A 57,428-nucleotide genomic window follows, 5' to 3' on the forward strand; every position below is an offset into this window, starting at 1 on the left:
ACATTGTTCTGCAGAGTCGAGGAAACCAGTTGCAGCACCATGTCGCCTCGCTCGTGTCCCCAGGCATCGTTGATGCGTTTGAAGTGGTCTATGTCGCAGGCCAGCACTGCCATGGGATAGCGTCTCATGTCGGTGAGACGCTTCTGGGCATGCTCTTGAAAAGACCGGCGATTCAGGATCTGCGTCAAAGCATCAATGTCGCGTTCCTTGCGCAGCTTGCCGACTGTTTCCTTCACGGCAATCGCGCTCATCACCACGGTGAAGAGCAGCGAGAAATTCAGAATGCTCAGCAGCGTCAGGATCCAATAGGGCGACCTTGGCAGGGCCCGTAGATCCGTGTATCCCAGCAGCCAGATCAAAGCGGGTCGCGTGAAGGTATAGGCGGTGAAGATGATGCTCAGCCAGAGCAGCGATTTGTCGAGCCAGTCATATGAGTTTTTCTTTGAGTGGACCTGCAAGATGGGGAGCAGCAAAACAAGGCTGGAGCCAACGCTGAAAGAACTCACCCGGGCCCAGACATTTGGCTCGACCTGGCTGAATTGGTAGAGAGCAGCCAGGGTGGCTGTGGCGATAAGCAATGCAACTCGTGGTTGGGTCGATACACACCATCTCTGAGCCCAGCTTTTGGCAAGACACCACGCGCTCAGCAGATAACAGCTGCCGATCAGTAGTGCGTAGCGATTCAGCTCCTGCGGAGAAAGCAGAGTCTGTGCTCCGAGAGCCGGAGCAGTGAGTGAATAGGCGCAAGCTTGCCAAAGCAGAAATCGTTGGGGTCGTTGGACAAGCCAGGCAACGATCAATATGGCTGCAAGAGCCATAATCGCCAGCGACGGCGTCAGAACCAGGATGAGGTCGTTATTCGCGAACATCTGACCATCGCCTCCTCGATCAAAGATCGAAACGGTTTAGCGTTGCCTGCTCCTCGATCGCAAAGCGAAAGCCTTTGGCAGCTATTCATACATCTTGGTTTGGGTCATCACAAGTCATTGCAATGCCCAATGCCTGATCCATGTCATCCGGATTTGACTTTGTAGAAGTAGACGCAGTCGATACTCATTTCTGAAAATAAATAGAACTCGTTACTGCTGTGCTTTCGGAGCCAGTCAATGTTGTGGCTGCATTGAGTCTCCAAAGATAAAGCCCGCGAGCGGGTGCTGCGGGCTTCAGTTGAGAGGAGGCGCTTTCGTGGCGACTGGGCGATCAGGTTGTCATGGTGCCGCCGGCGCTGCGTTGGCCGATGGGAAAAGTCGGTTTGATATGCTGACAAGTCATCGCAATAAACGGGAAAGCTATGTCGAGTCTGGGATCGATCGCGCTAGTCGTTGGCGGCGCTATGAGCGCGTTTGCCGCGCTAGCACACCTGGCGTGCATTGCAATTGGCGCTCCCGCATACCGAGTGATGGGGGCGAGCAATCGGATGGTCCGCGCTGCCCAGGAGGGAAGATCTCAGCCAGCGCTGATAACGATCTGCATCGCAATGATTCTGTTCCTGTGGGCTGGCTATGCATTGGCTGGAGCTGGCGTCATTGAGCATCTACCGCTCACCAAGCTTGCGCTCACAGCTATCTGTGTCGTGTATCTGGGGCGGGCGGTTGCGTTCCCTTTTCTCAAGCCGGTGTTTCCTGCCAACACGCAGACTTTCTGGCTGGTGTCATCTGGCATATGTCTGGTGATTGGGCTGATTCACCTGGTTGGTGTCATTGAGTTGTGGGATGCACTCTAGGCACTTCTCAGAGCGACACACGGTGCCCCGAGCCAATGCTCATGATGTCGAATAGATGGCCATCGAGCGGTTGCTGCGGGCTTGAATAAAGAGCTGTGACTGATGACGGGAGCGGGAATATTTGTTTACAGGGTGGTCTGACTACGAGTCCTAGACTGGAGGCAACAACTAACAAGGAGTTGCCATGAAGAATTTGTCCGTTCTGGCTGCTGTTGTGGCTGTTGCTGCATCACTTGGTGGATGTATCGTTGCTCCGTACGATGGGTACTATGGTCACGGCCACGGAGGTCACTACGACCACGATCGTGGGGGACGCGATGACTACGAACAGGGGCGCTGGGATAACGACCGAGGCTCGCGACCCAACCGGCCCGACAGACGGCCGGATGACCGTTGGAGGTCGCAGTACTGACCATAGGGGCTGTGGCGCTGAATAAAAAGGCCCCGACTGGCGGGGTGAGCGCACTGTGAAGTGAGGGGGGAGGTTGATGACGCAGCGTTTCGCCAGACAGGGGTCCAGCAACAAGTTTGCACACATGGGCTAATAAAAGGTGCTGCGCCATCTGGCATGACCACTTTCGCTCACGACGCGGAAGCTGCGCCGCGCTTCCAATAGGCCGCAGCCCAGGCGAATTCCTGAGTCCCGTACCTGCTTGAGTAGTCAGGCCGTATGGCCTTGCATTCAGGGCAAAAAAGCCACCTGTGAAGGTGGCTGTTAAAAATGAAATCGGCGCCTATAGGTCGGCTGAGCACTTCGGCTACCAGTATCGATAGCCATGGCGCATGCGCGATTGCCTCTTGTCTTTCCTTCTCTTGTCTTTCTCAGGAGGTCCGCACTGCTCCACATTGGATGGGGTGGGGAAATTTTCTCCCCTGGCGAAAACTCGCTTGGCTGTTTTCCACGCTTTCAAGAACGACGATGGGATGCGGCTGATTGACATATAGACCTCCGGTCTATCGCAGAGAGCGAAAGCAGTTCGCTTGATCTCAGAATTCCTTCATCAGGTCCTGTCGTTGGCATCAGGTGCCTGAGGCTTGGCCGGTGCCGCTTCTTGCTTTGTTGACGGCTCTTGATCGAAGCTTGATGGAGCAGGCGGGAGTTCTGAGATGGGCTCAAGGATGACCGACCACATGTCACGCCAGAACGCGAGGTATCTCTCGTACAGAAGGTGTGCAAACATATAGACCTCCGTCTAAAGCAGCAAGTCAAGATGACTCGCATGTTGACCACGTTACGCTTTTAAAAGCCCTTAAAGAGCACAAGCAAAAGCCACCTCGAGGGTGGCTGGCAAAAAAATCGCTCAGGGCGGCATGGGTTAATCGATGAAGCCGAGGTCGTGCAGAGCTTCTGCCTTCTGGGGCACTCAGCAACCTCGATCAGCAGCACGCCGTCAGGCCCATGCACATTGCGCTGGCGCGCCCAGGGCTTGCTCTATGCGTTCGACTCTGTAGCCATTCCGCTCCCTATCTCGGTGGTGTTGATGCGTGTCATCGACTCACTCTATCCAAACCGGAGGCCTGCAAGCAAGACTCTGGTTTGCACTCCTGATCTCGCTCAGTGGCTGGCGCTGCTTGCGCAGTCGGGTTTGCGATGGCTGGACTGATTGCGTCAAGAGGTCGCCAGTCCCAAGTCCCCGGTGCTCACGGTCACATGCCCGGTATCAGTTGTAGAGCAGTTTGATCTCATTGGGTCTTTCCTCTGCGTACCAATGAAAAGTCAGGACGCAGATGTCACCACATCCCCTCTAGAGAGGGGTAGCGGCGCGCGATGAAGTCAGTACGATCCTTGCTCACACTCAAAGGAGATAAATGCTCATGAAAGCAGCACTGATGATCTTGGCCACATTGATGTCCGCAGGCACGGCTTTTTCTGCACATGCCGATGAGGCAAAGGCAGCCATAGCTTCAGGAACCATCAATATGGCCGCGAACATGAATGAGCTCGCTTTGGCTTGTGGGCATATGAGTGCCCCGGATGTGGAGGCTGGCCGCATCAAGCAACGCGATGCGGCCATCAAGGATCTTGGTGTTGCTTCCGCCAGCTACGACAAGATGTACGCGGCTTACGCTGCCGACTTCAAGAAGAAATGGGGCACCATGACCCCGGCAAAACAAAAAAGTACCTGTGATCAGATGAAGCGCTAGCAGTTCCTTCACATCCTGCAAACAGGCCCGCTGCGGCGGGCTTTTTGCATGTTCTCACCTGTTGCAGGGAGGGCGCGCCGGAGTCTTCTCAATAGCCTTCCATCAAGGGCATCTTCTTCATGCCAGCCGCAATCATCGCGCACCAATTTGTTGATGAACAGTCCGCATTAGCCAATCCATAGCAGTGACAGGCCTGCTCCAGTCACCATGGAGGCCAGTCCCAGGCTGATTCGCGTTCCGTATTTAAGCCCTCCGACGGCGAACGCCAGTACGGATTTGGCGATTGCGCTGGAAGCAAGAATTACAACCAATCCCCACTGGGCGGTGGGCAAGGGCAAACTACCTGACGCAAAAAGCTGTCCCAAGCTGGCAGCAGCGGCATGGAGTTCGGCCAAAGCAGCAAATGCTGCCGCGACCAGCACGCCGGTGTTGCCAAAGACATGTTGAAGCCAGGCGCCGAGAACCAACATCAGCGCGATGGTGCCGGCAATCAGCAATGCCGTTGAAAGCTTGAATACCCGTTCGGTCTCAAATTCAGTTTGCGTGGCTGTTTTTTGTCGGTTCAGCAACCCTGTGGCTGCAGCCAGCACAAGGCAGAGTGCGGCAACGAGTAGAGGAAGTGCCATGGACAGCATCAGCGCCATGGATGTTGCCGAGAGAATTGCTATGAACAGGCATAACGAGGCCAACTGAGCCAACATGGCGCAGCCAAAAGCCTGCGCTTGCTGTTGCTTGTCTGACTTGGCCAGGTTTCCAAGGCTGGCGACAGCCGCGGTAGATGACACGAATCCGGAAAAGAATCCGGTCACAGGCAGACCCCAGTGCGGGCCGAGCACTCGAGTCAGTATGTGGCCCAACATACCTACAGCCATGAACAGCACGACCACTTTCCAAAGGGCTGCGAGGCTAAGCACACCCCATGGATCTACGGGCGCTTGCGGCAGAAGTGGCATCACGACCAGTGCTGCAGCGGCCAACAGAAGGCCATTCCTCAATTCATTCTCTCTGAGTAACTCACGACTCCAGCGCTGTATTGGTCCTTTTGAATGCACCAGTAAGGCGCAAAGAATGCCCAGAGCGGCAGTCAAGGTAGGGCTCTTGTGCGATAGGGCGCCCAGAGTTAACGAAAAAAGTAGAGTCACTTCACTGGTCAGGCCTGGGTCACTGGGGGCTGATTGCCAGTAGGCTGCAACGGTCAGTGCCCCGACCAACAGAAGTACTGCAGCAAAGGGCAGCACGCCTAACCACCACGCCGCGCAACCAAGCAACGCTGCTATGGCATGGGTACGAGTTCCAGCGATGCTCTCTCGCTCACTCCCGCGACGCTCGCTCACGAGACCAATAAGCAGACCACAGCCTAAGGAGACTACCCAATGATCAACACCGGCCCAACTCAGCTGCATAAGTCTCAACCCCTCGATCCGAGCAAGGCTACTCCACTTGATAGGACTGCAGCCTTAGCTACTACTCGCAGCATAGTCGAGCATGAGATGACGCCGCAAGCAGTGATAGCTGTATCGTAAAACGCTCAAATCCCATCTATTTCAGTCCCCCGGCATGAAGGAACTCAGCACAGGAGGCGCCAAGGCCGCGCGCTCCCTCAGTAGTCTTCAATCAGAGGCATTCCCGTCCCATTGGCCGCAATCATCACTCCCGTGGTGTTGGTGTCGATTTCAATTGGGACTGCCCACAACTCATTGGGCTTGCCGAAGGAGTTGACGTGATTGAACTGCCTTAATTTATCCAGTGGCAGTTTGATGAGCTCGGGTTGGTGTTGTTGTGCGCATTTCCAGCGCCTCTGGAAAGACTGGCAAACGCGCTTGTGGACGGTGTGGATCAGTGATTCATCGGCCATGACGTGATTGTCTCAGAGCAGGTTGCGGCGCCATGGTGTGCGACTGGAAACATCCACACACAAGCTTTGCCGCTGCCTCTTGCGACAATCGCATCTCGACAAAAGCAAAGGAGAGAGGCCGTGACTTCCATCCCTCGCTGGTCTTCCGTCATGAGCGTAAAGGACCCTCTATTGGATGCTCAGCACATTGAGCTCCTCGAAATGTGCCGATTAATCCAGCAAGATCTCGATAGAGGGCATGGGCAGAACTGGACGCTTGAGCAGAAACTTCACGAGTTCGCATTTCTGCTGGAAGAACACGAGGAAATTGAGGCCCGTGTCTTTGGTTCACGTGGACAGAATCTGACACAGGAGCAGTCCAATCAACGTGCTGTCGCTTTGAGAGACGTCCAAGCTCTCGCTGATAACTTTGAACGGAAAAAGTACGATCCAATTGCAGTCCGGCAGAAGGTTGCACATTGGATACAGTTGCACTTTTGATGGCTCCTGTCTGGGTTGATGAGTTCTGGCTATGTCAAATCCATATTCGCAGGCAACTGCTCGTTTGGGATTGTCATCTCGCTAGGCGATCTGATATGACGGCGGAGCGTTGCCAGATTGAATGGCGCTAGTGTTCAGGCCTGCGCTTGGCTCAGTTTCTGCGCACTGTCAGCTTGCCATCGATATTGGCGACGTCATACACAAGGATGCCTGTGCGCTTGGTTTCACCTCGACCATCCTCGCGGATGGCACTCACCTTCGCCTCCTCTGCACTGGTGTGGAGCGGGATGTCGTCGCAGCTATTTTGAAAATAGCTGGACTCGCTATTCAACCTGCGCAGTGCTCCATCCTCGTTGGAGACTCCCAAGCACAGCCGCTGGTAAATAGGTCAGTCATCAGCTTGGCAGACAGTATCAGCTCAAATTGAGGTGTAAGCATGGGACTCCAGAAAGCAAAAGTCCGCTTTGTGGCGGACTGTGCAGATTGAAAAGTTGGAGGTTGCTGGAGCTGAGGATTGCAGCCCAGGCGGTATTGCTCATTGGGCTCATAGTGTGAGATGGCGCACACTTGTTGTGGGCTGGGCAGATGCGGTACCTTACAGGTCAGGGCGACTGCGAGGGGATGGCCGATTTGATGGGTGTGTTCCGGGAGAGTCGGAATATCAGCCAAGTTGACAGGACTCTTCACGCGATGGTCCCTGGCTAGGAGGTCGCCATGGAAACGATCGAACAGATGGCTGAAAGACATATCCGCGAGTCTGAAGCGGACCTGGTCCATATCGATGTGTTGATGAAGCGTGCGCAGAAAATGAGCGCGAACGCTGCCGATCAAGTAGAAGCTGAGAGGCTTTTGGATCAAGCCATGAGGCAGCGCGCTAAATTAGATCTGCATCTCGCGGCCCTAAGGAGCAAGCAAGAGTCTGATTACGATAAGTTGGCCGAGGAGGGCAAGCGCTTTAAGGAGACGCTTGAAAAAATACGGTCGAATATTGAAGTCATGCTGGCTTCCTGGCTTTGATTGCCAAACGGTCGCGAAGATGGACAACCCCCGAGGGCTTCTGCGTGGAGCCGCTGTCGGCAAAGACTGCCTGTTGTGGAGCCTCCTCCTGCACCTGTGGATCGCCCAGCCAGTCCATGGCAATGCGCTCAATGCCCATGTTCTTGAGCATTGGGGGCTTCAGAGCGCAAAAAGCCCGCTCAGTGACGGGCTTGTGTAGTGCCGATTGAAAAAGGGGTGCCGTTTAGAAGTCGCGACGACCAGAGTGCAACCAGGCCGTGAATTTCACGAGCGGGCTCGAGCATGTGATGCGGGCTCCAGCGGTCTTGTGTTCTCGAATGAGATGTCCGCGTAGATTGTTCCTGTGACGACGTTCCCTCTGAATGAAATGTCTTCAGACAGTCGATGTAGCAGCTTCCTGAATCAGCTTGGCGATTTCGGCGGGATGAGAGGCGAGAGAGGCGTGGCTAGCATCCAGTGTGAGAACCTTTTTTGGGTTCATGCGGCCGGACATCCAAACCTGGTTCTCAGGGGCAATCATGTGGTCCTGGCTAGACACCTGATACCAGCAAGGCTTGTGTTTCCAGGCAGGCTCGCTGACGGTATCTCCAAAGGTGCTTGCCAGAGGTGCCTTCTGGGTTGCCGCCATGACGAACCCATCGTCTGACGAAAGATCCTGGCAAAAACTTTCGTGGAACTTGTCTGGCTTCAGCCACAGATAGCCATCACTGTCAGGAACCAGGTTCGGGGCAGCCACAGGCAAGTGCTTTTGAGTGATGCCACCGGGACTCTCACCCTTATCAGGAGCAAATGCCGCGACGAAGACGAGCGCTGCCACATTCGGGTGGTTGCCTGCCTCGCTGATGACTGCGCCTCCATAAGAGTGTCCAACTAACACGACCGGACCGCCGACCTGAGCGATCATTTTGCGGGTGCGTTCGGCGTCATCGGCAAGAGAAGTCAGAGGATTCTCTACCGCCCGTATGTCCTCGTAGCCCAGACTCTTGAGCTCAAGGATAACCTTGGCCCAATGGGCTGCGCCGCCCCAAAAGCCGTGCACAAGTATGACCGCTGGCTTGCTCATAGCGCTAACTCCTTGTTGGTTGATCGCTCTGTGACGGTGTGAAAATCGCTTCAGTTGATGGCTGAAAAGCTATTGCTACCCTCTGCAATACGACTGCAGTCGAGCAAATATAAATTCAAGCATTTGAAGGGCTTGTAAGGTTTGGTCTGACATTTGGATTGCTCACACATCCTTACCTCCAGCATTTCTTGATCGTCCTCACTGGAATTAAGGACTCATCTACCAGGGGCAGAGGACTGGCCAGCGAGCTTGGTGATCTAGCCAAAAAGCGAGATGCCAAAGTAAATCCGCTGAAAGGCCGGGTGTTGTGGACCGGGTGCTGATCGAGATCGTTGGTGCCCTTGGTGGCTAGGGGCGATCGAATGATTTCGACCTGAGCAGTGAGTGCACGATGGGGCTTCATTCAGGATCCACGCAGCAGGTTTTGATAGTGCTGCTGCGGCCTTGTTGAATCACCGGCCATGCATTGGCCCGACAGCACTTACTCGATGACTCGCCCGTCTTGGATGGAAAAGAGGTTGCGTCAGACAACATCGTCGCTATCGGCGCAGTTGCCAAGGAAAGTCGTTTCGCGGCAGTACGCACCCAGCCTGGTGCTGACGTCGTCGCGAGCTTCAACGTCAGGCGAAGCGGCATGTGCCTTCATTGGCATGACGGAGAAGACAGGATGGGTACCGAGCGCCTCCACCGGCATTGCTTGCCTGCTATCAAGGCTGGCTTGCCGAACCGCTGGCTCGATAGCGTAGCCGACCGGCACTGCAGCGGCAACACCAGTCACGGCAAATTGAAAAGCTCTCATCTGCCACAGTCCTCCTGAGCGAAGGAACGTAGAAGAGAAGTTCTCAGTAACCTTCGATCAAAGGCATTTCCGTCCCATCGACCGCAATCATCACTCCCGTGGTGCTGGTGTCGATTTCAATTGGGACTCCCCACAACTCATTGGGCTTGCCGAAAGAGTTGACATGATTGAACTGCCGCAGTTCTTCTGGCGGCAGTTTGATGAGCTTGGGGTAGGCATTGTTATGGGCCTTCCAATGACGGAGGAAGGACTGGCAAACGCGTTTGTGGACTGTGTTGATCGGTGATTCATCGGTCATGGCGGAATTGTCGCAGAGCCAGCCGGCGTGCCTGGCGTCCAATCGGATACGGCCTGAAGCGCAATGGTGACCGGTCAACGCCAACATCGACTTCAGGCTGATCTTGGTTACGCGCAGCCGCAGGCTTGAGAGGCTTCAGTCATTACAGGTCCTTCAGGCCGCGATACCTCAGTCAATCTTGGGCGGCAATGCGCTGAACGCGCAGGTCGCCGCCGGCAAGCTGTTGGGCTGGCCGGCGCAGTGCAGCCTTGTCGTCAAGATGCGGCAGAGGACGGATGACTGGCCCTAGCCCAGCGCCCGTCGCACGCCGATGCCTGCCATGTAGAGCAGTTGGCGCGCTGCCGGGGCTAGCCCCAGCATGTGGATGCACCCATGGATCATGCCCGGCAGGCGCACGGCCGTCACGAGCACGCCATCCTCTTGCAGGCGAGCGGCATAGGCCTCGGCTTCATCGCGCAGCGGGTCATACTCGCAACTGATCACCGTGGCTGGTGGCAAACCGGCCAGGCTTTCGGCGCGTGACGGGGACACTTGCTCCAGTCGCCCTTGCGCAGGATCTGCAAGGTAGGCTTCGTAGCAATACGCCATGGTCGCTCGGGTTAGGGAGTGGCCATCGCCGAACAGATCGAAGGACGGGGAGCCCATGGCGGCGTCCAGTGCCGGGTACAGCAATAGTTGGTGGGCAATGCTTGGCGCGCCGCCGGCACCCCAACCATCTCCATGCCTAGCGGCCAGACAGGCTGCTGCAGCGAGGTTGCCGCCCGCGCTGTCTCCGGCCACAGCGATGCGGCTGCGGTCCAGTCCAAGCCTTTCGGCCTGTTCGAAGGTCCAGCTCAAGGCGTCGCAGAAGTCTTGCAGCGGCACCGGAAAGCGGTGCTCGGGGGCCAGCCGGTAGTCCACCGAGATCACCACCGCCTCCGTCGCAACAGCGAGCGCACGGCAGGGGTTGTCGTACAGCTCCATGGAACCAAGGCACCAGCCCCCGCCATGCGCGAAGACCAGGGCAGGCTGGGGCGCGTCGGATGCCGACGGCCAGTACACACGCAGACGCAGCGGGGCACCGTCGCGCGCACGCAGCGTGAAATCTCCCGTACGCGCAACGGGCTCGGCCGGCCCATGCAGTGCACGCAGTCCGATGTCAGTGGCCTGCCTCAGCTGCGCCAGCGTGGGCGCAGTTGGGGGTTGGGGCATCCGGGCCTGCTCCCGCAGGTAGCGAGCAATATCAGTGTCCAGAGGCATGATTACCGCGTCCTTTGCAAGAACGGCAGCAGTTCGGCGATGAAGGCCTGGGCCGCCTCCTCCATGATGAAGTGACCACAATCGGGCACGATCACGCCGGACAGATCATGGGCATGCCCACGCAGTGTGGCCAGCGGCGCATCGCCTGTCGCGTGCTCGGCACCTATGGCCAGCACCGGCATGCTCAGCGGGCGCTTTGCGCGTTCACGATTTTGTCGAATGGTCTCGGGAATTGCCCGGTAATAGGCGAAGCCGCCGCGCAGCCCGCCCGGTGCCGCATAGGCGTCGACATAGGCATCAACGGCCACACGATCACGCCGCAGCGACCATCGATTGAACATGAATTCCAGATAGGCGCGCTCGCGGCCCGCGATCAGAGTCTCGGGCAGGTCGGCCAGTTGATTGAACATGAAATGCCACAGGAAGATGTTCTGCTCAGGCGGCGCGAAGATGCTGGGCTCTGGAGCCAGGCCCGGGATCACGGCCTCGGTCAGCGCAAGCGATTGCACGGCCTGGGGCTGGTCGCTGGCCAGCGCATAGGCCACCCACATGCCCACATCGTGGCCCGCGACCTGGTAGCGCTCGTGGCCCAGTGCCAGCATGGTGCGGTGCAGGGTCTGCGCGATGGCACCCGTGTCGTAGCCCGTCTCAGGCCGGTCCGAAAAACCGGTGCCCGGCGGATCGACGGCAATTGCCTGAAAACCCTGCGCAGCCAGCGCTTGCATGACGTGGCGCCAGGCATACCAGGTCTGGGGCCAGCCCGGGATCAGCAGCACCGGCGAGCCCTGGCCGGCCATGATGCAGTGGACGCGGCGGCCGTCGATGCGCACATAGTCGTGGGTGAAATCATCCTGGGCTTGCGCAAGGGTGGAGGGGAAAGCATTCATGGGTCTGTTTCCTTTTTTTGAATCGGAAGCCGGGGGGCTCAGGCGATGCCGAGCATGGTGTTGATCTGGCGCTGGCCCACGGGGGCACCGGCAAAGTCGTCGAAGATCCTGTCGGTCACGCGGATGATGTGGCGGTTGATGAAGTCCACGCCTTCCCGTGCGCCGTCCTCCTGATCCTTGAGGCAGCACTCCCATTCCAGAGATGCCCAGCCCTGGTAGTCGTACTGGGCGAACTTGGAGAAGATGGTCTTGAAGTCCACCTGCCCGTCACCCAGGGAGCGGAAGCGCCCCGCCCGTTCCAGCCAGGAGGAATAGCCGCCGTAGATGCCCTGGCGCCCGCTGGGCAGGAATTCCGCGTCCTTCACATGGAACATGCGGATGTGCTCGCGGTAGATGTCGATGTAGTCGAGATAGTTCAGCTGCTGCAGCACGAAGTGGCTGGGATCGAACAATATCTTGCAGCGTTCATGGTGACCGACCAGTTCATGGAAGCGCTCGAAACTCGTGCCGTCGTGCAGGTCCTCGCTGGGGTGGATCTCGTAGCACAGGTTCACGCCCTGCTCGTCGCAGGCGTCCAGGATGGGGCGCCAGCGGCGTGCCAACTCCTCGAAGGCGGTCTCGATGAGGCCCGCTGGGCGCTGCGGGAACGGGAACAGATAGGGCCAGGCGAAGGAGCCCGAGAACGTACCCATCTCCGTCAGGCCCATGCGGCGCGAGGCGCGGGCCGAGCGCTTGAGCTGCTCCAGCGCCCAGGCCGTGCGCGCCTGCGGATTGCCGCGCAGGGCCTCGGGGGCGAAGCTGTCGCACATGGCGTCGTAGGCAGGATGCACGGCGACGAGCTGGCCAAAGATGTGCGTGGTCAGCTCGCTGGCCACCAGGCTGTGCGAGGCAAGCATGCCGTTGACGTCGTCGCAGTAGGCCTGGCTTTGCGCGGCGGTGGCCACGTTGAACAGGCGCTGGTCCCAGGCCGGGATCTGCAAGGCCTTGAAGCCCACGCCTGCGGCCCAGCGTGCAATGTCCTCCAGCGAATTGAACGGAGCCTTGTCGTCGGCGAACTGCGCAAGATGAAGGCTTGGCCCCTTGATTGTCTGCATGTGTTTTTCCTTGCTTTGATGTATTGTTTGTCAATCGACAAAGAATAGTATCACGCAAACGCAGTCGCTTTCGACAGGCAGGTGTGCTGCGGCGTGGATGACACGCCGCTAAGATGCCGCACCGACTTTTGAGAGGAACAAGGAAGATGGCTGGAAGACCCAGGGAATTTGATCGGGACCAGGCGCTGGAGTGCGCCATGCTGGCGTTTTGGCAGCGCGGCTATGAGGGCACATCTATGGCCGACCTGGTCCAGGCCATGGGCATCGCCTCGGCCCGCATCTATGCTGCCTTTGGCAGCAAGCAGGCACTGTTCCGCGAAGCCATACAACGCTATGAGTCCGGGGCCGGCTGCTTTGCCGATCGGGCCTTGGCCGAAGAGTCACTGGTGCGTGAAGCCATCTCACGCATGCTGCGCGATGCGGCGACCACCTATACGGAACCAAGCCGGCCACAAGGTTGCATGGTTGTCATGGCAGCGACCAATTTTGCGCAAGAGAACGAGGAAGTGGCAGCCTGGCTGGCCGTGCACCGTCGCCAGCGCACACAGTCCATCATCGACCGACTGCAACGCGCAATGGACGAGGGCGAGTTGCGAAAGGATGCGGATGTGCAGTCCCTGGGCGACTTCTATGCCACGCAGTTGCACGGCATCTCAGTACAGGCTCGTGACGGCGTGTCGCGCCCGCGCCTGCTCGCTGCTTCCGCGACCGCTATGGGGGTGCTGGACCAAGCGTTGTGCCCGCTCTGAAGCCTTGAGCTGCAGTGCGGCTAGAGTGAGTCTGCGGACAATTGAGTCAGGCGCTTGTTCAAGCGGGGCAAAGGCTGATTCCTGAGCACATGTTGCCCTGCAGACGGCCCGGGCACAGAGTCCATGGGGAGAATCTAGCAGCGGTTTGCACAATGGTTCGGTGAGGGCGTGTAGGCACGCGGCGGCTCACTTCGGGCAAAGCTACTGCAGCACGCTCTATTGGTGCTTAAGCGTCACTCATCGGAAAACCGTCGTGGACGCGCACCACCATCGGCCTCCGGATGACCGTTTTTTGAGCAGTGACGGCGAGGCCATGCTATCCATCAGGTCGGCGACAACCGAAGCATCGCGGACATGGACAGGCGAGTCTGAAACGACCGGGTGTGTTGTGTGCGGCCACGGCTCTCGGCCAGGAGCGCAGCTCGCTCGGCTGTGTTCAGAGTTAGGCGACGACAGGTTGCGGCCACTCAAGCTTGGCAACGTGGTCGCTGCACATTCCAGTACCCTGGATTGCAGGAGTTTGGAGGAGGCGCCTATTGCTGAAGTCCGAGCTGGTTACACAATAGTTCGGGCATACGTTCTCTGAATCCTTTAGTCCTATAGATAGGGGGCTGTGAGACAGGTATAACTTGCAGGGCACCTCCAATCTGAGGCAGTCCTTGAGAGGAAAACCCGAAATGGCACATGACTCACCCAGCCAGGGTGGAATGACCCTGGCGCCTGACCAGTTGGACGCCTATCTCGCAAAGATCGGGGTCAATCAGCCTGTTTCGCTCGACCACGACAGTCTGTCAAAACTGCATCGGGCCCATCTCATGACCTTTACCTGGGAGGCACTGGATGCTTTCATGGGATGGCCGTCTTCGATCGCATCAGCCGCTGCCTTCACAAAAATGGTGAAGGGCCAGCGAGGAGGCTGGTGCTACGAGATGAACGGGCTGTTCGGGGCTGCACTCGACGCTTTAGGGTTTCGCGTGACCCGCCTGTGTAGCGGTGTCAATCGTGAAATCCTGGGCGATGCGGTCATTGGTAACCATCTGAGCTTGCGTGTTGATCTTGATCGTCCCTATCTCGCAGAGGTTGGCTTGTCCGATGCCATCGTCGAGCCTGTGCCGCTTGCCCCGGGGCCGATCAGCCAACGCGGCTTCGATTTTTCGATCATGCCGACGGACGACGGTTGGCTGCGCTTCAGGAACCATACGCGTGGCATGGCGCACAGTTTCGATTTCCGGCCCGATTACAGCGATGAGATTGCCATCTCCAGCATGCTTGGCTGGCTGACGCAGGATCCTGGCTCTCCGTTCACCAACGCGCTGGCGATTCTGCGGCATACGCCAAATGGCTATGTCGGCCTGAAAAACGATTGTCTGTGCCGCGTAACGGCAGACAGCACTACCGAACAGCGCATCTCGAGCGCCGATCAATTGGCCGACACGTTCGCAACGATTTTTCACATCGACGTTCCCCTGTATGAGGGTGTCTGGGAAAAGATCGAGACGCTCCGTGGTGAGGCAACCACCTGAACAACCCTGGCGACGAGTCGAAGTTGGCAGAAGATGGTGAGACTCACCAGGAGCTTCTTATTCCCCGAGACGATCTGCCAGCGCTGATCGACGGCCCAACCGGTGTCAGTTGACCCTCACGCAGGTACCGGGTGGAGAAGGGCCACCTGCTGGAAGGCGGCTGACATGCACTGGAGCAGATTTGTCGCCTGTGCCGGCCTGTCTTGGTGCGGCGCAGTTCGGCTTCCTTCTGAGAAGCGCCAGCTCGGCCAGAACCAACCGAGCACGCTCACCGAGCGGTTTTCACCGAATGGTCGTTTGCGTTCGGGGGCGTCGATGCCATGCAGCCTCACCCTGACCTTTTCGCATTGCCCAGGCCCTTCACATCGCGCGCTCAGGGTGTCGTCTTTGAGGTGTCGACGAGCAAGCCAAGGAGGACGCCTGCAGTATCGGATAAGGGTGTTCTGCGAGCAGCTTCCGTAGCCTGGGCCAGGCGTCAAACAGTTCATGCTTGAGCACTCGCGTGCGTGTGCGTCATCTTCGAATGTGGGTACTCAGGAAAGCTGGAGATTTCTGCAACTCGCTGATATTTATGGAGATATGAAGCTTTGCGCAGAGTGGGGCGGCGGTTCGGGGCATCCAGTACCCACCACCAAAACGCACAGAAGGCTTGGAGAGTGCTAAGCCTTCTGTGCGTTTCGGCGTTTGTTGCTACTGAAGGTCACGGTTGTGCGGGGTATTTCTATGCAAGATGCACTGGCTCTACAGCGGCAATGGAAAAGCTGGCAGTTAGAATGGACAGGATTAGCCTAACCCTGTTGGTGGAGGTTGGATGGCAGTTCTGTAGAGCATCAGTGCCCTGTAGAGGCCCGGTCGGTGGCGCAAGCGGGTCGCACGGCTTTCACCATTGTTAATGAGGCGAACGTAAGTTCGCCTTTATTTTTGCTGCCGCAGAAAGATTGACCATGTTCGAATCCATCCGCAAGCATTCCAAGTTCGTGATGATCTTGTTGTTCTTGCTGATCATTCCCTCTTTCATTTTTGTCGGAGTCAACCAGAACTACTTCACCGAGTCCAGCCAGACCGTGGCCCGCGTGGATGGGCATGACATCACCCAGCAGGACTGGGATAACGCTCACAGGGCTGAAAGCGACCGCCTGCGTGCGCAGAATCCGACCATGGATGCCAAGCTTCTCGACTCGCCAGAGGCGCGTTATGCCACGCTGGAAAAGCTGGTGCGTGATCGCGTGCTGGCTGCAGCTGCTGCCAAGATGCACCTGACAACGCCCGATGCACAACTGGTGCGTACCTTGCGTGAAATCCCCGCGATTGCCTCATTGCAAAAGCCCGATGGCTCGCTGGATGCCGAAGCCTACAAGGCTCTGGTGGGCTCGCAGGGCATGACCCCCGAAGGGTTTGAAGCCAATCTGCGTCGTGAACTGGCTCTCAATCAGGTACTGGGTTCCGTGTCCTCGACCAGCTTCACAACTGCTGCACAGCTGCAGCAGGCCATGGATGCTCTGTATCAGCGCCGCGAAATTCAGGTTGCCCGGTTTGATGCCAGCGCTTTTGTCGGCAAGGTACAGCCCACGGAAGCCGAACTCAAGGCCTTCTATGAATCGCACACCAGCCAGTTCAAGCAGCCCGAGGCTGCCACAGTGGAATATGTGCAACTGGATGTGGCGACGGTAGAGAAGAGCATTGTCCTGAGTGAAGATGATCTGCGCACCTATTACAAGGAAAACGCGGCCCGTCTTGCCGGCCCGGAAGAGCGTCGTGCCAGCCACATCCTGATCAATGCGGCCAAGGATCTTCCAGCTGCAGAGCGTGAAAAGGCCAAAGCCAAGGCAGAGCAACTGCTGGCCCAGGTGCGCAAGGATCCCAAGAGCTTTGCCCAGGTGGCCAAGGCCAATTCGCAGGACCCCGGCTCTGCTGCCAATGGTGGTGATCTGGGCTACTTCGGCCGAGATGCCATGGTCAAGCCATTTGAAGAAGCCGTTTTCAAGATGAAGCAGGGCGACATCAGCGATGTGGTCGAGTCTGACTTTGGCTTTCACATCATCGAGCTGACCGGCATCAAGCAGCCCAAGGTCCCCTCGTTCGAGGAAATGCGTCCCAAGCTGGAAGCAGACCTCAAGCAGCAACAGGCTCAGCGCAAGTTTGCAGAGGCGGCAGAAGCCTTCTCCAACGCCGTTTACGAGCAGTCCGAAAGCCTCAAGCCTGTGGCCGAGAAGTTCAAGCTGAGCATTCACAAGGTCGAGAACGTGACGCGTGAGCCAGCCCCTGGTGCGCAAGGTCCTCTGGCCAACAAGCGTTTCCTTGAGGCGCTGTTCTCCGCAGATTCTCTGGAGAACAAGCGCAATACCGACGCAGTAGAGCTGGCTCCCAGCAACCTGGTGGCTGGCCGTGTGCTGAGCTATGCTCCTGCGCATACTCAGTCCATGGATGAAGTGGGTGAGAAGCTCAAGCAACTATATGTGGCGCATCAGTCCGCAGAGCTGGCCAAGCAGGAAGGCAAGGCCAAGATGGCCGAATGGAAGGCCAAGCCTGAAGCTGCCCAGCTGCCTGCGGCCGTCGAGGTGGGGCGCGATCAAGCCAGGGATCTGCCGCGTGAAGTGCTGGATGCCGCATTGCGCGCCCCCACGAATGCCCTGCCTGCATGGGAGGGTGTCGATCTTGGCAATGCAGGTTACGCGGTGATAAAGGTCAACCGCATTGCCCAGCGTCCTGCGCAAGATGCTCAGGTGCTGGAGCAGCAAAAGGCGCAGTTCACGCAGTGGTCTTCCATGGCTGAAGTCATGGCCTACTATGAACAGTTGAAGAAGACCTTCAAGGTCCAGATCAAGGTTGCGCGTCCTCAGTAAGGCATTTAAATCAGGCGCGAGTTTATTTGCGGTCTGATTTATGCATTACAATAGATGCTTCTACGGTGGCTGTAGCTCAGTTGGTAGAGTCCAGGATTGTGATTCCTGTTGTCGTGGGTTCGAGTCCCATCAGCCACCCCAGAATTTTGAAAACGCTCTGCAGCGCAGAGCGTTTTTACTTGATGAGAGGTTTTTACCTTGAATCGTTGCTAGTTCAGTGTTTGTTGCTCTCAAATTTGATTGGAGAGCTCAAATCTGAAGTAGAATAGAGACTTCTACGGTGGCTGTAGCTCAGTTGGTAGAGTCCAGGATTGTGATTCCTGTTGTCGTGGGTTCGAGTCCCATCAGCCACCCCAGTTTATAAAATGCCTCACAGGTTTTCTTGTGAGGCATTTTTGTTTTTGCAGCCCTGCTGAGCAGGGTGCGCAGGCCGCTTTGAAGTTCTCCTTCCTCGCGAAACAGACCGTCCGGCGCTGAACGCCTCGTGACAGTGGTTGTTGGCGGTGCGCGCCTTCAGTTGCCGCTCATGGTTGAGCCGCGGCCGCCCCGAAAGAAGACGATGTGCAGTATCACTACGGCAGGGCGCTGTTGCATAACTCCTGCACTCAACTGCGATGGCCCCACCGGATGAGTGAATCGAGCTGGAGCAAGCAGCGCTTGCCGCACCATAAACTCGAAGTCGTACAGCACAGCATTGAAGGCCCGAGGTGATTTGAGCATCCGAAGGGGTTGGAGGTTCAGGTGCACTCCCGTCCAAGCCGAAGTGGCCTGTATTTGCTCGCAGACTCCATGAGCATCAAGTTCTTGGGGGGAGGTGAATGGAAAGCCAGGAAGCATGGCGCCGTCGCCAGTGGCGCAAGGTGCGGCTGGGTATAGATGCATAGACACTGCAGATTTGAGCCATCGTCGTGATCACTAACGAGGTGGGTGACTCGCCAGTAGCGGCTGAGCTGCTTGGCCAAATATCCAATACCTGAAGAGGCGGCCAGCTTCACCGGCGACGGTGCATATGGGGCACAGGATGTGCGTGAAGCATGTCACGGCCGCAGTGCCATCCTCATCCTCATCATCCCGCCACGTAAAGGAGCAAGACTGCGTAAAGGGTTGGCCTTTACGCATCGCAACGAGGCCGTTAAGGCGTGCAAGCGAGTGGGGCGCACTATCTGGAAGCGCTGCAGGGGCTACCACCGCTACAGCTTGGTGCCAACCAAGATGAATTGCTTCAAACGCCTGGGGGAGAAAGCGATGGCCAGGACGTTTGAGCGTCAAGTCGTTGAGCTCAATATTCGTGCATCCATCCTCAATCGATTGACTGAGCTGTGCATGCTGCAGACGGTGGGGCCGTTGCATAACTGGGTCTGGGGCTGGGGAAAGCACCGCCTCAAATGGAGTTATGCAACAAAGCCCTCCGACACGGTATTGGCCCTGGCGACAAGGCGCTTCTGATGCTCAAGCTGCATTCCTGGGCTCGCATCACAGCCATCCGGGGCTGTGGTGCCTCACCAAAGTCAGGCTCATACGAGGCCACAGAAACAAACAACCAGTTCAAGGCCGGCGAGGTGTGGGCAGGAGCTTCACTTGCTTACACATCGAATACCTGTAAGCGATTGAATAACCTAGACTTGTTGCTATGAAAAAGTTACTTGGAGTCTCGGCATTCGCGTTGTTCTTGTCCGGCTGCTATGCACATCACGGACATGGTTATGGGCACCGTCACCATGATGGGTTCTACGGGCATCCGCACGGCCACAAGCATCATGGCCATCGGTCAGGTGGTCATGGCGGAGGACATAAGCACCACGGCGGGCGTGGGCATGGTCGACGCTAGGCCTCAAACACAAAAAAGCCACCTTTGAGGTGGCTTGGTTTATCTGGAGACTGTTTAGAAAGCGTCGACGCTGTACTCGCCTTCGGGAGGGTTCTGGGACAGCATCCGCAGAACTTCTTCAGGGGAGCGCGGTTCCGGCATTGGCGTCATGATCTCTTGAATCGTCGCTTTGAGTTCAGGATAGGCGGCGTACAGGTAGGTCATGGCAACTCCTTGAAGGGTGGATGGAAGCTGATGTGTTTCTTTTTAACGTTTGACTGTGTCAGTTCGTTGACAGGAATGTAAGTAGTGAGGTGTGCTTACAGATTCTCAGGCAGGCATTGCACGGTCCTGTCGTCCAGTCACTGGCTGTCTGCCCGGACAGGAAAGGCTGCGCGTGCAGCGACTCGGATCGCACCGCCAGGAGGAGGCTGAGGTCGGTATCCGCCCAAGCCGGACCAGCGGCTCAGGGTATCGCTGCTGCGCAGGGCAGACGGCAAGCGCGATGGCGCCAAGCGGTTTGGTCATGGTTCTTCATCCTCTTCGCCGCAACGCAGCGAGTTGGATCATTAGCGGCGATGGCAGGGTTTTGCCGGATACTGGCAGTCAATCTGGTGCAGGGCTCTGTCAGCCATGTGCTGTGCGTGATGGCGCGGTCGAGAAACTCTGACAGGTGCTCCAGACGGAGACGGGCTTGTGATTGCGCAATGGTATTTGGCCGTGCTGCTGTGGCAGTCGACTTACTGGCTCGATCGTGGAAAAAAGGCTTGGCTAATAGGAGAGGGCCGCTGGCTAGCTAAAACGCTGCAAGCCCTCGCTTGTCAGCGCCCCACGATGAAGAGGCGGTACAGCGATTTGCTGCACCATGAGATGAATCATAAACGCAATTGAGAATCGTTTGCAAATAGCCGTGCGATTCTCAGGACTATAGAAAGAAAGTGCCAATGCCTGGAGGTATGAAACTGAATTGCTCCAAGAGTTGCTCGATAGATACGGGCGCTGGGTTCAGGAGCGTTTGAAGAGGTTGCGATGTGCCAGTGCCGAGGAGCGGTATCAGTCTCTGCTGCAGGAAGATGAACCATCAATCTCTTTTATTGTGGACTGGCGCTAGACAGGCTCAGCTTGAGCTGCAGGCCGCGTCCATGAAGTTCCATCATGTGCTGTCTGCGGCCTAAGTCCTGAAGAGTGAGCACTTGAACTCTGTGCGCTGGCGCCTGGCCAGGGCTTGCATGATGCTCAACCCATGGTCTGCGTTCCCTCTGGTTGATATTTCGGATGCTGCTGACGTATGCCCGATAAGGCATACCTCTATAGCGGCCATTCATCGCGACACTGAGGCGTATGTCCTGCCTGTTTAGCGGTATTCAGCGGCGTGGCCAAAGTCCCAAGCATGATCCGCTGGCGCCTTATTTTGCGTTTACCGTTGTGAGCACGTTGATAACGTGTAAGGGCTTGTGCTGCATGGATGCCTTGGCTGGTCCCACGGCCGTAGGCTCTCGCTAGAGCTTAACTTTGACCCAATCCGCATTTCGCGGCTTTGTTCATAAGGAGGGCATCATGAATCCTGATCAAACCAAGGGTGCGCCGAAGGATGCTGCGGGCGGGGTTCAGGAGAGGTTTGGTGAACTCATAGTCAGTCCTGAACAAGAAGCCAGGGGGATCGCAAAGGAGGTTGAAGGCTTCGCTCAGAAGAAGGCCGGTGATCTGAAAGAAGCGATTCAAGAGGCGGTCAAAAAAATAAGCTGCAAGTGCTCTAAAGAGCAAACCCGGCTAGGTTGGCCATTTGGCTTTTGTGTTGCTTCCTGTCCGGGTTCATTACTGAATATTTATTCATGCTGTGAATTTATACATATGTGCTACAATCCAGCGGTCGGGGAAATCATGCTGGCGCCTAGGAATGGTGGTTGGCCCCCGACGCGGAATATCGCGAGGTGGAGCAGTCTGGTAGCTCGTCGGGCTCATAACCCGAAGGTCGTTGGTTCAAATCCGGCCCTCGCAACCAATAAAGCCCTGGTCGGAAACGGTCAGGGCTTTTTTGCCATCTTTATGTCATATTTCGAGAGCAAGATACGCGTCGCTAGGTTCAGGTTGTAGCACTGAAAGATGGCTTAACCCCTGGCGCCAATTCCCAAGCCCTGGCTGTAGCAGCCGGGGCTTTTTCTTTTTTGCCTTCTGTCAGGCGAGAGCTGGTTGCTGTGGCCAGGGCTTTGTCTCGTCGGCTTTTCTTGTTCTCTTGTGTCAGCCAAGGCTACGCCCGGGTGACATGACGCACGGGTGATGAGAGGGCTGCTTCATCGCTCACGGAGAGCTCCTGCATGTGTCACCTTTGGCCGAAGGTGTGGAAGCTGGAATTGCGGAGGCAGCCGGTTTTCTTGCCTTGAGGGCGCAAGGCATCAATGTTTCGTGCTGGCCTTAGAGGGGTAAGGCGGTTCTTGGTCTGCTGCCAAGCCACAAATAAATATGATGGCGCGTATAAGCCGGCAAAGTTGCGAAGCATAGACAGACAAAAGGGGTTAGATCTTTCGATCTAACCCCTTGTCATTTGGTCGGAGCGGCGGGATTCGAACTCGCGACCCTCTGCTCCCAAAGCAGATGCGCTACCAGGCTGCGCTACGCTCCGAAGCCTCTATTCTAACTACAAAAAATTGCTCATTTTTTGAAAGTGCCGAATTTTTATGGCGAGGCGCTATTTATTTTGAACGAGGTGTCGTGGGGGCCGGGCCACGGTTGGCCAGATGGCGGAAGGTGATGCGGCCCTTGGTCAGGTCGTAGGGCGACATTTCCAAAGACACTTTGTCGCCGGCCAGAATGCGGATGTGGTGCTTGCGCATCTTGCCGCCGGTATAGGCAATCAGTTGGTGACCGTTGTCCAGTGTGACGCGAAAACGCGAGTCAGGCAGGACTTCCGTCACGGAGCCTTGCATTTCAATCAGTTCTTCCTTGGCCATTTGTTCAATCTCTCAGAAAAGGTCAGTTGCGGCGCTTGCTCGTCATCACCACGGAAAAGGCCTGAGCAGTACAAGTGCTCAGGCCTCAATGTGGCAAGGGCGCTGCGCTGTTTGCGCAGACCGAACAAAAGGCCGATATCCAATCAAGCCATGCTGTGAAACAGCATTCAGCTAAACATTGGAATTGTAGCGTCTAGCCTTCGCTTATGCCCTCATAAAGGGGTAAAGCGTCGCAGCGATGAGACGGGTGCATGGGTCTTTGTCATGACGCTTGCATCATTGAGATGCCATGACCGGGTGGTTGCCTGGATGGGGAAAACGCCTGTAGCCCTCAAAGACAGCCGCCGCTGCCGTGGTCTTGGCTAGAATCCTGTTCGACAGCTCTATAACTTTGATAGCAAAATCCCATTGTGTCTGATCGACTTGCCGTACTTTCCCAATATTTCTTGCCCAAGCAGGCGCTGACCGCGCTGATGGGAAAACTGGCGCAAGCCGAAGCTGGCGGATTGACGACGGCGGTCATTCGCCGCTTTATCCAGCGCTACCAGGTGAACATGGCCGAAGCGGCCAATCCCGATCCTGCTGCCTACAAGACCTTCAATGCCTTTTTCACACGTGCGCTCAAGGATGGTGTTCGCCCTCTGGCACAGGCGGACTGGATTTGCCCGGTAGATGGTGCGATCAGCCAGTTCGGCAGGATCGAAGGCGAGCAGATATTTCAAGCCAAGGGGCATCAATACAGTGCGACTGCCCTGGTGGGAGGCGATGCGGCTCTGGCTCGTCAGTTCGATAACGGCAGTTTTGCCACGATCTATCTGAGCCCGCGCGACTATCACCGCATTCATATGCCTTGTGCCGGCAAGCTGCGCAGCATGACCTATGTGCCAGGTGATCTGTTCTCGGTGAACCCGGTTACCGCACGTGGCGTACCCGGCCTGTTTGCGCGCAACGAGCGCGTGGTCTGCGTGTTCGATACCGACCATGGCCCCTTCGTGCTGGTACTGGTGGGCGCGACGATCGTGGGCAGCATGGCCACGGTGTGGCACGGTCTGGTCAACCCGCCCCGCCCAGGCCATATCAAGACCTGGAATTACGAGGGTGCCGAAGCAGTGACGCTGGCCAGCGGCGAGGAGATGGGCCGCTTTCAGCTTGGCTCCACCGTGGTCATGCTGTTTCCTCAGGCTGCAGGCCTGCAGTTCAATCCGCAGTGGCAGCCGGCGGCGCCGGTGCAACTGGGTCAGGTCATGGCCAACGCCCAGATCAAACTGGGCTGACAGCCGGGTTCCATAGAAAAAGCCGCTGATGCCATGAGCTCAGCGGCTTTCTTGTTTTGAGGGATCAAAGAAACCAGGTCAGCGGCTCGGGCCTGCGCTCGGTGGTGAACACCGTGGGGGCAAGACTCAGGCGATCGGGTTTTACCGGGTCGTCGTGACCTCGGAGGTAGACCATTAGTTCGCGTCTGCGCAAGATGACATGGCTGACGATTTCGCGTCGGCCATTCTGAGTGACCTCGGTGCCGGGGCGAAACAACGGCATATGAAACAGGCCACTGCGTGTGGTGGGCGGCGATGCCGCAACTTCATTGGAGGCGAGCTGCATGGGCTTTCCGTAGTAGTGGTGACTGCTTATCGGCAGCGAATCATCAAACTAAAGCCCGAATTGCCAGGCCTGGTTCAACCGGGCTGGGCCAGGGCCTTGAGCAGCTCGGTCTCCATGCGCAACTGACTGTTGTTGTCCTGCAGTTCAGGGCCTTCGATGAGGAAGGTGTCTTCCACGCGCTCGCCCAGGGTGCTGATCTTTGCCAGATGCACGCTGATATGGTGCTGGGCCAGGATGCGCGCAATGATGTAGAGTAGGCCGGCGCGGTCTGACGCGGAGATGGACAGCAGCCAGTGCTGGGCTTTTTCATCGGGGCGCAGGATGACGCGCGGAGCGAATGGAAAGCTTTTGACGCGGCGCGACAGTCGTCTTTGCGATGGCGTGGGTAACGGGCCGCCCTGCAGCAGGGTCTGCGTCAGATCGCTTTCCACCATGTGCATGAGTTCGCGGTACTGCTCCTGCATGGTGGGTGCGACGACCTGGAAGGTGTCCAGTGCGTAATCGTTGTTGGCCGTGTGCACGCGCGCATCGAGAATGGAAAACCCGGCCCGATCGAAGTAGCTGCAGATGCGGGCAAACAGATCGGGCTGGTCAGGTGCATAGACCAGTACTTGCAGGCCTTCGCCGGCCAGCGACCGCCGGGCGCGTACCACAGGCTTGCCCTGGCCCACATGGCGTGAGAGATGGCGGGTATGCCAGGCGATGTCGGCCGCTTCATGGCGCATGAAGTAGCTCACATCCAGTGTCTCCCAGAGTTTCTTGTGGGACTCGAAAGGCTGGGCGGATAGGGCCAGCTGCACCAGTGCCTCACGCTTGCGGGCTTCGATTTCGGCGGCGGCATCCGGGGCGCGGCCACCCAGCACGCGCAAGGTCAGGCGGTAGGTGTCTTCCAGCAGCTTGCCTTTCCAGGCGCTCCAGACCTTAGGGCTGGTGCCGCGAATGTCGGCCACCGTCAGCAGGTACAAGGCGGTGAGCTTGCGCTCGTTGCCGACGCGTTCGGCAAAGGCGCGAATCACATCGGGGTCGGACAAGTCCTGCTTCTGGGCCACCTGGCTCATGGTCAGGTGCTCGCGCACCAGAAACTCGACCAGCTCCGCATCGGCCTTGTCGATCTGGTGGGCGCGGCAAAAACGCTTGACTTCGACGGCGCCGATCACGGAGTGATCGCCGCCTCGGCCCTTGCCGATATCGTGGAAGAGAGCAGCCAGATACAGGATCCAGGGCTTGTCCCAGCCCGCGGCGAGCTGGGAACAGAACGGATACTCATGGGCATGCTCGGCCATGAAGAAGCGCCGCACATTGCGCAGCACCATCAGGATATGCTGGTCCACGGTGTAGACGTGGAACAGATCGTGCTGCATCTGTCCAACGATGCGGCGGAAGGGCCAGAGATAGCGACCCAGTACCGAGGTCTGATTCATCAGCCGGATGGCATGGGTGATGCCGCGCGGCTGCTGCAGGATCTTCATGAAGGTGGCGCGATTGACCGGGTCGCGACGGAAGGCGCTGTCCATCACATCGCGGCTGGCATACAGCGCGCGCAGGGTGCGCGTCGACAGACCCGTCAATCCCTCATGCTGCTCATACATGAGAAAGGTTTCGAGAATGGCATGCGGATCGCGCTCGTACAGATCGTCGCTGACCACCTCGATGGTGCCGGCCTTCTCGCAAAAGCGATCATTGAGCTGAATCAGCTCGTGCGATCCGGGGTTCAGGCGCTCTTCGATGCTCATGCGCACGATCTGGCACAGCTGGGTCACCGCCTTGGCGGCCCAGTAATAGTGACGCATCAGGGTCTCGCCAGCGCGCATGGCCAGCTTGCGGCCTTCCGGCGTAGTGGAGCGGTAGCCAAAGGCTTCGGCCACGGCGGTCTGCAGGTCAAAGACCAGCCGGTCCTCATGGCGGCCGGCAGAGGCATGCAGGCGGGCACGGATCAGGCTGAGCAGGGATTCATTGGATTCGAGCTGCTGAACCTCGAAATGGGTGATCAGGTCCTGCTCGGCCAGTTCATGCCAGCTGTTGCCGAAGCCTGCTGCCTTGGCCAGCCAGAGCATGGTGTGCAGATCGCGCAGCCCGCCGGGCGATTCCTTGCAGTTGGGCTCGAGCGAATAGGGCGTGAAGTCATATTTGGCGTGGCGCTGGCGCATTTCCAGCAGCTTGCCTTCGACAAAAGCCTTGGGATCGAGTTGCGCGCGAAACGCCTGCTCGAAGTCGGCAAACAAGGCCTTGCTGCCGGTGATGCGGCGTGACTCCAGCATGGCGGTCTGCACCGTCAGGTCCTGCGCAGCCTCCTGCAGGCATTCGGCGATGCTGCGCACGCTGGAGCCGATTTCCAGGCCTGCATCCCAGCAACTGCTGATGAACTGCTCGATGCTGGCCGCCAATTCCGCAGCCGGCTGTGCACTGCTTTGGGGCAGCAACACCAGCACATCGATGTCCGAATAGGGAAAGAGCTGGGCGCGTCCATAACCCCCCACGGCCAGCAGGGCTGCGCCCTGCGGCATCTGCGCGCGTTGCCAGAGGGTGCGCAGAAGACCGTCGGCCAGTTCACTGAAATGGTGCAGCACTCCGCGCACGCTGCGTCTGCCCAGCGTGGGGTTGCGCAGCAACTCCATCTGCCGGGCCTTGGCCTCACGGTATTGCTCGCGCAGGCCCTGTAGCGAGGAGAGGTCGGAGACGTCGGCAGAGTGGGCGTAGGAGTGGGCAGGGGAGGTCATGCGCAGTAGAAAAAAGCGTTTCAACAGGGCAAGTGCTTGAGCGTCACCTTAACCCAACTGACTTGGGCTTGAGGCCTGTGATGGCAAAAAGATGAGCGCATGGCGCTTGTAGTACAAGGTCTGCAAGCAAAAAATATGCCGCATCCGGCTTTGGCCGGTGCGGCATGCAGGTCAGCGGCGGCAGCGCGCTCAGGTGCGGATGGACGTGATGAAGTCAGGCGGAGTGGGTGAGCCCTCGGACCAGGTCAGCACGTCATAGCCGGTCTTGGTGACGGCCAGCATCAGCTCCCACTGGGCGGTCAGGCTGCGGTCCTTGGTGACGACGGTCCAGCCGTCGGGCATGGCCTTGATGTCGCGCTTGCCCAGATTCAGCATGGGTTCGATGGTGAAGACCATGCCTTCTTCCAGCACCACGCCTTCGCCGGGGCGGCCGTAGTGCAGCACCTGGGGTTCGTCGTGGAACACCTTGCCGATGCCGTGGCCGCAGTATTCGCGCACCACGGACAGGTTGTTGCTTTCCGCGTAGGTCTGGATGGCGTGGCCGATATCGCCCAGCGTGGCACCGGGCTTGACCTGGGCAATGCCCTTCCACATGGCTTCGAACGTGAGCCTGGACAGGCGCTTGGCCGCAATCGTGCCTTCGCCAATGATGAACATGCGGCTGTTGTCGCCGAACCAGCCGTCTTCGGTGATGATGGTCACGTCGACATTGACGATATCGCCCTTCTTCAAAGGCTTGTCGTTGGGGATGCCGTGGCACACCACATGGTTGACCGAGGTGCAGACATAGGCCGGGTAGGGCGTCATACCCGGAGGCTGATAGCCCAGGCAGGCCGTCTTGGTGCCTTGCTCGGCCATACGCTTGGCGCACAGATCGTCGATCTGCTGGGTGGTGATGCCGGGTTTGATGTGGGGGGTGATGTAGTCCAGCACATCCGAAGCAAAGCGGCCTGCAACGCGCATGCGCTCGATGTCTTCGGGGGTCTTCAGTGTGATGCTCATGGCCGCAATTATCCCATTGCGCGCTTGAACATGCAGGGCTTGTGGGTGTGAGCATTCGGACTAACCCCGAGGCACGGTAAAATCCGAGGCTCACCGAATTCAGCGCTTTGGCCAGGTCCTCTCAGGCAGGGGATTGACCAGGACGCTTTTCAACAGCCTTCACATAAACAGGCCGCCACGTGACATTGCATCTGACACAGTTTGAGGGTGGAAACGCCCTGAGCTCGTTCCGCGCCCAACAGCTTCTGACCGATCTGGTCGCCATCCACCCCAAGATCACCGGCGTATCTGCACGCTTTGTGCACCTGGTAGCCACCGAGGGCGCAGTTGCGTCCGCATTGCAAGAGCGCCTGTCGGCGCTCTTGACTTATGGTGACCCCTATACGGGCAATGCTGAAGGCCTGGCCTTCATCGTCACACCCCGCCTGGGCACCATCTCACCCTGGGCCTCCAAGGCCACCGATATCGCCCGTAACTGCGGCCTGAATGTGTTCCGTGTGGAACGCATGACCGAGTATCGCGTGGACATGAAGTCCGGCCTGCTGGGCGGTAAGCCCGAGCTGTCGACAGAGCAGACCGCTCAGGTCGCCGCTTTGCTGCACGACCGCATGACCGAGTCCGTGTTTGCGACACGCGCAGAGGCCGAGCAACTGTTCACCACCCTGGCGGCACAACCCATGGAGTTTGTGGATGTGCTGGGCGGCGGCCGCGCAGCGCTGGAAGCCGCAAACAAGCAATGGGGCCTGGCCCTGGCCGAAGACGAGATCGAATATCTGGTCAACGCTTTCAACGACCTCAAGCGCAATCCCACGGACGTGGAGCTGATGATGTTCGCGCAGGCCAACTCCGAGCACTGCCGCCACAAGATCTTCAACGCCAAGTTCACCATCGACGGCGTAGAGCAGGAAAAATCGCTGTTCGGCATGATCCGCAACACCGAAGCGGTCTCGCCCCAGCACACTGTGGTGGCCTATGCCGACAACGCTTCCATCATGGAAGGCCATGAGGTCGAGCGATTTGTCGCCAAGTTTGATGCCAAGGCAGATGCAATCAGCGCCCCCAGCTATCAGAAGCAGGCGGCTACCAACCATGTGCTGATGAAGGTGGAAACACATAACCACCCCACGGCGATTTCGCCCTTCCCCGGCGCATCGACCGGCAACGGCGGCGAAATCCGTGACGAAGGCGCAACCGGCCGTGGCTCCAAGCCCAAGGCTGGCCTGACTGGCTTCACCGTCTCCAAGCTCTGGGGCAGCGAAGTGGGCAAGCCCGAACATATCGCCAGCCCGCTGCAGATCATGATCGAAGGCCCTCTGGGCGGCGCGGCGTTCAACAACGAGTTCGGTCGTCCCAATCTGACCGGCTATTTCCGCGAATACGAGCTGCAGGTCGGCGACATCACCCGCGGCTACCACAAGCCCATCATGATCGCCGGCGGCCTGGGCGTGATCGATTCCGAGCTGACCAAGAAGATCGAGTTCCCGGCGGGCACGCTGCTGATCCAGCTGGGCGGCCCCGGCATGCGCATCGGCATGGGCGGCGGTGCGGCAAGCTCCATGGCTTCGGGCACCAATGCCGCGGAACTGGACTTTGACTCGGTGCAGCGTGGCAATCCCGAGATCGAGCGCCGTGCTCAGGAAGTCATCAACCATTGCTGGCAGCAGGGCGCTGGCAACCCCATCCTGGCCATCCACGACGTGGGTGCCGGTGGTATCTCCAATGCCTTCCCCGAGCTGACCAACGATGCCGGGCGCGGTGCACGCTTTGACCTGCGAGCCGTCAAGCTCGAAGAGTCCGGCCTGTCGCCCAAGGAAATCTGGTCCAACGAATCGCAGGAGCGTTACGTGCTGGCCATTGCTCCGGAATCGCTGGAGCAGTTCACGGCCTTCTGCGAACGCGAGCGCTGCCCGTTTGCCGTCATCGGCACGGCTACCGAAGAGCGCCAGCTGGTGCTGGAGGACACGGCGGTCGAGTCCGGCGACCAGAAGTTCCCCGTGGACATGCCCATGAACGTGCTGCTGGGCAAGCCACCCAAGGTGCACAAGGATGTGACCAGCGTGGAGCGCGAGCTGCCCGCCATGGACCTGACCGGTGTGCCGCTGGAAAAGGCCGTGATCGAAGTGCTGGCCCACCCCACGGTGGCTTCCAAGCGCTTCCTGATCACCATCGGCGACCGCGCCGTCGGTGGCCTGACCCATCGCGACCAGATGGTCGGTCCCTGGCAGGTGCCGGTGGCTGACGTGGCCGTGACCCTGGCCGACTACAAGGGCTTCAAGGGTGAAGCCATGGCCATGGGCGAGCGCACACCGCTGGCCGCCATCAACGCGCCCGCCTCGGGTCGCATGGCCGTGGCCGAAGCCATCACCAATATGCTGGCCGCCCCCATCGAGCTGTCCAAGGTGAAGATGTCGGCCAACTGGATGGCCGCCTGCGGCGAGGCCGGTGAAGACGCTGCGCTGTACGCCACCGTCAAGGCTGTGGGCATGGAGCTGTGCCCTGCGCTGAACATCTCGATTCCCGTGGGCAAGGACTCCCTGTCCATGCGCACGCAGTGGAGTGAGAACGGCCAGACAAAGAAGGTCACCTCGCCTGTGAGCCTGATCATCACCGGCTTTGCCGCCATCGACGATGTGCGCACCACGCTCACGCCCCAGCTCGACGCCGAGGTGGAAGACAGCACCCTGGTGCTGATCGACCTGGGCCGCGGCAAGATGCGCATGGGCGGCTCCATCATCGGTCAGGTGCTCAATCAGTCGGGCAACGAAGTGCCGGATCTGGATGAGCCCAAGGATCTGATCGCCATGGTGGATGCAGTGAATGCGCTGCGTGCCAAGGGACTGATCCTGGCCTACCACGACAAGGGCGACGGCGGCCTGCTGGCCACGGCCGCCGAAATGGCCTTTGCCGGCCATGTGGGCGTGGCCTTGAATGTGGACATGCTGATCACCGAAGGTGATGGCATCTCCGACAGCCGCATGGACAGCGGCGAAGGCAAGAACTGGGGCAAGCAGGTCTCCGGCCGTCGCGAAGACCTGACCTTGCGCGCGCTGTTCAACGAAGAACTGGGCGCCGTGCTGCAGATCAGGACCGAGGACCGTGCCGAAGTGCTGCAGGTGCTGCGCGAACATGGCCTGATCCAGTGCAGCCATGTCATCGGCAAGACCCGTCCTGCTTCGTCCCCTGTGGACGCCGGCAAGGGCGAGCTGCAGGTGTGGCGCGATGCGAACAAGGTATTCGGCGCAACCCTGTCCGATCTGCACCAGGTCTGGGATGCCGTGAGCTGGAAGATCACCCAGCAGCGCGACAACCCCGTGTGCGCCGACAGCGAGCATGCTGTGGCGGGCGAACCCACCGACCCCGGCATGCATGTGCATCTGACGTTCGATCCCAAGGAGAACGTGGCAGCGCCCTTCATCAACGTGGCTGCGAGGCCTCGCGTGGCGGTGCTGCGCGAGCAGGGCGTGAACTCCCATGTGGAAATGGCCTACGCCTTCACCGAAGCCGGCTTTGATGCGGTGGACGTGCACATGAGCGACCTGCAGTCCGGCCGTGCGCAGCTCAAGGACTTCGCCGGTGTGGTGGCCTGTGGCGGCTTCAGCTACGGCGACACCCTGGGTGCGGGCATTGGCTGGGCACGCTCCATCACCTTCAACGACCGTCTGTCCGAGCAGTTCCAGGCCTTCTTCGGTCGTACCGACACTTTCGGTCTGGGCGTTTGCAACGGCTGCCAGATGTTTGCCGAACTGGCCGACATCATCCCCGGTGCGCAGGACTGGCCGCGCTTCACGCAAAACCAGAGCAACCGCTTCGAGGCGCGTCTGAGCATGGTGGAAGTGCTGGAGTCGCCCAGCCTGTTCCTGCAAGGCATGGCCGGCTCCCGTCTGCCCATCGCCGTGGCGCATGGCGAGGGCTTTGCCAACTTCCAGTTCCGTGGCAATGCCCAGCAGGTGGTCAAGTCCATGCGCTATGTGGACAACCACGGCCAGCCTACCGAACAGTATCCGTTCAACCCCAATGGCTCGGCTGGTGGTTTGACAGCTGTGACCACGGCCGATGGGCGTTTCACCGCGATGATGCCTCACCCCGAGCGCGTGTTCCGCAATGTGCAGATGAGCTGGACTTCGGGCGATAAGTCTGAATTCAGTCCCTGGATGCGCGTCTGGCGCAACGCCCGCAAGTGGTTGGGTTGATCCCCTGGCACTGCTAGCGCAATCAAAAGGCTCTGCATTCTGCAGAGCCTTTTTTCATGGTTAATGGTCTGCACGGAGGCCGACTTCAAGGATCAGGTGAACTGCTTTCCGCGTCCTGTCGGAAGCGCAGGCCTAGATCGTCTCCAGTTGCTGCATCAGATGCTGGCGCATCAACTCGGCCATCTGCGCGGCTGGCTTCGCATCTACATGCCAGCGGCCATAGCTGGTAAGGATATCGAAGCCTCGCCGCATGTCCGGCACATGGTGACTCAACGCATAGCCGATCAACTGCGCTTCGAGGCAGGCAATCTGGGCCTGCGGCACGATTGCCGGCACCAACGAAGCTGCTGCCACAGAAGCCTTGCCATCGGCACGCTGATCGAAAATGTTCTGGCTCATGACTCAAAACTCCAGTCGGGCCTGATCTGCAGGTCCTGGCGTTAGTGTTGAATAGCGCATGCTTTCAGCTGCGCCGATTTGCCCGCGACAGTCATGCATGAATAGCTGATGCTTTGACAGCATCAAGTCGGTAAACGCCGGATTCAGACAAAGGCTGAAATTGTCGAGCGCTACAGAACACATTCGTAGAGTGCCTGTTGTCGTAGCAGGCAAGATCCGTTGCCAACACTGCACCGGCTGTTGATAGGACAGCAGCTATCTGGACTGTTCCGTGTCCATTGGGCGACCGTAGGCCTTGGCTCTCAAGTCATGTGCGGGCCTGTGCTTAGGGGTGTGGCTGCTTCATGTCAGAATCTATCGATTGATGTGAATAGGTGTAGTAGCTCTGTGCAAAGGGCTGCTGCTTTTTTGCCTCTAGTGCAGTGTTGTGAAGCGGCACTAGCTTGGCTTTGGTATGGCAATAGTACGCAAATGCGTATATTTGTCAATATTGAGTTACTCATATGGGTATTGGTGCGCGTTTGCGTGAGGAACGAGAACGCCTTGGCTTGAACCAGGAAGGGTTTGGCCAACTTGGCGGTGTGCGCAAGCAGGCGCAGCTGCTCTACGAGAAAGACGAACGAAAGCCGGATAGCGATTACCTTGTTGCGGTTGCCGCAGCAGGTGTTGATGTGCTGTTTGTGCTGACCGGCCGGCGCCAGTCAGATCTGCCTGCGGGGGACGCCAGCGAACAGCTTTTGCTGGAGAACTTTCGACGCTGTTCGTTGGTCGCCAGACAGAATCTCTTGCAGTCCTCTATTTTGTTGGCAGCAAGCTTGTCAGCCGAAGCATCGTCAGTGGCCAATTCTTAGACCCAGAACCGGCTTCCAAGGCTGTGACACTGGGCGTGTATGGCGACGCAAGTGTCCTGGTTGATTTGACCCAGAGCATTCAGACCCACGGTAGCAGTTTGACAGCCGGATAGGTAGCAAGGTTCAGTTGCGGGCAGCTTGCGCGGTATGAGCACCGAAGCCGGGCTGAGCCATTGGTAAGCAAAAGTAGCAGGGAGGTCGTGGCTTGGCTGCGGCGGAGTCGGCACTTGCATCTGCAGCAGCATCGGCAGACTGAATGATTGCCGGGAACAGCAGCGCCGTAGCTTGGCGAGGAAGTCGGTTGATGCATGTCACCTGGCTTCTCTGCGTTCTGATTTTTTGCACGTTTTCATCGGCACAGTGCCATGGCGATGATAGGCTGACGCATTACGCGCAACAGTTTGCGCGGTCGGTCAAACCACAGTTTTTGCCGCGCTGAATGCACTGTTTCAGCAAAGTGCGGACGAGGTTTTCCGAGGGTGGTCTTGCATTCGCCCTTGGTGCGTTAGCGCCTCGAACTATCAAGATATTGCGTCGATTCGGGACGGGAGACATTGGTGTCGCGTGTATTAGCAACGGAAGCGGAAGTTTTGGCGCTGTCGCCGGACGCTGCGTCGTCCAAGGCGGCCAAGGGACTGCAGTCCCTGAGCAAATGGCCGAACACAGGCAGCAATGATGCTGCGGTCTGGGGGGAATGCCAGGGCAGCGGCAGCAAGCCGTATCAGACTCAGGTCGATCTGAGCGGGCCGGCCTTCAAGTGCTCCTGCCCCAGCCGCAAGTTCCCCTGCAAACACGGGCTGGCGCTGATGCTGCTGCGTGCAGGTGGCCAGGTCCCAGAGGGCGGCGAGCCCCCGGAATGGGTCAGCAACTGGCTGGGTGGTCGTCTGCAAAAAGCCGAGCAGAAAGAGGCCAAGGCGGCCGCCATTGCCGCTGCGCCAGTTGCGGATCAGGAGGCTCTGGCAAGACAGCAGGCCAAGCGCGAGGACAAGCGTTGGGACAAGGTTGCTGGCGGCATGCAGGAGCTGTCGCTATGGATGCAGGACATGGTGCGCACCGGCCTGGCCAATCAGTCTGGCGACAGCCAGACGCGCCAGCACTGGAACACCATGGCTGCACGCATGGTGGATGCACAGGCCACGGGCATGGCCACGCGTATCAGGGAAGCCTGGGAGCTGGTGGACAGCCATCCGACCTGGCCGCGTGACCTGCTGGTGCAGCTTGGCCATTGGCAACTGCTGCTGGACGCGGTGCAGCGGCGTGACTCGCTGAGCCCGGAGGTGAAGGCTGACGTCATGGCTGCCCTGGGCTGGCCCATGGACAAGGCCGAAGTACAGGCCCGTGGTGAAACCATCAGCGACGATTGGCGGGTGCTGGGTCAGCGCCTGATCGAGCGCGAGGGTCGCCTGCTGGAGCGCCGCGTCTGGTTGCAGGGCCTCAATACCGGCCGCGCCGCCCTGATGCTGGACTATGCCCAGGGTGGTCGCGGGTTCGAGACTGCCTGGGTGAGCGGAGGCGCTCATCGCACAGCCTTGAGCTTCTACCCTGGCAGGGCCAGCCTGCGCGCGGTCGCGGTCAATGGGGTTGAAGCACTCGACAGCTGCGATGCCGTAGCCCTGACGGTCAAGGCTTTGGGTGAGCCGTTGCAGCAACTGGGCGAGCGCATTGCCGCCAATGCACTGCAGCCGGTGCAGCCGCTGTGGTGTGCGAATGCCCAGCTGCTGTATGTCGAGGGGCAATGGCTGGTGGGCTGGCCCACAGGACAGAGCCAGGCGGCGCCGGTGCCTGCGGTGATTGCCGATGACGAAGCCTGGCGGCTGCTGGCGCTGAGCGGCGGCACGCCTCTGGCCCTGTTTGGTGAGTGGGAGTGTGGGCCGCAACTGGGGCGCTGGCGCTTGCTCAGCGCCTGGCAGCAGGATGCTCACAGCCAGGCCTTATCCCCCATCTGGCAGAACCAAGGAGAGATGCGATGAGCAGCGCCAATTTGTGGGCTGCACTGCAGCAGTCCAGTCTGGTCGGCTCGGACAGGCTAGCCGTGCCTGCGGTGTTGACCGCGCAGGTCGATGCCGCAGCCAGCCCCGGTTTGCAAGCCATGCAAGCTGCCTGGCTGCAGCCGGCTGCATCAACGGCTGCACAGCTGCTCAGAGCCAGCGCTGTCGCAGCCGTCCTGGAGCGGGCGGGCTGGCAACCCGGTGCGCAGGTCAGGCTCGGCGCACCTTTGAGCTCTCCGGCATTGCCTGCCGACGAGTCTCGCCGTGCGCCCGAGGATGAGCGACTGCATGGCCTGATGCGTGATGTGCTGCAGCATGGGCCCGAGAACATGCTGGCTCCCATGTTCCATGCCCTCGATCAGGCTGGACAGCGCTTGCCTTATGCGCTCCTGGTCGAGGCTTTGAACGAAGGCCGCCGTTCGGTGGAGCTGCGTACTTGGCTGACGCCGGTGCTGGGCGAGCGAGGACGCTGGCTGGCAGGGCTCAACCCGCAATGGAGCTATGCCAGCGGCGTGCAGGAGACAGCCAATGCCGAACTGATCTGGCAGGAGGGCTCCATCGAGCAGCGCGTGGCGCTGCTGCACAGCGAGCGTGAGACGGATGCCGACCAGGCCCGCGCCAGACTGGAAGCCAGCTTGAAGGAGCTCAATGCCAAGGAGCGTGCGCCAATGGTGCTGGCCCTGGGCGTGGGGCTGTCGATGGCGGACGAGCCGCTGCTGGAAAAGCTGCTGACCGATCGTAGCAAGGAGGTGCGTGAGAACGCGGCCCGCCTGCTCTCGCGCCTGCCGCAAAGCGCGCACAGCTTGCGCATCATGGGCTGGCTGCAGTCCATGCTGAGCCGCAATGCCAAGGGCGAGTGGCAGATCGAGCCGCCCGAGGAGGGCAGCAAGGACTGGGAGCGCGACGGCATTGCGCTGCAGCCGCCCGCCTATATCAAAGGCGTAAAAGCCTGGTGGCTGCAGCAAATGGTGGAACTTGCGCCGATTGACTTCTGGCTGCAGAGCCTGGATATGACGCCCGAGCAGCTCTGGGACTGGAGCCGCCGTAGCGACTGGAAGACCGCTTTGCGCCAGGGCTGGCTGGCGGCACTGCGCGATCAGCCCGATGTGCGCTGGATTGCGCTGCTGCAGACCATGGAGCGCGATGCGCGGGCCGAAGCGCTGCTGCCAGTCCTGCTGGACCGGCTGAGCCAGCAGGAGCGCGAGGCGCTTTGGCAGGCGCAGCTGCAGCAGGTCAAGGGCAGCCTGGTGGACCGCATCAACACCATCGAGAGCAGCATGCCGGTGGTTGGCGTGTTTTCTCAATCCATGTCGGAGCAACTGATGGACGCTCTGGACAAGGCGCTGGGCGGCAAGCAGGCTACAGGCAGCTGGCATAGCTGGCAGGCCGACCAGGCCGTGCTGGCCTGCGCGCGCCGGCTGCATCCGGCCGTTCTGCCGCGCTTTGTGTGGCTCTGGCGTCAGCCTGCACAGGCTGAGGAACTTGCCGTGCCGCAGCAGCAGCCCGAGGCAGTAGCCCCGTCAGGGCTGGCCGGGCTCTGGCAAAAGTTGGTATCCAAGGTGGCCGATGCGACCGAAGAGGTCGCCGCAGTGGCTGCGCAAAGCAGTCTGACGCCCGAACAACAGGCGCGGCTGGAGCGCGCCCGCCTGCGCCCCTGGGATGACGAGCGCGTGCTCGAGCAACTCAACCGTATCACCGATCTGCGCATGGCCCTGCATGCAACGCTGAGCGCCTAAGCCTTCGAATTTTTCTGCATTCAACCCGAAAGTCATCATGAGCCAAGTACTACGTCAGCACGCCGAGGCGCAATTTGCCGAAGAACTCGATGCCCTGCAGAAGGTGGACGACCGTCCGCGCCCGCCCAACTGGAAGCTCTCGCCCTGGGCTGTGCTCCAGTACCTGATGGGCGGCAAGCTCAGCAACGGGTTTGAGCTCAGCCCCAAGTACATCGGCAATCCGCGCCTGATGGAGATTGCCGTGTCCACGCTGGCCACCGACCGTGCTTTGCTGCTGTACGGCGTGCCCGGCACGGCCAAGTCCTGGGTGTCCGAGCATCTGTCTGCGGCCGTGAGCGGCGATTCGACCATGCTGATCCAGGGTACGGCTGGCACCAGCGAGGAGCAGCTGCGCTATGGCTGGAACTACGCCCAGTTGCTGGCCCACGGCCCGTCCGAGAAAGCGCTGATTCCAAGCCCGCTGGTCAATGCCATGAAGCTGGGCAAGATCGCGCGCATCGAGGAGCTCACACGTATTCCCGCCGATGTGCAGGACACGCTGATCACCGTGCTGTCCGAAAAGACGCTGCCTGTGCCTGAGCTGTCCATGGAGTTCCAGGCCGTGCAGGGCTTTTCGGTCATTGCCACGGCGAATAACCGCGACAAAGGCGTCAACGAGTTGTCGAGCGCACTGAAGCGCCGCTTCAATACTGTGGTCCTGCCTGTGCCTGCCTCGCAGGACGAGGAGGTGCAGATCGTCACCAAGCGCGTGGCCGAGCAGGGGCGGGCGCTGCAGCTGCCAACCGAGCCGCCTGCGCTGCAGGAGGTGCGCCGTGTGGTGCAGATCTTCCGCGAGTTGCGCCACGGCCAGACCGAGGACGGCAAGACCGTGCGCGTGAAGTCGCCCAGCTCCACGCTGTCCACGGCAGAGGCCATCTCGGTCATCAACAGCGGCATGGCGCTGGCCGGCCATTTCGGCGATGGCGTGCTGCGCGCGGCCGATGTGGCCTCGGGCCTGCTGGGAGCCGTGATCAAGGACCCGGTGCAGGACACGGTGGTGTGGAAGGAATATCTTGAGACCGTGGTCAAGGAGCGTAGTGACTGGAAGGATCTGTACCGCGCCTGCCGCGAGCAACTGTGAGTTGTGCTGCAGTGAATGCAGCTCTTGATACGTCGTTGCATCACCTCGCCCTAGCCGCCCTAGCGTGGCTACTGTCTTCGGTGATGGCGCCTCGTCTCAACCGCCCATCTGTGATGGGCTGAGCTGTCTTCACTGCCAGAGACCTTGCTATCCCTTTCTTGAGCCGTCTGACAAGCCCATGGCCACTTCCGCTGATTCTGTTCATTTCTTTGGCATACGCCATCACGGCCCGGGCTGCGCTCGCAGTCTGCTGCAGGCGCTTGAGGTTTTGCAGCCCGATTGCCTGCTGGTGGAAGGTCCGCCCGAGGGGGAGGCGCTGCTGCCCATGCTGCAAAGTGCCGAGCTGCGCCCGCCCGTGGCCATGCTGGTCTATATGCAGGACGAGCCCAGCCAGGCCGCGTTCTATCCATTTGCCGAGTTTTCACCCGAATGGCAGGCATTGCAGTGGGCCAGTCGCCTGGGTGTTGCAACCCGCTTCATCGACCTGCCCCAGACCCATGGCATGGCCATCGAGTTTGCCCAACGCGAAGCGCTGAAGAAGGCAGCACAGGAGGCCGAGGATGCTGTACAGGCGGCGACGGTCCCGGACTCGGAGCAGGACGCACCGGATGTCGCGGAGGCCGCAACGCTGGCGGATATGCAGGATGGTGACGAGCATGAACCGCAGCTGGACCTCCCCGCACCGGCTCCTCAACACCTGCACCGCGATCCGCTGGACTGGCTGGCCCATGCCGCAGGCTTTGACGATGGCGAGAGTTGGTGGAACCGTCTGGTCGAGGAGCGAGGCGACAGCGAAGCACTGTTTGAAAGCATTGGAGAGGTGATGGCGGCAGCTCGCGAAGAACTGTCCAAGGACGGCGAGCATTGGCGCGGCGAGGAATACATGAAGCGCGAAGCACTGCGCGAAGCCCATATGCGCCAGTGCATTCGCGAGGCGATCAAAGCCGGTCACCAGCGCATTGCCGTGGTTTGTGGCGCCTGGCATGTGCCGGTGCTCAAGGCCAGCGTGACGGCCAAGGCCGACAGCGCCCTGCTCAAGGGCCTGCCCAAGGCCAAGGTAATGGCGACCTGGGCCCCCTGGACTTATCGAAACCTGGCCAGCAGCAGCGGCTATGGCGCGGGCGTGACTTCTCCGGGCTGGTACCAGCATCTGTGGCAGTGCTATCAGTCGTCCCCGGGTTTGGAGTTAAATCAGCCTCAAACGCTTGATGGTAAAGCGCAAACAGCTATCAAAAACGCGGTTTCTCCGGCCACGCTGCGTACAGCTGGCTGGCTCACGCGCGTGGCCCATCTGCTGCGCGACAAGGATCTTGACTGCTCCAGCGCCCACATCATCGAGGCCACGCGACTGTCCGAGAGTCTGGCGGCGCTGCGCGGCCAGCCCATGCCCGGCCTGGAGGAAATCAACGAGGCCATCGTCACCGTGATCTGCATGGGCGAGGACGCACCGCTCAGGTTGATCGATGAGGAACTGACCGTCGGTCATGTGCTGGGCCAGGTGCCTGCCGATGTTCCCCAGGTGCCGCTGCAGCGTGATATCGAGCAGCAGCAGAAGTCGCTGCGCCTCAAGCCCGAGGCGGCAAGCAAGCTGCTGGCGCTGGATTTGCGCAAGGACACGGATCTGGCACGCAGCCATTTTCTGCACCGTCTGCGCCTGCTCGGCATTGACTGGGGCGTGCGCGCCACCGATGCCCAGCGCAACCGGGGCACATTCCGCGAAAGCTGGCAGCTGCAGTGGGAGCCCGAGCTGGCGGTACGCATCATCGAGGCCAGCGTGCACGGCGCCACCGTGGCCCAGGCCGCCACGGCCAAGCTGCGCTCCAGCCTGACGCCCGAGACCTCGCTGCCCGAAATAGCGCAGGCCATCGACGATGCGTTGCTGGCCGATTTGCCGCAGCTGGTCGAAGCCCTGATCGCCACGCTGGCCCAGCGTGCAGCCACCACGGGCGATGTGGCCCAACTGCTGCAGGCCTTGCCACCGCTGGCCAATGTCTATCGCTACGGCAGCGTGCGCCAGACGGATACAGCCCTGCTGGCCGGCGTGATCGATTCGCTGGTGCTGCGCGCGGCCATCGGCCTGCCTGTCGCCTGCATGGCCATGGACGAGGATGCGGCGGCTTCCATGAAGACCAAGGTGCTGGCGGCGCACGAAGCCCTGCGTCTGCGCACCAGCGACGCAGAGGCGCAGCAGGCGGTGGATGCCTGGCGCCTGGCGCTGCGCAGCCTGGCCATGGGGGATGCCGCTGCGGCACTGCTGCGCGGCATGGCTTGCCGTTTGCTGCTGGACGAGCAGTTGCTGGAAAGCGCCGAGATCGTGCGCCAGTTCAACCGCAATCTTTCGCTGGGTGCGGCGCCCATGGATGTGGCGGCCTGGCTGGACGGTTTTCTGAACCGGCAGGCGCTGGTATTGCTGCATGACGAGTCCATCTGGGGTGCTGTCGATGCCTGGCTCAGCGGTCTGGGCGAGGTGCAGTTTGCACAGATTCTGCCGTTGGTGCGACGCAGCTTCTCGACCTTCAGCAATCACGAGCGGCAAAGCCTGGGTGACAAGGTCAAGCGAACTCCTGTGGGAGGCGCAGCGGCACCCGATCCTGCTGTGGGCGCTGCGGACGATGCTGCGCCCTGGGATGAGTCGCGTGCCTTGCTGGCCTTGCCCATGCTCAATGAGTTGCTGGGCTTGAATCTGCCTCAGGCGCTGATGGGACAAGCCCAAGCAGCTACCGATTTTGATGCGGCCGCGGCCAAGGTGTGACGATGAAGCAAACAGCAAATTTGGCGACCGAGCCGCAACAGGAGTCCGAAGAGCTGCAGCCCACCACGCGGCTGCAGCGCTGGCGCATGGTGCTGGGCAGCCCCGCTGATGCCAGTTGCGGCGGTGTGACGGGCCGCTTGCAGGAGATGGACCAGGCGCTGGCCGCCTTGTATGAGGAAGACAGCAAGCTGGCATCGCGCAAGGGCGGACGCGGCAACTCTTCGCCTTCGGTCTCGCGCTGGCTGGGCGATATCCGCAAGTACTTTCCGAGCCAGGTCGTGCAGGTCATGCAGCGCGATGCCATGGAGCGTCTGAATCTGCGCGAGCTGCTGCTGCAGCCCGAAATGCTGGAGAACGTGCAGCCCGATGTGCATCTGGTGGCGGACCTGATTTCGCTGGGCTCGGTGATTCCGCAGAACACCAAGGCCACGGCGCGGCTGGTGGTGCGCAAGGTGGTGGACGAGCTGATGAAAAAGCTCGAGGAGCCCATGCGCAGTGCCGTGGCCGGGGCACTGGACCGCAGCCAGCGCAACCGACGCCCGCGCCATGCAGAAATCGATTGGAATCGCACCATACGCGCCAACCTGCGCCATTGGCAGCCCGAATACAAGACCATTGTTCCAGAGACGCTGATTGGCTATGGACGCAAGGCGCGCCGCCCGCAGCGCGAGGTGATCCTGTGTATTGACCAGAGCGGCTCCATGGCTAACTCGGTGGTCTACTCCAGCATCTTCGGTGCTGTGATGGCCAGTCTGCCGGCCGTGGCCACCAAGCTGGTGGTGTTTGATACGGCCGTGGTCGACCTGACGGAAAAACTCGACGATCCCGTCGATGTGCTGTTTGGCGTGCAATTGGGCGGCGGCACCGATATTAACGGTGCGGTCGGCTATTGCCAGGGGCTGATCAGCGAGCCGCGCAACAGCATTCTGGTGCTAATCTCCGACCTCTACGAAGGCGGTGTGGAGTCGGGCCTGCTGCGCCGCGCCAACGAGCTGGTGGAAGCGGGCGTGCAGTTCATCACGCTGCTGGCGCTCAGCGACGAGGGAGCTCCTGCCTATGACGCGGAACTGGCGGCCAAGCTGGCGGCACTGGGCGTGCCCTCGTTTGCCTGCACCCCCGATGCCTTTCCGCAGCTCATGGCCGCGGCCATCCGCCGCGACGATGTGGCCGCCTGGGCGGCGACACAGGGCTTCAAGACCAGCAAATAAGAAGACTTCCCGACGAAGGCTGCTTGTTGGGGCTCAGTCCGGCAGATCGATACCAAGCCTGGCCAGCCTGGCGGCCATCACATCGCGGCGGCGCGCGGCCTTGGCTGCGGTTTCGCTGACCGTTGCAATGGTCTTGGGACCTTTGCCCGCTGCGGCCTTGACCAGTTCCGCCTTCTTGGCGGCCTCTGCGGCAAGTTTGCGGTAGCTGGCAATCAGTTCGGCATGAGCGATGGCTTGAGTCACAGGGTTTCCGTTCGATGAGGGTGCTCATTGTCGCTGCAAAGTCCGAGCCACGCCGATCGCACAGCTGATTGGAAATTTCCTGTCGCAGTCTCTGCATGGTTTGCAGGCATGATGGCGACTTTGTAAACCACCAGGAGAAGCGATGGCAGGTGCCGGCCTTTTGATGTTGCTAGACGATATTGCTAGCTTGCTGGACGACGTGGCCTTGATGACCAAGACTGCCGCAGGCAAGAGCACAGCGATTCTCGACGATGTGGCCACCCAGACCAAGGTGGCGGTGCAGAAGACGGCCGGCGTGCTGGGCGACGATCTGGCCCTCAACGCCGAGCAGGTCACGGGTGTCAAGGCCAACCGGGAACTGCCCGTGGTCTGGGCTGTGGCCAAGGGCTCGTTGATGAATAAGGCTATTTTGGTGCCCGCAGCGCTGTTGATCAGCGCATTTGTGCCCTGGCTGATCACGCCTTTGCTGATGGTGGGGGGCGCGTTTCTGTGCTTCGAAGGCGTGGAGAAGATCCTGGATCTGTTTCACAAGCACCAAAAGCATGATGCGCATGAGGCCGTGGTGGATGCCGAGGAGGCTGCCCATAAAGGTGTTGCACCGTCATCGGTGCGTGCCGCGCGTGAAAAGCAGATGGACCCGATGGAGTACGAAAAGCAGAAGGTCAAGGGTGCCGTGCGTACAGACTTTATTCTGTCGGCCGAAATCATGGCGATCGCGCTGGGTACGGTAGCCACCAAGCCCATCTGGGAGCAGGCTGCGGTGCTGATCGCCGTGGCTCTGGGCATCACCGTGTTCGTCTACGGACTGGTGGCCGGCATTGTGCGCATGGATGATGTGGGCGGCTGGCTGATGGCCAAGAGCAGCAGCGCTGCCAACGCCATGGGCCGTGGTCTGATTGCTTTTACCCCGTGGCTGATGCGCGGGCTGTCCATCGTGGGCACGGCTGCCATGTTCATGGTGGGCGGTAGCTTGCTGGTGCACGGCATAAAGCCTGTCGAACATTGGATAGAGCAGGTGATTGTGCCCACGGGCGGTATTGTTGCAGCGCTGGGGCCGGTGTTGGTGCATGTGCTGGTTGGGGCCGTCATTGGCGGTGCGGTTGTGGTGTGCATGGAGTTGTGGCACAAGCTGCGACCAGCCAGGTTGGCTCATCCGAGTTGACGACTACCATCACTGCTGACGCACATTTTTGCGCTTCATCAGTGTCTTGGGCGGACGTGGCCGATGGGCAACGTCCGCTTTTTTCTTTGCGGTGTTGGTGTGCGGGTTGACCTGGGACAAACCCGTGTGGCAGTGGCTTTGCTTCAATGGATGCCAAGGGATGCAAAGCATTGCACTCACCCAATTCATCAAGGAAAGAACCCATGAAAAAGACTCTGATCGCGATTGCTGCTGTTGCCAGCGCCCTGACGGCCGGTACCGCTTTTGCCCAATCTTCGTTTGACGGCTCCAGCCCTTGGCAAGTTCGCGTGCGCGCTCTGCATCTGGACAGCGACAACGGTGGCGCTGCCGGAGACGCAGGCGTGAGCATCAACAACAAGTGGATGCCTGAGCTGGACGTGTCCTACTTCTTCACGCCCAACATCGCGGCAGAGCTGGTGCTGACCTATCCTCAAAAGCATGATGTGCGCCTGAATGGCGGCAAGATCGGTTCGCTCAAGCATCTGCCCCCCACCTTGCTGGCGCAGTACCACTTCACCAACTTCGGGGCCTTCAAGCCCTATGTGGGGGCCGGCGTGAACTACACACGCTTCTCGAACGTGGACATCCTGGATGGTGCCGTGACCGTGAAGAAGAACAGCTTTGGCGGCGCGCTGCAGGTCGGCTTCGACTATGCGCTGGACAAGAACTGGTCGCTGAACTTCGACATCAAGAAGGTTTATCTGGGTACCAAGGTCACAGGTGCAGGCGTGTTTGAAAACACCAAGTTCAAGGTTGACCCATGGTTGGTGGGTGTGGGCGTGGGCTATCGCTTCTGATAGCTTCACGGCAAAGAGTGTTCTTGTCTGCGGCCTTCTTCCCGCAGGCGAGGCACGCACCGCAGGCTCTGTGGTGCATCGGAGTCAGAAGGTCGGCATGGCCTGATGATTTCGGAGGCTAGGGTGTATGTTTAGATCGGTATTCCGCCTGCGCGGGGTACCGATTTTTTTTGCTGATTTCTTTGACCAGTATTGACTTTGTCAGCATTGCTGCATGCGCATGCAGTAAAAGGATCGCTGGCTTCAGTCCTACTTCTGCCGATTGCCGGCCGCGCTAGGCTGAGGGTCTAAAGCAGGCTTGGCAGTGATGGCGCGGGCAATGGCTGCATCGCGCGATCGGCTCATCAGGAGGATCAGCATGCGCGCGACACCGGACAGGCAGGCAGCATCGATAGAGTTTGCATCACGCGCAGGGCGCATTCCATTGCCTCTGGCGTCCTCGTTGAGACCTCCACCGCTTCAGGGCGAGAGTAGCCCCTTCATGGACGCGTATACCTCCCCGACGCATCTGCGCTATGAACTGGCGCAGGGGCTGATGCAGCGGCAGGCGCAGATTTCCCCCAAGTTCCTATATGACGCGCATGGCTGCGACCTGTTTGAGCAGATAACCGAGCTGCCCGAGTACTACCCCACAAGAACCGAGGCTGCCATCATGGCCCGCTACGACCTGGAGATCGCCCGGGCCATGGCGGGTTGCCAGGTGTTGATAGAGCTGGGAGCGGGCAATTGCGAAAAAGTGCGACGCCTGTGCCGCAGCGTGGGGCCGCAGCAGTTTCTGGGAGTGGATATTGCGGTCGAGTTTCTGCAGGCCGCTGTGGCCAGGCTGGAGCATGACTTCCCGCGACTTACGGCTCGTGCAGTTGCGGCGGATTTCACGGGAGACTGGCATTTGCCGTCAGGCGTGCCACAGACGCGGCGTGAGCTGTTCTATCCAGGCTCCTCGATCGGCAACTTCGATACGCGACAGGCTTTGCATATGCTCAGACATATGCATTCACTTCTGGGTGGCGACGGCGGGCTGCTGATTGGCATTGATCTGCCCAAGCCGGTACCGGTTCTGATAGCCGCTTACGACGATGAGCAGGGCGTCACAGCCGAATTCAATCTCAATGTGCTCAATCATGTGAACCGTCTGCTTGGCAGTGATTTCAATCTTCAGGACTGGGCGCATGAGGCGCGCTTCGACAGCCGGACATCGCGGATAGAGATGCATTTGCGCGCCCGTCGCCCCGTCATGGTGTGCTGGCCTCAGGGCCTGCGCTATTTTTCTCAGGGCGAGACCATTCATACGGAGAACAGCTACAAATACCCGCTGCCCGATTTCCTCTCCATGCTGGCTTGCGCGGGATTTGCCGAACCCAGGGTCTGGACCGATGAGCAGCAATGGTTTGCCGTCATTCATGCCCATGCCTGAAACCATGGCGCGGCCATTTTTCATGGCACCTGCTGCCAGGGACTGGATAGTGCTGGCGCAGGAGTTCGAGCGGGTGAGGGCCTGCACACAAAAGCTGGCTGCCCCCTTGTCTGCAGAAGACGCCTGCGTGCAATCCATGCCGGACGCCAGTCCTGCCAAATGGCATCTGGCCCATACCAGCTGGTTCTTCGAAACCTTTGTACTGGCCGTGCACCAGCCAGGGCATCAGGCTTTTGACGGCAGCTTTCGCATGCTGTTCAACTCCTATTACCAGCAGGTGGGTGCACGCCATCCCAGAGCCCAGCGGGGGTTGCTGACCAGACCGGCTCTGGCGCAGATCATGGCCTATCGCGCTGCGGTGGATGAGCAAATGCTGGCGCTGATGGCCGATATGAAAGAGAAAAGCCCGACGACGCAGCAGGCCGTTGCTCAGCTCGTCGCATTGGGCTTGCAGCACGAGCAGCAGCATCAGGAGTTGATGCTCACCGATATCAAGCATTTGCTTTCTTGTCACCCGCTCTGGCCTGCTTATGCGTCAGATGGGGTAGCAGAGGAGAATTTCGTGCAGGCCTATGCTGATCTCACATGGCTGCCACTTGAGGCGGGCATCTACAGCATAGGTCATGGCGGCGGCAGCTTTGCGTTTGACAATGAAATGCCCAGGCACAGCGTCTATGTGCAAGCTGCGCAGATTGCATCGAGGCCCGTGAACAATGGCGAGTTTCTGCGCTTTGTGCTGGATGGCGGCTACAGTCAGCCGCAATGGTGGCTGGCCGAAGGCTGGGACTGGTGCCAGGCCCAGCAACTGAGCCACCCCTGGTACTGGAGGCAAGCTGAAGATGGTGCGGGAGATGCGGGCTGGCAGGAGTTCAGCCTGTATGGCGTGACGGCTCTGCGTGCGCTGAGGCCTGCCTGCCATATCTCCTATTTCGAGGCTGATGCCTATGCGCGCTGGGCCGGTGCGCGCTTGCCGACGGAGATGGAGTGGGAGGTGGCAATGGGTGCGCATGACTGGCCTGTGTCCTCGTCAGTGGGTCATGTCAGCCTGCATCCTGAAGTCTCAGGCGCTCATCATGGAGTGGCAACTGGCCAGGTCTGGGAGTGGACGCATTCGTCCTATGCCGCCTACCCGGGCTTTCGCGTGGCCGAGGGTGCCGTGGGTGAGTACAACGGCAAGTTCATGGTCAATCAGTATGTGCTGCGCGGAGGCTCCTGTCTCACGCCTGCCGGCCATGCGCGGCTGACTTATCGCAACTTCTTTCCCGCAACGGCTCGCTGGCAGATGACGGGGCTGCGCCTGGCGCGCGATGCCTGAAGTCGCGCGCCGGGATCCCAGTCCGCTTCAGACCTGCTCCAGCGCCTGGTTCAGATCGGCCAGCAGATCGTCAATATGTTCGATGCCCACGGACAGGCGCACCATGCCTTCGGTGACGCCGGCCTTGGCCAGCTCGTCGGCGTCCAATTGGCGATGCGTGGTGGAGGCAGGGTGGGTGGCCAGCGACTTGGCATCGCCGATATTGACCAGGCGGGTGAATAGCTGCAAGGCGTCCAGGAAGCGTGCACCGGCCGCACGGCCTTCGCTGCCTATGAGGCTGAAGGAGAGAATGCCGGAGGCGCGGCCGCCAGACTGCTTTTGCACGATGGCGTGGTCGGGGTGGTCCTTGAGTCCGGCATAGCGCACCCACTCCACTTTGGGGTGTTTTTGCAGGGTTTCGGCAATCTTCTGCGTGTTTTCGCAGATGCGGTCCATACGCAGGGCCAGCGTTTCGATGCCTTGCAGAATCTGGAAGGCGTTCTGAGGTGAGATGGCAGCGCCCATGTTGCGCAGCGGCACGACGCGGGCGCGGCCTATGAATGCGGCCGCGCCAAGGGCCTCGGTATAGACAACGCCGTGGTAGCTGACGTCGGGTTCGTTCAGGCGCTTGAAGCGGGCCTTGTGCTCCGCCCAGGGGAACTTGCCGCTGTCCACGATCGCCCCGCCAACGCTGGTGCCGTGGCCGCCCAGGTATTTGGTCAGCGAATGCACGACGATGTCTGCGCCATGCTCGAAGGGGCGCAGCAGATAGGGAGAGGGCACGGTGTTGTCAACGATCAGCGGCACGCCATGCTGGTGGGCCACATCGGCCAGCGCACGGATATCGGTCACATTGCCCAGCGGGTTGCCGATGGACTCAATGAATACTGCCTTGGTCCTGGCGTCGATCAGCTTGCCGAAGCTGGCCGGATCGCGTGGATCGGCAAAGCGCACCTCGATGCCTTGCTGCGGGAAGGTGTGGGCAAACAGGTTGTATGTGCCCCCATACAGCGTGCTGGCAGACACGATGTTGTCGCCCGCTTCAGCCAGAGTCTGGATGGCGGCAGTGATGGCAGCCATGCCCGATGCCAAGGCCAGTGCGGCAATGCCGCCTTCGAGCGCTGCGACGCGCTTTTCCAGCACGTCGGTGGTGGGGTTCATGATGCGCGTGTAGATATTGCCCGGGACCTTCAGATCAAACAGATCGGCGCCATGCTGGGCGCTGTCAAACGCGTAGGCCACCGTCTGATAGATGGGCACGGCCACAGCCTTGGTGGTGGGGTCTGGTGAATAGCCGGCATGTACGGCGAGTGTCTCTATGCGCATGTGTGTGTCTCTTTGGCAAGTTATTCGAACGCCACAGCCAGAGCTTTGGCGTCATTGATTATGGGCAGGACGCTGACTCAGGCGAACGACCTAATGGCTATGTGCTTATGCCAGAGTGAAAGCGAGCGCTGTACTGGAATATTGGAGATACTTCTCGCCGGAGAATGGATGACGTTGAATTCACAGTTTCCTGCGCGGAGAACCTAAATTGGGCCAGCCTGCAGATTTGTACTTTGCCTTGATTGCGCCGGCTTGCGTGGTGTTGTTCGGGTTTGCCTTGTTGGCTTGCTGGTATGTGCAGCGCCGACAGCCGCGCGCGCTGTTTCTGCTCTGGCTGGTGGGCGGTTATGTGCTGCTCGCGACGGCTCTGGCCGCGCAAAGCCTGATGAGCAATGCCCAGCTGAGCCATTTCGCCCTGATGACGGCATGCCTGTATTTGCTGGGAACCTGGTCACTGGCGCAGGGCATGTCCTTGCGGCTGGGGTCGGAAGGGGCAAGCGTGCCCGGCGGCCTGTTGATCGTGGTCGTCACCCTGTCCCTGCTGTTCTATTTTTCCCGGGTCGAGAACAATTTATGGATCCGAGTGCAGTGCCTGGCTCTGGCCATGGCCTTGCAGCTGACCCTGGCCATGCCGGCATTTCTCAAGGCCGATTCGTCAAAGGACTGGCTTGAGCGTGGTGTGCGCTGGGCCTATGGGCTCAACGTCTGCAATGCCTTGTTCCGGCCGGCGGCCGTCAGTCTGTTGCCTGTGCATGAAGTGCAGGAGCTGACCCGGTCCGGATACTGGCTGCTCACCCAGGCCATAGCGCTTCTGTTTGCAATGTGGTTTGCCGTAGGACTGCTGGCCTGTTCGGTCAGGGATGTGATGACGACATTGCGCGAAGAGCGCAACCGGGACTCTTTGACGCGCCTGCTCAATCGTCGCGCCTTCATGGAGGCCGCAGAGTTGCGCTTGGCCGATCAGCGGCTGGTGCCCTGGGCCGTGGTCGCCGTGGACATCGATCATTTCAAGTACATCAACGACAACTGGGGCCATGCGGCCGGCGATCAGGTGCTGCAGCAGCTGGCACAGCTGCTGACTCAGCAGGTCAGAGACTGTGACCTGGTTGCTCGCTTCGGCGGAGAGGAGTTCGTCTTGCTGCTCTCGCGAGTACAGCTGTTCGAAGCGCAAGCCGTTGTGGAGCGTGTGCGTGAGCGCTTGCAAAGTCAGGTACTCGGAGGATTGGCTGCACAACTCAGAGTGACAGCCAGTTTTGGCATTGCTGCACTCAGCTCCGCGCAGGATTTCGAGCAGGCACTGGCTCGGGCCGATGCGCTGCTCTACAAGGCCAAGAAGGCGGGGCGAAATTGTGTCATGAGCTCTGCGCAAGACGAGAGCGAGCTGCAATGGAAAATGTTTGCCTGAATCCCGCTATCAGATGCAGAGCCCATGGCGCTTTGCGGTTTGGGTTCTTTTTGCGATTTGAGGATTGAACGTTCACGACCTCGGACCCCTGGGGCCGCGTCGGGGAAGGACGGGTATTGTGCTTTCCCAGGCGGGCAGGTGGGCGTAGATGACGACTGGAGCATGGGCGTCATTAGCGGCATAGCGTCGCTGGGCGGGACTGAGTTCCGTGGCAGCCCAGTTGGAGGTGGTGGTGCGCTTGGACTTGCGAAAGCTCTGCTGGAGTACCAGTGCTGCGGCGGCACGCACACCCACCGATGGGCCATAGCCGAGCCTCTTGAAGCGGCTGTCCAGATCCTGAATATTGATCAGTGGTGCCCCCAGCCTGCGGGGCAGGGAGTGCTTATCGTTATCGAGCCCGAAGCCGACCTTGCAGATATGTTCTGCAGCCAGCACCATGCGCGACACTTCCAGAGCCATGGGCCTGTGCAGCTGCAGCAGCCAGACCTGGCTGGCCGTGGCGAGCTGCACCAGATGAGGTCCGTTGTCCTGCTGGCCGATATTGAAGATGGGTTTGCTTTCCGTGTCAAAGCCGAGCACCGGCTCTGCATTCATGGCCTTGAAGGCGGCTTCAAATTCGGCTTCGGACTGCGGAAGGTGGATTGCATGTTCGGGCAATTCCAGAAACGGAGGGAGCAGGGCACTTTCGTCCTTGCTGGGAGCAATCAATCGGGGCATGGGGGTGATTACACAACAGCTTCGTGCTTATCCCCAGAACATGTGGTCTGGCCTGTGGGTAAATATCGGAATAAATGCGCAAAGCCTTGACTGGCAAGGCTTTGCATGCTTCGCCTAAAAAACAGGCAATCGATTCAGCGACGCTGGAATACGGGCTTGCGCTTTTGCAAAAAGGCAGTCACTCCTTCGAGGCTGTTGCCGGAGAGGGCGCAGGCCAGCATGGCTTCGCGCTCGGCACCCAGTTGCAGCTGAAGGTCCTGCCGATGTGCCGAGTCACAGAGGTTTTTGATGCCCGCCAGGGAGTTGGTGGGGCCGCCGGCAAGCTCCTCGGCCAGCGCGGTTGCCGCAGTGAGCAGCTGTTCGGGCTCGTGCAGCTCGTCGACCAGGCCCATGCGCAGACAGTCCTCGGCCGCGATGGCGCGGTTGCTCATCAGAATGTATTTGGCCCTGGCAGCGCCAGCACGCCGGGTGAGATAGGCTGATACACCCAGATCCGGGCTCAGACCGATGGCCGAATAGCCTCCGCGCAAGAACATGTGACGGCTGGCCAGTACCAGGTCCGCACACAGTGCGAGCCCGATGCCGCCACCTCCGACAGGGCCCTGCACGGCACTGATGACTGGCAGCGGCAAGCTGGCCAACTGATGCATGACCGGATTGAGCACATCCAGCATGGCGCCGATCAGCGGTGCCAGCCGCTCGCGATGCTCACCAAACTCGCTGATGTCTCCTCCGACGCAGAATTGTTTGCCGCTTGCGGAAATGAGCAGGGCACCGATGTCTGCGTTGCAGGCCCGCTCTACCACCGTCTTCAGGTCGTGAGCCATGGCCGTGCTGATCACGTTGCCCCGCTCGGGCTGGTTCAGAACCACATGACCTACGCCGTTGCGAACTTCCCAGAGAACCAGATCAGACATCAGGCGACCTTTCTTTCATGATGGGCCCAGAACGGGGCCCGCAAGCTGGTCTTGAGGATCTTGCCTGCTCCGGATAGCGGCATGGCCTCGACAAAAGAAACATCACGGGGACATTTGTAGCCGGCGATGCGTTCCTTGCAGAAATGGATCAGTTCCTGGGCTTCCAGGCTCTGTCCGGGCTTAAGCACGATGAAGACATGGACCTGCTCGCCCCAATGCTCATGGGGAATGCCTATGACAGCGCATGAGGCCACAGCAGGATGGGTGGCAATAACGCTCTCCACCTCAATGCTGTAGACGTTCTCGCCACCGGTTACGATCATGTCCTTGATGCGGTCCACGACAAAGACGTAGCCTTCGTCGTCCATGCGACCGCCGTCGCCCGTATGCATCCAGCCATCGCGGATGGCAGCTTCGGTTTCGGCAGGCTTGTTCCAGTAGCCCAGCATCACGCCAGGGCCCCGAACCACGATTTCTCCTACCTCGCCGCGCGGCACCTCCCGCCCCTCGGGATCGACGATACGCACCTCGGTGCAGGCCGTGGCGCGTCCGGCGCTGCGGTGACGCCCCCTGGCCCGGCCTGGTTCGCGGTGCATCTCGGGGGAAAGAATGGTGGCAATGGGGGATACCTCCGTCATACCATAGGCCTGTATAAAGCCCACATCGGGGATGGTCCGCATGGCGCGGTCCAGCAGCCCCTCGGAAATGGGAGAGGCTCCATAAGCCATCTGACGCAGCGAACTCAGATCGTATTTGTGCACATCGGGGTGGTCTACCAGCATCTGGATCATGGTGGGCACCAGCAGCGTATCGGTCACGCCGGTGCTGGCAATGGCCTGCAGCACCGCGATGGGGTCGAAGCGCGGCACCATGACATGGCAGCCGCCTGCGGCAAACAGGGCATTCATGAACGCACCGTCAGCCAGGTGGAACATGGGGGCTGCGTGCAGACCAATGCTGCCTGCGCGCACGATCTGTGACGACAGGCCCGAAATGGCATTGGTATAGAGATTGCGGTGGCAGAGCATGACCCCTTTGGGGGAACCCGTGGTGCCGCCGGTATAGAAGACGCCGGCCAGGTCGTCGCCGCTGCGCATGGCGTCTTCAACCGGGCTGCTGTCTGCCACCAGCGCTTCGTAGGAAAGCATGTTCTGCGGGGCAGGGCCATTGCCCAGGTGTATCAGCGTCTGCAGAGAGCGAGACAGCTTGAGTATCTCGGGCATCAACGGCGCGAAGCTGTCATCCACCAGCAGAATGCAGGTGTCGCAATCGTCGAGGGAATAGGCGATTTCGTTGGCGCTCCAGCGGATATTGATGGGGTTGACGGCCACGCCTGCCCAGTAGCAGGCCATGTAGTACTCCAGATACCAGTCGGAGTTGAGGCTCAGAATTCCCACCCGGTCACCTGCCTGGGCACCCAGCGCCTGCAGTGCGCCGGCGAAGCGGGCGACCCGCTCTCCCAGTTGCGCAAAACTGCGTTTGCGACCGTTGTAGATACTGGCTGTGGCATGGGGCGTCTGCTGCACGGCGCGACGCAAGCTTTGCGTGAGATACATGGCTGGCCTTTCTTGAAACAGAGAAAGCGATCAATGCGAGGCTATTGGGCGAAAAGGCGTCTGGCGATCAGGTCCTTCATGATTTCATTGGTGCCGCCATAAATTTTTTGAATACGGGCATCGGTGTACATGCGGGCAATCGGGTACTCCTGCATATAGCCATAGCCTCCAAACAGCTGCAGGCATTCATCCATCACCTTGCACTGCTGCTCGCTGCACCACCACTTGGCCATATAGGCGGCCTCGTTATCCAGAGTACCGTCGAGCAGGCGCTGTATGCAGTCGTTGACAAAGCTGCGCACCACATGGGCGGTGGTTGCGCATTCGGCCAGCTTGAAGCGGGTGTTCTGAAAGTCGGCAATCGCCTGGCCAAAGGCCTTGCGCTGCAGGGTGTAGTCCACTGTCAGTTCCACGGCGCGTTCAATGGCTGCCGCCGCAGCCACGCCCAGCAGCATGCGCTCATAGGGCAGCTGGCTCATCAGTTGCTTGAAGCCCTGGCCTTCGATGCCACCCAGCAGGTGGCGGGCGGGAATGCGCATGTCTTCAAAGAACAGCTCTGCCGTGTCGGAGGCATGCTGGCCGATTTTTTCCAGCCGGCGGCCCACGCGAAAGCCGGCAAGGTTTTCAGTCTCCAGAACCACCAGTGATACGCCGCCACTGCCCACATCGCCGGTACGTACTGCGACGACCAGCAGGTTGGCGGTGAAGCCGTTGGTGATGAAGGTTTTGGAGCCATTGATGACATAGTCGTCTCCGTCGCGCACGGCGCGGGTGCACATGGCCTTGAGGTCGGAGCCCATGCTGGGCTCGGTCATGGCAATGCCGGTCAGCATCTCGCCGCTGCACAGTTTGGGCAGCCAGCGCTGCTTTTGCTCGGGCGTTCCATAGGCCGAGATGTAGTGTGCAGAAATGGTGTGCACGCCGGTGATGGAGGGGATCTCAGCCTTGGTTAGCTCATCTTGCACGACGAGCTGATAGGCCATGTTGCCGCCGCCACCGCCCCATTGTTCATCCATCTCAGGCAGTAGAAAGCCATGCTCGCCAAAGCCGCGCCAGGTTTCGCGTGGCACATAACCCTGAGCGCGCCAGGCTGGGAGATGGGGTGCGAGCTCACGCTCAACATAGCGACGAACCTGCTCGCGAAAAGTCTCTATGTCGCTATCCATCCACGGGTGTTGAAGGACTCTGGGCAAGATGTTCACGCTCACACTCCTGTCAGGCCGCCGGTACACATCAAGGTCTGGCCGCTGATGTAGTCCGACTCAGGCTGGCAAAACAGATAAACGGCTCCTGCCGCTTCTTCGGGGGTGCCGCCACGGCCCAAAGGAATGGTCTGCTCCATGGCTGCCATCAGGCCGGGGTTCACGCCGACCTTGATTTCTCGCCCTTCAATATTGGCAGTTTCACCTGCTGCAGCTGAGTTGGTGAGGCGGGTCTTGATAAGGCCAAAAGCCACGCAGTTCACGTTGACGTTCAGGCGACCCCATTCCTTGGCCAGTGTCATGGTCAGGCCTGTAATGCCGGCCTTTGCGGCGGAGTAGTTGCTCTGCCCCGCATTGCCAAACAGGCCAGCAACGGAGGAGATGTTGACTACTTTGCGCATCACGCGCTGGCCTGCATCCATCTCAGACTTGGACAGCGCTTTGATAACGGGCTGGGCCGCTCGCAGTATGCGAAACGGCGCAGTCATATGGCAGTCCAGCATGGCATACCACTGCTCGTCCGTCATTTTCTGAATCACGTTGTCCCAGGTGTAGCCCGCGTTGTTGATGATGATGTCCAGCCCTTTGAACTCCTGCACAGCGGTGCCCACAAAGCGTTCGGCAAAGTCGGTGTGGGTGACATTGCCGGCGCAGGCCACGGCATCGCCGCCCATCTCGCGGATCAGGGCAATGGTTTCTTCGGCGGGTTCGGAATCCAGGTCGTTGATGACCAGTCTGGCGCCTTCACTGGCCAGTTTGAGTGCGATGTTGCGGCCAATGCCGCGGCCTGAGCCTGAAACCAGGGCCACCTTGCCGTCGAGTTTTCTTGTCATTGCTGTCTCCTTGGGTGCGTCAATACGTTCTCAGGGCAATCTGATCCAGGCATCGCCCGCGATCTTGGTCTGGCCATGCTGGTTGCTGCTTTGCACCTCGATGCGGACGCTGCGATCTGCATCGCGTTTTTCCACAACGCGGCCCGTGCACGAGATCGCATTGGCCAGATGGGTAATGCCCTGAAAGCGCACGTCGAAGCGGCGCAGCTGTGACTGAGGTACCCATTGAGTGATGAGGCGGCCCAGCCATGCCATGCTCAGCATTCCCTGCGCAAAGACATCGGGCATACCGGCCTTGCGGGCAAAGTCGGTATCGATATGAATGGGGTTGTGATCGCCAGAGGCGCCTGCAAACAAGGCCAGAGTTGTGCGGCTGATGGGCGGAAGATTCAATGCGGGCAGGGTGTCTCCCACCTGAATCTCATCAAAACGAGGAGTCTTCATCTTGTCTGATTTCCTCAGTTGCGCACCACGATGACTGTGCGCATTTCCGCCACAAGCTGGTCGTGCTGGTTGGTGGCGCGTGATGACTTCACGATGAACTCCAATGCACCATTTTTCTTGTCATAGATGTCATCCACCCTGGAGCGCACGGTGATGGTGTCTCCCGCACAGGCGCTCTGGTGGTAGCAAAAGCTTTGCTCGCCATGCAAAATTTTGGCAATCGGTACCTCCAGCTTTTGCAGCAGCTGGTCGCTGGCGCCGCTGTCCAGTTCTGCGGCGAACAGAAAAGTGGGCGGTGCAGGCAGGTCGGCATAGCCCGCATTGCGCGCGACAGTCACATCGGTATAGAGGGGGCTGGTCTCGCCAATGGCTTTGGCAAAAAAACGCAGGCGGCTGCGGTCAATACTCAGCTCGGACGCGGGCAGTTCAAACCCTATCCATTTTTTGTCAATCATGCGAAGCCTTTCAGACGCGTTCGTACAAAGTCACCACGCACGCACCGCCCAGTCCGAGGTTGTGCTGCAGCGCCAGGCGGGCATTGGCAACCTGCCGCTGGTCGGCGCGGCCACGCAGTTGCTGAACCAGTTCTGTGCACTGCGCAAGTCCCGTGGCACCTAATGGATGGCCTTTAGATAGCAGACCGCCCGATGGATTGGTCACGAACTTGCCGCCGTAGGTGTTGTCGCCGTCGCAGACAAACTTTTCCGCGCCGCCCACGGGGCACAGGCCCAGGGCTTCGTAGGTCAGCAGTTCGTTCTGCGCAAAGCAGTCATGCAGCTCCACCACGTCCACGTCCTGGGGACTGATGCCCGCCTGCTCATAGACCTGGCGCGCAGCGTCCTGTGCCATGCTGAAGCCCACTACTTCGCGCATATCGTGAGCCTCGAAGGTCCTGGGGCTGTCCGTGGTCATGGACTGGGCGCGGATGCGCACGCTGTGATCCAGGCCATGCTTGAGCGCATAGGCTTCGGACACCAGCAGGGCGGCGGCCGCGCCACAGGTGGGTGGGCAGGCCATGAGCCGGGTCATCACGCAGGGCCACATCACGGGGGAGGCCATGACCTCTTCCTCCGTAACCTCGGTGCGGAACAGGGCCAGGGGATTGTGCGCCGCATGGCGGCTGGCTTTGGCGCGGATCTTGGCGAAGGTGGAAAGCTGCGTGCCGTACTGTTCCATATGCGCCTTGCCTGCTCCGCCGAAGTAGCGAAGGGCCAGTGGCACGCCGTTGTCGCCGACCAGGGCATCGGTTTCCGCTTCGAATCGGTCAAAGGGGCTGGGCCGGTCACTGAAGACCGAGCCCAGTGCACCGGGGGTCATCTGTTCGAACCCCAGGGCCAGCACGCAGTCTGCAGCGCCGCTGGCCACGGCCTGGCGTGCCAGGAACAGTGCGGTAGAGCCGGTAGAGCAGTTGTTGTTGACGTTGACGATGGGAATGCCGGACATGCCCACCTCATACAGCGCTCTCTGGCCGGAGGTGGAGTCACCGTAGACATAGCCCACATAGGCTTGCTGCACTGCGTCATACGCGAGGCCCGCATCTGCCAGCGCCAGGGACGTGGCGCTGGAGCCCATCTGGAAGTAGGGATCACTCTTTCCGGGCTTGGCAAATGGAATCATGCCTACGCCGGCAACAAACACATCGCGACTCATGGGGGCTCCTTGGGAAAGTGGCAAACAGGTGTCGAGCAATGAGAGCCATCGTAGGATTTACCGATGCGCAAACCCATTGCCGAGCGCATCTTTCGTATGTCATAAGACCTCAAGGTGATCTTTTCATGGCTGCTGCTTCTATCGTTCCTTTTACGATCTCCATGGCATTGGTGCGGGGTATTGCTGCCGGGGTGAGAAGACGAGGGCATGACTGCGAGGAGCTGCTGCTGCGTGCAGGCATAGCCCCTTTGCTGTTGGTACAGGAAGGCGCCAGAGTCACGGCAGACCAGTATGTGGCGCTGATGTGGCGAGTGGTGGAGATGCTGGGAGACGAGGCCATGTGCCAGTTCTCCAGACCGCTCAAGCGCGGCAGTCTGGAGCTGATTGCGCGTCAGGCCCTTTCAGGGCACGGAAT

At 59.7% G+C, this 57,428-nt stretch carries 49 protein-coding genes, 4 tRNA genes and 1 pseudogene (2 of these 54 only partly in view); 26 read left to right on the plus strand and 28 right to left on the minus strand.

Going from position 1 to position 57,428, the window contains the following annotated elements; genetic code table 11:
* A protein-coding gene (locus DFO48_RS00525) for a diguanylate cyclase (RefSeq protein WP_114862220.1) crosses the window boundary here: on the minus strand, positions 1-869 show its 5' portion. Its footprint begins 334 nt before the window's first position; only the first 869 of its 1,203 coding nucleotides appear in the window; it begins with the start codon at positions 867-869; the stop codon falls past the left edge of the window.
* Between the two features lie 608 nt (positions 870-1,477).
* Between DFO48_RS00525 and DFO48_RS25530 the strand changes: the two genes are divergently transcribed.
* Positions 1,478-1,723, plus strand: a complete 246-nt coding sequence (locus tag DFO48_RS25530) for a hypothetical protein (protein ID WP_233506255.1) — start codon at positions 1,478-1,480, stop codon at positions 1,721-1,723.
* Positions 1,724-3,538: 1,815 nt separating this feature from the next.
* Positions 3,539-3,868 carry a hypothetical protein gene (locus DFO48_RS00545; RefSeq protein WP_114862224.1) on the plus strand — a complete coding sequence of 110 codons (330 nt, stop codon included), beginning with the start codon at positions 3,539-3,541 and terminating at the stop codon, positions 3,866-3,868.
* A 167-nt stretch (positions 3,869-4,035) separates the two neighbouring features.
* Here the strand turns inward: DFO48_RS00545 and DFO48_RS00550 are convergent, their stop codons facing one another.
* Positions 4,036-4,956: a DUF4010 domain-containing protein gene (locus DFO48_RS00550; RefSeq protein ID WP_233506256.1), complete on the minus strand. Its 921-nt coding sequence runs from the start codon at positions 4,954-4,956 to the stop codon at positions 4,036-4,038.
* 512 nt (positions 4,957-5,468) lie between these two features.
* Positions 5,469-5,723, minus strand: a complete 255-nt coding sequence (locus DFO48_RS00555; protein ID WP_114862226.1) for a hypothetical protein — start codon at positions 5,721-5,723, stop codon at positions 5,469-5,471.
* Between the two features lie 120 nt (positions 5,724-5,843).
* Here DFO48_RS00555 and DFO48_RS00560 point away from each other — a divergent pair, with 120 nt between their 5' ends.
* The gene (locus DFO48_RS00560; RefSeq protein ID WP_147282718.1) at positions 5,844-6,203 is read left to right on the plus strand and encodes a hypothetical protein; all 360 of its coding nucleotides are present in this window, start codon (positions 5,844-5,846) and stop codon (positions 6,201-6,203) included.
* Positions 6,204-6,354: 151 nt separating this feature from the next.
* On the opposite strand, the gene DFO48_RS00565 is transcribed toward DFO48_RS00560, so the two are convergent.
* Positions 6,355-6,570, minus strand: coding sequence for a hypothetical protein (locus DFO48_RS00565; protein WP_147282719.1), 216 nt, complete (start codon positions 6,568-6,570; stop codon positions 6,355-6,357).
* A 347-nt stretch (positions 6,571-6,917) separates the two neighbouring features.
* On the opposite strand from DFO48_RS00565, the gene DFO48_RS00570 reads away from it, so the two are divergent.
* A complete protein-coding gene (locus DFO48_RS00570) occupies positions 6,918-7,220 on the plus strand; it encodes a hypothetical protein (protein ID WP_003080736.1) in 303 nt (100 codons plus the stop codon).
* Here DFO48_RS00570 and DFO48_RS25240 read toward each other — a convergent pair.
* From DFO48_RS25240 to DFO48_RS00600, 7 genes are all read right to left on the minus strand, one after another.
* On the minus strand, positions 7,198-7,371 hold the full coding sequence (locus DFO48_RS25240) for a hypothetical protein (protein ID WP_158545649.1): 174 nt from the start codon (positions 7,369-7,371) through the stop codon (positions 7,198-7,200). The two genes, DFO48_RS00570 and DFO48_RS25240, sit on opposite strands and share 23 nt — an antisense overlap.
* A gap of 222 nt (positions 7,372-7,593) precedes the next feature.
* Positions 7,594-8,283 (minus strand): alpha/beta hydrolase, encoded by a 690-nt coding sequence (locus DFO48_RS00575; RefSeq protein WP_003080731.1) that lies wholly within the window; start codon positions 8,281-8,283, stop codon positions 7,594-7,596.
* Between the two features lie 523 nt (positions 8,284-8,806).
* A complete protein-coding gene (locus DFO48_RS00580; RefSeq protein ID WP_114862229.1) occupies positions 8,807-9,082 on the minus strand; it encodes a hypothetical protein in 276 nt (91 codons plus the stop codon).
* A gap of 43 nt (positions 9,083-9,125) precedes the next feature.
* A complete protein-coding gene (locus DFO48_RS00585) occupies positions 9,126-9,380 on the minus strand; it encodes a hypothetical protein (RefSeq protein WP_034350069.1) in 255 nt (84 codons plus the stop codon).
* 285 nt (positions 9,381-9,665) lie between these two features.
* Positions 9,666-10,619: an alpha/beta hydrolase gene (locus tag DFO48_RS00590; protein ID WP_114862230.1), complete on the minus strand. Its 954-nt coding sequence runs from the start codon at positions 10,617-10,619 to the stop codon at positions 9,666-9,668.
* A gap of 2 nt (positions 10,620-10,621) precedes the next feature.
* The gene (locus DFO48_RS00595) at positions 10,622-11,506 is read right to left on the minus strand and encodes an alpha/beta fold hydrolase (protein ID WP_114862231.1); all 885 of its coding nucleotides are present in this window, start codon (positions 11,504-11,506) and stop codon (positions 10,622-10,624) included.
* Positions 11,507-11,544: 38 nt separating this feature from the next.
* Positions 11,545-12,600, minus strand: a complete 1,056-nt coding sequence (locus DFO48_RS00600) for a sugar phosphate isomerase/epimerase (protein ID WP_114862232.1) — start codon at positions 12,598-12,600, stop codon at positions 11,545-11,547.
* Between the two features lie 197 nt (positions 12,601-12,797).
* Between DFO48_RS00600 and DFO48_RS00605 the strand changes: the two genes are divergently transcribed.
* The 7 genes and pseudogenes from DFO48_RS00605 to DFO48_RS25245 all read left to right on the plus strand — a co-directional run bounded on the left by DFO48_RS00605 (position 12,798) and on the right by DFO48_RS25245 (position 19,571).
* The gene (locus DFO48_RS00605; RefSeq protein ID WP_233506257.1) at positions 12,798-13,349 is read left to right on the plus strand and encodes a TetR/AcrR family transcriptional regulator; all 552 of its coding nucleotides are present in this window, start codon (positions 12,798-12,800) and stop codon (positions 13,347-13,349) included.
* Positions 13,350-14,056: 707 nt separating this feature from the next.
* On the plus strand, positions 14,057-14,872 hold the full coding sequence (locus DFO48_RS00610) for an arylamine N-acetyltransferase (protein WP_233506258.1): 816 nt from the start codon (positions 14,057-14,059) through the stop codon (positions 14,870-14,872).
* 944 nt (positions 14,873-15,816) lie between these two features.
* Positions 15,817-17,715 carry a SurA N-terminal domain-containing protein gene (locus DFO48_RS00620; RefSeq protein ID WP_003080701.1) on the plus strand — a complete coding sequence of 633 codons (1,899 nt, stop codon included), beginning with the start codon at positions 15,817-15,819 and terminating at the stop codon, positions 17,713-17,715.
* 65 nt (positions 17,716-17,780) lie between these two features.
* Positions 17,781-17,856: transfer RNA gene (locus DFO48_RS00625), tRNA-His, on the plus strand.
* Between the two features lie 139 nt (positions 17,857-17,995).
* Positions 17,996-18,071 (plus strand) — tRNA-His (locus tag DFO48_RS00630).
* A gap of 367 nt (positions 18,072-18,438) precedes the next feature.
* Positions 18,439-19,053: pseudogene (locus DFO48_RS00635) on the plus strand (IS5 family transposase); the annotation flags it as partial.
* A gap of 365 nt (positions 19,054-19,418) precedes the next feature.
* The gene (locus DFO48_RS25245) at positions 19,419-19,571 is read left to right on the plus strand and encodes a hypothetical protein (RefSeq protein ID WP_158545650.1); all 153 of its coding nucleotides are present in this window, start codon (positions 19,419-19,421) and stop codon (positions 19,569-19,571) included.
* A gap of 26 nt (positions 19,572-19,597) precedes the next feature.
* On the opposite strand, the gene DFO48_RS25345 is transcribed toward DFO48_RS25245, so the two are convergent.
* A complete protein-coding gene (locus DFO48_RS25345) occupies positions 19,598-19,747 on the minus strand; it encodes a hypothetical protein (RefSeq protein ID WP_003080696.1) in 150 nt (49 codons plus the stop codon).
* 1,700 nt (positions 19,748-21,447) lie between these two features.
* Between DFO48_RS25345 and DFO48_RS00645 the strand changes: the two genes are divergently transcribed.
* Positions 21,448-21,524: transfer RNA gene (locus DFO48_RS00645), tRNA-Met, on the plus strand.
* 541 nt (positions 21,525-22,065) lie between these two features.
* Here the strand turns inward: DFO48_RS00645 and DFO48_RS00650 are convergent.
* Positions 22,066-22,142: transfer RNA gene (locus tag DFO48_RS00650), tRNA-Pro, on the minus strand.
* A gap of 70 nt (positions 22,143-22,212) precedes the next feature.
* Positions 22,213-22,470, minus strand: a complete 258-nt coding sequence (gene infA, locus DFO48_RS00655; RefSeq protein ID WP_003056533.1) for a translation initiation factor IF-1 — start codon at positions 22,468-22,470, stop codon at positions 22,213-22,215.
* 410 nt (positions 22,471-22,880) lie between these two features.
* On the opposite strand from infA, the gene asd reads away from it, so the two are divergent.
* Positions 22,881-23,744, plus strand: coding sequence for an archaetidylserine decarboxylase (gene asd, locus DFO48_RS00660; protein WP_034350012.1), 864 nt, complete (start codon positions 22,881-22,883; stop codon positions 23,742-23,744).
* A 64-nt stretch (positions 23,745-23,808) separates the two neighbouring features.
* Here asd and DFO48_RS00665 read toward each other — a convergent pair whose 3' ends face one another.
* The 3 genes from DFO48_RS00665 to map all read right to left on the minus strand — a co-directional run bounded on the left by DFO48_RS00665 (position 23,809) and on the right by map (position 27,788).
* Complete coding sequence (locus DFO48_RS00665) at positions 23,809-24,069, minus strand: hypothetical protein (protein ID WP_003056528.1); 261 nt, start codon at positions 24,067-24,069, stop codon at positions 23,809-23,811.
* Positions 24,070-24,143: 74 nt separating this feature from the next.
* Positions 24,144-26,786, minus strand: coding sequence for a [protein-PII] uridylyltransferase (locus DFO48_RS00670; protein ID WP_042437996.1), 2,643 nt, complete (start codon positions 26,784-26,786; stop codon positions 24,144-24,146).
* A 189-nt stretch (positions 26,787-26,975) separates the two neighbouring features.
* Complete coding sequence (map, locus tag DFO48_RS00675) at positions 26,976-27,788, minus strand: type I methionyl aminopeptidase (protein WP_003080687.1); 813 nt, start codon at positions 27,786-27,788, stop codon at positions 26,976-26,978.
* Between the two features lie 179 nt (positions 27,789-27,967).
* Between map and purL the strand changes: the two genes are divergently transcribed.
* A complete protein-coding gene (purL, locus tag DFO48_RS00680; RefSeq protein ID WP_114862236.1) occupies positions 27,968-31,978 on the plus strand; it encodes a phosphoribosylformylglycinamidine synthase in 4,011 nt (1,336 codons plus the stop codon).
* A 132-nt stretch (positions 31,979-32,110) separates the two neighbouring features.
* Here the strand turns inward: purL and DFO48_RS00685 are convergent, their stop codons facing one another.
* Positions 32,111-32,377: a hypothetical protein gene (locus tag DFO48_RS00685; protein ID WP_114862237.1), complete on the minus strand. Its 267-nt coding sequence runs from the start codon at positions 32,375-32,377 to the stop codon at positions 32,111-32,113.
* Between the two features lie 503 nt (positions 32,378-32,880).
* Here DFO48_RS00685 and DFO48_RS00690 point away from each other — a divergent pair.
* The 6 genes from DFO48_RS00690 (at position 32,881) to DFO48_RS00715 (ending at position 42,032) form a co-directional block, all read left to right on the plus strand.
* A complete protein-coding gene (locus DFO48_RS00690; RefSeq protein WP_114862238.1) occupies positions 32,881-33,228 on the plus strand; it encodes a helix-turn-helix domain-containing protein in 348 nt (115 codons plus the stop codon).
* Between the two features lie 590 nt (positions 33,229-33,818).
* Complete coding sequence (locus DFO48_RS00695) at positions 33,819-35,198, plus strand: SWIM zinc finger family protein (RefSeq protein ID WP_114862239.1); 1,380 nt, start codon at positions 33,819-33,821, stop codon at positions 35,196-35,198.
* A complete protein-coding gene (locus tag DFO48_RS00700) occupies positions 35,195-36,952 on the plus strand; it encodes a DUF5691 domain-containing protein (RefSeq protein WP_114862240.1) in 1,758 nt (585 codons plus the stop codon). Before DFO48_RS00695 ends, DFO48_RS00700 begins: the two co-directional genes overlap by 4 nt.
* 37 nt (positions 36,953-36,989) lie before the next feature.
* On the plus strand, positions 36,990-38,072 hold the full coding sequence (locus DFO48_RS00705; protein WP_003069729.1) for an AAA family ATPase: 1,083 nt from the start codon (positions 36,990-36,992) through the stop codon (positions 38,070-38,072).
* Between the two features lie 178 nt (positions 38,073-38,250).
* Entirely contained in the window at positions 38,251-40,824 is a 2,574-nt protein-coding gene (locus tag DFO48_RS00710; RefSeq protein WP_114862241.1) for a DUF5682 family protein, read from the plus strand.
* A 2-nt stretch (positions 40,825-40,826) separates the two neighbouring features.
* Entirely contained in the window at positions 40,827-42,032 is a 1,206-nt protein-coding gene (locus DFO48_RS00715; RefSeq protein WP_003056497.1) for a VWA domain-containing protein, read from the plus strand.
* Between the two features lie 33 nt (positions 42,033-42,065).
* Here the strand turns inward: DFO48_RS00715 and DFO48_RS00720 are convergent, their stop codons facing one another.
* Positions 42,066-42,275: a hypothetical protein gene (locus DFO48_RS00720; protein ID WP_114862242.1), complete on the minus strand. Its 210-nt coding sequence runs from the start codon at positions 42,273-42,275 to the stop codon at positions 42,066-42,068.
* A gap of 142 nt (positions 42,276-42,417) precedes the next feature.
* On the opposite strand from DFO48_RS00720, the gene DFO48_RS00725 reads away from it, so the two are divergent.
* From DFO48_RS00725 to egtB, 4 genes are all read left to right on the plus strand, one after another.
* Positions 42,418-43,437, plus strand: coding sequence for a DUF808 domain-containing protein (locus DFO48_RS00725; RefSeq protein ID WP_114862243.1), 1,020 nt, complete (start codon positions 42,418-42,420; stop codon positions 43,435-43,437).
* Between the two features lie 203 nt (positions 43,438-43,640).
* Entirely contained in the window at positions 43,641-44,255 is a 615-nt protein-coding gene (locus tag DFO48_RS00730) for an OmpW family protein (RefSeq protein ID WP_003080665.1), read from the plus strand.
* Between the two features lie 358 nt (positions 44,256-44,613).
* Positions 44,614-45,669, plus strand: a complete 1,056-nt coding sequence (egtD, locus tag DFO48_RS00735) for an L-histidine N(alpha)-methyltransferase (RefSeq protein WP_370449541.1) — start codon at positions 44,614-44,616, stop codon at positions 45,667-45,669.
* A complete protein-coding gene (egtB, locus tag DFO48_RS00740; RefSeq protein ID WP_114862245.1) occupies positions 45,656-46,984 on the plus strand; it encodes an ergothioneine biosynthesis protein EgtB in 1,329 nt (442 codons plus the stop codon). Before egtD ends, egtB begins: the two co-directional genes overlap by 14 nt.
* Positions 46,985-47,011: 27 nt before the next feature.
* Here egtB and DFO48_RS00745 read toward each other — a convergent pair whose 3' ends face one another.
* On the minus strand, positions 47,012-48,289 hold the full coding sequence (locus DFO48_RS00745) for an O-acetylhomoserine aminocarboxypropyltransferase/cysteine synthase family protein (RefSeq protein ID WP_114862246.1): 1,278 nt from the start codon (positions 48,287-48,289) through the stop codon (positions 47,012-47,014).
* Between the two features lie 208 nt (positions 48,290-48,497).
* Between DFO48_RS00745 and DFO48_RS00750 the strand changes: the two genes are divergently transcribed.
* Positions 48,498-49,694, plus strand: a complete 1,197-nt coding sequence (locus DFO48_RS00750) for a diguanylate cyclase (RefSeq protein WP_114862247.1) — start codon at positions 48,498-48,500, stop codon at positions 49,692-49,694.
* Between the two features lie 72 nt (positions 49,695-49,766).
* On the opposite strand, the gene DFO48_RS00755 is transcribed toward DFO48_RS00750, so the two are convergent.
* The 8 genes from DFO48_RS00755 to DFO48_RS00790 form a co-directional block, all read right to left on the minus strand.
* Positions 49,767-50,411: a 3'-5' exonuclease gene (locus tag DFO48_RS00755; RefSeq protein ID WP_034350006.1), complete on the minus strand. Its 645-nt coding sequence runs from the start codon at positions 50,409-50,411 to the stop codon at positions 49,767-49,769.
* A gap of 134 nt (positions 50,412-50,545) precedes the next feature.
* Complete coding sequence (locus DFO48_RS00760) at positions 50,546-51,328, minus strand: enoyl-CoA hydratase/isomerase family protein (RefSeq protein WP_114862248.1); 783 nt, start codon at positions 51,326-51,328, stop codon at positions 50,546-50,548.
* Positions 51,328-52,884, minus strand: coding sequence for a long-chain fatty acid--CoA ligase (locus DFO48_RS00765; protein WP_114862249.1), 1,557 nt, complete (start codon positions 52,882-52,884; stop codon positions 51,328-51,330). Before DFO48_RS00765 ends, DFO48_RS00760 begins: the two co-directional genes overlap by 1 nt.
* 41 nt (positions 52,885-52,925) lie before the next feature.
* Positions 52,926-54,050, minus strand: a complete 1,125-nt coding sequence (locus tag DFO48_RS00770; RefSeq protein ID WP_370449551.1) for an acyl-CoA dehydrogenase family protein — start codon at positions 54,048-54,050, stop codon at positions 52,926-52,928.
* A gap of 38 nt (positions 54,051-54,088) precedes the next feature.
* On the minus strand, positions 54,089-54,919 hold the full coding sequence (locus DFO48_RS00775; RefSeq protein ID WP_003080648.1) for an SDR family NAD(P)-dependent oxidoreductase: 831 nt from the start codon (positions 54,917-54,919) through the stop codon (positions 54,089-54,091).
* A gap of 30 nt (positions 54,920-54,949) precedes the next feature.
* Positions 54,950-55,363 (minus strand): MaoC family dehydratase, encoded by a 414-nt coding sequence (locus DFO48_RS00780; protein WP_114862250.1) that lies wholly within the window; start codon positions 55,361-55,363, stop codon positions 54,950-54,952.
* A 14-nt stretch (positions 55,364-55,377) separates the two neighbouring features.
* Positions 55,378-55,818 (minus strand): MaoC family dehydratase N-terminal domain-containing protein, encoded by a 441-nt coding sequence (locus tag DFO48_RS00785; RefSeq protein WP_114862251.1) that lies wholly within the window; start codon positions 55,816-55,818, stop codon positions 55,378-55,380.
* A gap of 10 nt (positions 55,819-55,828) precedes the next feature.
* Complete coding sequence (locus DFO48_RS00790) at positions 55,829-57,013, minus strand: lipid-transfer protein (protein WP_114862252.1); 1,185 nt, start codon at positions 57,011-57,013, stop codon at positions 55,829-55,831.
* A gap of 125 nt (positions 57,014-57,138) precedes the next feature.
* Here DFO48_RS00790 and DFO48_RS00795 point away from each other — a divergent pair, with 125 nt between their 5' ends.
* Positions 57,139-57,428 carry the start of an AraC family transcriptional regulator gene (locus DFO48_RS00795; RefSeq protein WP_114862253.1) on the plus strand. The gene runs 730 nt beyond the window's last position, so the window shows 290 of its 1,020 coding nt (coding positions 1-290); it begins with the start codon at positions 57,139-57,141; its stop codon lies beyond the right edge, outside the window.

This window comes from Comamonas sp. AG1104 (assembly GCF_003350425.1).
Lineage (GTDB): Bacteria > Pseudomonadota > Gammaproteobacteria > Burkholderiales > Burkholderiaceae_C > Comamonas > Comamonas testosteroni.

Coding starts and splice junctions, on each gene's coding strand:
- DFO48_RS00690 (WP_114862238.1), top strand. CDS start 32,881: ATGGGTATTGGTGCGCGTTTGCGTGAGGAACGAGAACGCCTTGGCTTG.
- DFO48_RS25245 (WP_158545650.1), top strand. CDS start 19,419: ATGGGCACCGTCACCATGATGGGTTCTACGGGCATCCGCACGGCCACA.
- DFO48_RS00700 (WP_114862240.1), top strand. CDS start 35,195: ATGAGCAGCGCCAATTTGTGGGCTGCACTGCAGCAGTCCAGTCTGGTC.
- DFO48_RS00620 (WP_003080701.1), top strand. CDS start 15,817: ATGTTCGAATCCATCCGCAAGCATTCCAAGTTCGTGATGATCTTGTTG.
- DFO48_RS00760 (WP_114862248.1), bottom strand. CDS start 51,328: ATGTCTGATCTGGTTCTCTGGGAAGTTCGCAACGGCGTAGGTCATGTG.
- DFO48_RS00790 (WP_114862252.1), bottom strand. CDS start 57,013: ATGAGTCGCGATGTGTTTGTTGCCGGCGTAGGCATGATTCCATTTGCC.
- DFO48_RS00715 (WP_003056497.1), top strand. CDS start 40,827: ATGAAGCAAACAGCAAATTTGGCGACCGAGCCGCAACAGGAGTCCGAA.
- DFO48_RS00545 (WP_114862224.1), top strand. CDS start 3,539: ATGAAAGCAGCACTGATGATCTTGGCCACATTGATGTCCGCAGGCACG.
- DFO48_RS00710 (WP_114862241.1), top strand. CDS start 38,251: ATGGCCACTTCCGCTGATTCTGTTCATTTCTTTGGCATACGCCATCAC.
- DFO48_RS00665 (WP_003056528.1), bottom strand. CDS start 24,069: ATGCAGCTCGCCTCCAATGAAGTTGCGGCATCGCCGCCCACCACACGC.
- DFO48_RS00595 (WP_114862231.1), bottom strand. CDS start 11,506: ATGAATGCTTTCCCCTCCACCCTTGCGCAAGCCCAGGATGATTTCACC.
- DFO48_RS00770 (WP_370449551.1), bottom strand. CDS start 54,050: ATGGATAGCGACATAGAGACTTTTCGCGAGCAGGTTCGTCGCTATGTT.
- DFO48_RS00730 (WP_003080665.1), top strand. CDS start 43,641: ATGAAAAAGACTCTGATCGCGATTGCTGCTGTTGCCAGCGCCCTGACG.
- DFO48_RS00570 (WP_003080736.1), top strand. CDS start 6,918: ATGGAAACGATCGAACAGATGGCTGAAAGACATATCCGCGAGTCTGAA.
- egtD (WP_370449541.1), top strand. CDS start 44,614: ATGCGCGCGACACCGGACAGGCAGGCAGCATCGATAGAGTTTGCATCA.
- DFO48_RS00745 (WP_114862246.1), bottom strand. CDS start 48,289: ATGCGCATAGAGACACTCGCCGTACATGCCGGCTATTCACCAGACCCC.
- DFO48_RS00580 (WP_114862229.1), bottom strand. CDS start 9,082: ATGAGAGCTTTTCAATTTGCCGTGACTGGTGTTGCCGCTGCAGTGCCG.
- DFO48_RS00780 (WP_114862250.1), bottom strand. CDS start 55,363: ATGAAGACTCCTCGTTTTGATGAGATTCAGGTGGGAGACACCCTGCCC.
- DFO48_RS00575 (WP_003080731.1), bottom strand. CDS start 8,283: ATGAGCAAGCCAGCGGTCATACTTGTGCACGGCTTTTGGGGCGGCGCA.
- DFO48_RS00605 (WP_233506257.1), top strand. CDS start 12,798: ATGCTGGCGTTTTGGCAGCGCGGCTATGAGGGCACATCTATGGCCGAC.
- DFO48_RS00755 (WP_034350006.1), bottom strand. CDS start 50,411: ATGCCCCGATTGATTGCTCCCAGCAAGGACGAAAGTGCCCTGCTCCCT.
- DFO48_RS00585 (WP_034350069.1), bottom strand. CDS start 9,380: ATGACCGATGAATCACCGATCAACACAGTCCACAAACGCGTTTGCCAG.
- DFO48_RS00610 (WP_233506258.1), top strand. CDS start 14,057: ATGACCCTGGCGCCTGACCAGTTGGACGCCTATCTCGCAAAGATCGGG.
- DFO48_RS00600 (WP_114862232.1), bottom strand. CDS start 12,600: ATGCAGACAATCAAGGGGCCAAGCCTTCATCTTGCGCAGTTCGCCGAC.
- DFO48_RS00685 (WP_114862237.1), bottom strand. CDS start 32,377: ATGAGCCAGAACATTTTCGATCAGCGTGCCGATGGCAAGGCTTCTGTG.
- DFO48_RS00765 (WP_114862249.1), bottom strand. CDS start 52,884: ATGTATCTCACGCAAAGCTTGCGTCGCGCCGTGCAGCAGACGCCCCAT.
- DFO48_RS25240 (WP_158545649.1), bottom strand. CDS start 7,371: ATGCTCAAGAACATGGGCATTGAGCGCATTGCCATGGACTGGCTGGGC.
- DFO48_RS00725 (WP_114862243.1), top strand. CDS start 42,418: ATGGCAGGTGCCGGCCTTTTGATGTTGCTAGACGATATTGCTAGCTTG.
- DFO48_RS00785 (WP_114862251.1), bottom strand. CDS start 55,818: ATGATTGACAAAAAATGGATAGGGTTTGAACTGCCCGCGTCCGAGCTG.
- infA (WP_003056533.1), bottom strand. CDS start 22,470: ATGGCCAAGGAAGAACTGATTGAAATGCAAGGCTCCGTGACGGAAGTC.
- DFO48_RS00670 (WP_042437996.1), bottom strand. CDS start 26,786: ATGACCTCCCCTGCCCACTCCTACGCCCACTCTGCCGACGTCTCCGAC.
- DFO48_RS00555 (WP_114862226.1), bottom strand. CDS start 5,723: ATGGCCGATGAATCACTGATCCACACCGTCCACAAGCGCGTTTGCCAG.
- DFO48_RS00590 (WP_114862230.1), bottom strand. CDS start 10,619: ATGCCTCTGGACACTGATATTGCTCGCTACCTGCGGGAGCAGGCCCGG.
- DFO48_RS00705 (WP_003069729.1), top strand. CDS start 36,990: ATGAGCCAAGTACTACGTCAGCACGCCGAGGCGCAATTTGCCGAAGAA.
- DFO48_RS25345 (WP_003080696.1), bottom strand. CDS start 19,747: ATGACCTACCTGTACGCCGCCTATCCTGAACTCAAAGCGACGATTCAA.
- DFO48_RS00775 (WP_003080648.1), bottom strand. CDS start 54,919: ATGACAAGAAAACTCGACGGCAAGGTGGCCCTGGTTTCAGGCTCAGGC.
- map (WP_003080687.1), bottom strand. CDS start 27,788: ATGAGCATCACACTGAAGACCCCCGAAGACATCGAGCGCATGCGCGTT.
- egtB (WP_114862245.1), top strand. CDS start 45,656: ATGCCCATGCCTGAAACCATGGCGCGGCCATTTTTCATGGCACCTGCT.
- DFO48_RS25530 (WP_233506255.1), top strand. CDS start 1,478: ATGATTCTGTTCCTGTGGGCTGGCTATGCATTGGCTGGAGCTGGCGTC.